The sequence below is a fragment of the Lacisediminihabitans sp. H27-G8 genome (genome assembly GCF_046156175.1).
Lineage (GTDB): Bacteria > Actinomycetota > Actinomycetes > Actinomycetales > Microbacteriaceae > Lacisediminihabitans.
This window is the reverse complement of record NZ_JAYLVL010000003.1, coordinates 342,925-398,755: the sequence shown is the minus strand read 5'-3', so window position 1 is coordinate 398,755 and position 55,831 is coordinate 342,925. Positions and strand designations below refer to the sequence as shown.

Here is a 55,831-nt window from a genome sequence, read left to right as displayed (position 1 = left end):
GCTGGAAGACGGCGAAGATCACAATGACGACTCCGGTGATCACCGAGGTGACGACGGATGCCGCGGCCGGCGCTCCACGCCCGTTGACGGTGCCGAGTCGCGCCGGAAGCACCCCGCCGCGACCCATCGCGAACAGGTAACGGCTGGCAGCGTTCTGGAAGGCCAGAAGACCGGCGAACAGGCTCGAGAGCACCAGGATCGACATGACCGTGGCCATCCACGGTCCGACGTACTGGGTGGCGAGCGAGAACAGGACTTCGGCGGGGGCCGCGAGCGGCACCTTGGCCACCGTCGACAGTTCGACGGTCTTGTCGACGACGTGGGAGGCGCCCATTCCGGTGACCATCGCGAAGGCGGTGAGGGCGAAGAGCACCGTGATCACGACGACCGCGAGGTAGGTGGCGCGCGGCACAACCTTCTTCGGGTCGCGGGACTCCTCCCCGTAGATCGCGGTCGCTTCGAACCCGATGAACGAGGCGAAGGCGAAGGCGAAGGCGATGCCGGCGGAGCCCGCGAGTCCTCCCGCGATGATCGCTGCCGGATTGAAGGACGCCCAGAAGTTGATGCCTTCTGGTCCGCCGTTCGCGAGGATGACGATGGACGTGATCACCAGCGCCGTGAGTTCGAGAAGCATGAGGCCCCCGAGCACCTTCGCTCCGACATCCACGCGGAGAAGCGAGAGCACGGTGACGAGCGCCCAGGCGATGAGCGACCAGGCCCACCACGGCAGGACGCCGACCTGGCCGGCCATGACGGCGCCGAAGAATCCGAAGATCGCGAGCTGCACCGCCACGTAGGCGAGGATCGAGACGAAGGCGGAGGCGATGCCCGCATGGCGACCGAGACCGCGGCCGATGTAGGCGAAGAACGCGCCGGCGTTGGTGACCCGCTGGCTCATCGCGGCGTACCCGACGCTGAAGAGCAGCAGGGTTATGCCGACGACGAGGTAGGCGCCAGGGGCCGCAGCGCCGTTGCCGAGCACGATGGCCACCGGAACCGCCCCGGTCATGCCGACGAGAGGGGCGGCGGCGGCGACGACGAAAAAGACGATGCCGACGGTGCCGAGTCGACCCTTGTTGAGAGAGGTGTTGGCGTCCGTTTCGGAAGCGGGGGTGTCTTGGGCGAGTGCCATTGCGATACTCCTCATTGAGCTCGGGCTGAAATTCTGGGTGGGTACGCAAATCGTCCGTATCCGAACGAGTTAGCTAACAATGGCGAACCACAGCCCCGTCGTCAAGTCATTCGGAGAATTTCATTCGGATACGAACAAGCCAGGATCTGGGCTACACTCTGGCGCTATGACTGCACTGAACGGATTTCTCGCCCCGCTGACCCCCACCGGAGCGAGCGCGCTCGTGCCGAAGCCGCCGTGGTACTACTCGGGAACGCTTCTGACCGTCGAATACCTCACCGATCCCGCCAACGTGCGAGCCATCCTCCCGCCAGACATCGACCTCGCCCCCGACCGCCCGGGCGCCGTCGCCATCATCTGGGCCGACTGGCAGTCCTGCAGCGAGGGCGGCCTCGAACTCCTCGACCCCGTACGCGCCCAGTACCTCGAGGCCTTCGTCGTCGTTCGCTGCTCACATCGGGGAGTCACCTACAGCCGCTGCGTCGCCATCTGGGTCACGAAGGACTTCGCGATCGGCCGCGGATGGTTCCAGGGCTACCCCAAAAAGCTCGGTTCCGTGCACGTGACGCGACTGTTCTCGCACGGCAAGGCGACACCGCGCCTCGAGGCGGGAGCGCAGATCGGCGCCTCGCTCGCTGCTTACGATCACCGCTTGGCATCCGCCGTCGTCACGCTGCGCGAACCGTCCGAAGACAACGGATTCGTCAATGGACACCGGATGCTGCACAACCGCTTCATGCCGTCGATCAGCCAGGGCCAGGGTCTTTCTCTCGACCAGCTCGTGAGCATGGGCGGCACCGACGCCGACCTGGGACCGGCCTGGCGCGGCGACGCCGAACTCTCGCTCGCCGATTCGCCCTGGGACGAGCTGCACTCGATCCTGCCCGTCGACGAGATCCTCGGCGGGTACTACCGGGAACTCGGTGTCACTTTCGCCGGGGGAGACCTCGTGGAGGACCGCTCGCGGGCGGTGTGACGCGCTCTTGGTGTGGTCGAGCGACCTTGGATGGCGACCCCTTGAGGGTTGGTAGCGCTCAACTGGACTTCAGTAACGAGAGCGCTCTACGCGGCTCGATAGTGGTAGGCGTCTTACATCTGTACTACAGTGGTCCGATGGCAGTCATCAACTTTCGAAGCGATGAACCTTCTGAGCGTGCACTGGCCGAGTTGACCGCCGACGGCTCAACGGTCTCGGACGCCATACGCCAGGCACTGGTCGACTCGGTGAGGCTGCGGCGCCGCGAACAGATGCGACGCGAGTCGCTCCAAGTGTCACGCGACACGGCTGAGTTGACCGAGTCGCGCCGGGTCGCCACGGAGATGGACGAACTGCGTGCGTGGTGACGTTCATCGGCTCAAAGCCCCACGAAACGTTCGTGGTAACGAGCAGCGCGGCGCAAGATTCGCGGTCGTGGTGCAGTCCGATGACCTGCTGCTTTCAACTCTTCTCGTCGCACCGACATCTCGTTCGGCCTTGACCCGGGTGTTTCGACCCACTGTGGTGATCGAGGGGGAGCAAACACAGGTTCTCATCGAGCAAACGACAGCAGTTGCTCCGGAGAGGCTGGGTGAGCTTGTGGGGCATCTGAGTCGTACGGAATTGGAAGAGATCGATGATGCTCTCCGGCTCGTGTTTGAACTCGACTGAGATTTCCCCCAAGACGCAAGGGTCGTTTGGTGCCTTACTTCGAGAATTCTGAAGATTCGAAAAGCTCGACTTAGGGCGAGTGGTTGGTGGCCTTCGGCGGAGCCTAGCCGGCGGTTATGGTGAACCGTGACGATCATCGATCCACTTCAGCCTGCTCCGAAGTCTCGCGCTCCGGAGGTTCGGAATGCCTACCGTTTTCTCAAAGGTGCCCATGACAGCGTTGTTGCACTCTTTGACGTCAGTCAGACGTTGTCTAGCGCGCGACGTGCATCTAACGTCGGCCGTCAAGGAAGGATGAACACACAGGAAATTGATCTTCTGCGCGCTGCGATTGTCTTCACCGCGAGCGGCCTAGATGCGTCAATGACTCGCCTCGTCAACGATGCTGGCAGGTACTTGATAACTCGACCTGAAAGCGCGGCACGCGCGCAGTACGAGGAGTTCTTGAAAGCTGAGATATCGAAACCGCAGGTTTCGAGCGGAATGAAGTCCGCAATCACATCCGCAGATCCGGCTGGCCAGATGGTTGATTACTACTTCGCTGTTCGAACGAAAGCCAGTTTTCAGGGCAGCGAGGAGCTGAAGCGTCGCGTTCGAAACACACTGGGCATTCCTCGAAACCGCCTATCGGACAGCCGAATAATCTCTTCCGATATCTTCTTCATCGCGCGAAACGCGATTGTCCACAGCATGGATTATGTGCAAGAGAATGACTCAGGGAAAACGAAAAGAACTCATAGATCCGCAGACTCGGTCGCGTACCTCTGTAATGACGCCTTCTTGCTCTGGTCCGAATTCATCGACGCGACCGCGGACGAATTGAAGTCCAGTCGTTAGACCAACGGCGCATAATTTCAGTAGTCCTCGAGGTATTCGTCGAGCTCCCATCGCGTCACGTCCCGGGTGCCGGGATCCTCGCAGGCCTGCTCGTAGCGCTCGACTTCGTCACGCTTCAGGATGCTGAACACGTCGACCACGGCTGCGCCGAGCGCCTCGCGCAGCACGGTGTCGGCGTCGAGGGCATCCAGCGCCGTCGCGAGGGTGGTCGGCAGTACCGCGGCCGACTCGTTCTCGTACGACCAGCCGTCCGCGGTGGGGGGCACCTCGAGCTCGCGGGTGAGCCCGTCGAGCCCGGCCGCCAGCACCGCGGCGATCATCAGGTAGGGGTTGGCGGCACCGTCGCCGATGCGCACCTCGAGCCGCGTGCCGGCTCCGCGCTCCGGCGGCACCCGCACCATCGAACTGCGGTTGTCATGGCCCCAGTTGGCCCGGTACGGCGCGAGGGTGTCTGGCCCGAGCCGCTTGTAGGCGTTGACGGTCGGATTGGTGAACGCCGCGAGGGCGGGGGCGTGCGCGAGGATGCCGGCGATCAGCCGGTTCGAGGTGGTCGTGAGCTGCCCATCCGGCTCGCACATGAGGTTCTTGCCCGAGGCGTCGACGACCGAGAAGTGCAGGTGGAAGCCGCTTCCGCCCTCGTCGCTCCATGGCTTGCCGAGGAAGGTCGCGAGCTTACCGGTGCGCGCAACGATGTCCTTGATCGCGGTCTTGAACAGGAACGTGCGGTCGGCTGCGCGCAGTGCCTCGCCGTGCCAGAGGTTGATCTCGTACTGCGAGGGGCTGAACTCGTGGTTGCCGGCCACGACCCCGATGTCCATGCGGTCGAGCATCCGCATCAGGTGAAGGAAGGTGCCGTCGGGGTCGACCCAGGCGCCGGTCGTGTACACGCGTCCGGTGCGGCTGAGGGCCCGCTGCCAGTCGCCGTTCTCGGCGCGCTCGGCGATGTAGAACTCCAGTTCGGGACCGACGACGGGGGTGAGCCCGAGCGCGGCGTACTGCGCGATCACGCCGCGGAGCACGGATCGCGGGGCGAGCGCGCTCGCGGAACCGTCCGGCTCGAAGGCGTCCGCGATGGCGAAGGCCACCCCGGGCTCCCACGGCATCATCGTGACGGAACTCGGGTCGATGCAACTCACCAGATCCTGCAGTCCGTTGGACATGATGTCGTTACCGTCGAGCACCCCGCCCCGGGTGGTGGTGACCCAGACGCCCTGGCAGAAGGTGGGGCCGTTGGTGGCCGTGCGCTCGAGCTGGCTTACCAGCAGGTCTTTGGAGCGGGTGATCCCCAGGATGTCGGCATAGATCAGGCGCAGAACGTCGATGCCTTTCGCCTCGAGATCCGTGCGAAGAGCGGCTGCGTCGATAGTCATTGATCCTCCACCAATAAATCGTTCGGCCCTGAACGATTAGTGCGATACTAGGGCTAAATCCGTCTCGACGACGACATCCGTGATATTCGCGGACTCCCGTTCGACCACGAGCGGGGGAGAGGATGCCGATGCGCGCGCTGTTCATCCAGCACGACCATGTGAGCCCCACTGGCCCGGTTTCCGAGCGATTGCGCGAACGCGGATTCGATGTCGACGAGGTGCTCATCGTCGATGAACATCATGCCGGCAGCCCCAACGTGCACTTCGAATTTCCGGATGCTTCCGCCTACGATCTGCTCGTGCCGATGGGTGCCCCGTGGGGCGCCTGGGACGACCGGGGAATCGGCCGGTGGCTCGTGCCGGAGATCAGCTGGCTGCGGGGCGCCCTCGACGCCGACATCCCGGTGCTCGGCATCTGCTTCGGCGGCCAGCTGATGTCTCGTGCCCTCGGCGGAGCGGTCGCCACCGCGATGCGGCCCGAGATCGGCTGGACGGTGCTGCACAGCGACGATGACGAGCTCGTGGCATCCGGCCCCTGGTTCGAATTCCACTACGACCGCTGGACGGTGCCGGCCGGCGCGCGCGAGATCGCGCGAACGGCATCGGCGAGCCAGGCCTTCACCTTCGGCAGGAGTCTCGCGGTGCAGTTCCACCCCGAACTGACCGCCACGAGCCTGGAGGGCTGGCTGAACGCGGGCGGCACAGAGAAAGTGCTCGCGGACGGCCAGGATCCGGATGCCATGCTCGCCCACACCCGAGCGGAGGAGCCGTCGGCCCTTGCCCGCACTGCGACGCTCGTGGATGCCTATCTCGACCGGGTCGCCAGGCTGGAGCCGAGCCGCTAGCGCAGGGTGTCGAGGATCTCGATCACTCGCGCGGCATCCGTCGCCGGGTTCACGAATGCCAGACGAAGAACCGTCTCCCCGTCGAGAGTCGTCGGAACACAGAGCATCGTTCCCTCGACGGCCGTGGCATGCGACCAGGCCTCGTAGTCGGCGGGTTGCCAGCCGGGACGGTCGAACACCACGACGGAGAGCTCCGGCTCTCGAACGAGCCGCAGATGATCGGATGCCCGGATCGCCGCCGCGACAGCGCGTGAGGTATCCAGGGACGCCTCGATCGCATCCCGGTACCGGTCGGTGCCGTGGGTGGCGAGGCTGAACCAGAGGGGCAGCCCGCGGGCGCGCCGACTGAGGTGCAGCGCGAGTTCGCTGGGGTTCCAGGACTCGCGGTCAACATGGTCGAGGTAGTTGGCGTGCTGCGAGTGGGTCGCCCGCGCGAGGGCCGGATCCCGGTAGAGCAGGGCGCAGCAGTCGTACGGGGCGAAGAGCCACTTGTGCGGGTCGACGATGAAGCTGTCGGCCCGCTCGATTCCGTCGAAGAGCGCGCGCACGCTCGGGGCGGCAAGTCCCGCCCCGCCGTAGGCGCCGTCGACGTGCAGCCAGACCCCGAATTCGTGGGCGACCGCAGCGACGTCGGCGAGGTCGTCCACGAGCCCCTCGTTCGTCGTGCCAGCGGAGGCGACGACGGCGAAGACGTCGGGGGAGTGCTCGAGCACGGTTCTGAGGGCCGCTCCGGTGAGATGGCCCCGGGCATCCATCGGCACCTCGACGACCTCCACATCGAGCGCTTTCGCGGCCGAGCGGATGGACGAGTGCGCGTTGGAGGTGCAGGCGAGCTGCCAGCCGCCGGCCGGCCGGCCGCCGCGGCGGGACTTCGCGGTCTCGCGCGCGGTCATCAGCGCGGAGAGATTTCCGGAGGTGCCGCCGGAGACGAAGCATCCGCCCGCGCCCTCCGGCCAGCCGAGCAGGCCGACGATCCAGGCGAGGGCCTCGTTCTCGGCGTAGATCGCTCCCGCTCCGGCCTCCCACAGCCCCCCGAAGATGTTCGCGGCACTGGTGACGAGATCGAAGGCGATCGCGGCCCGGGTGGGTGCCGCGGCGATGTACGCGAGGTTGAGCGGGTCGTCCTGGGACCGGGTGGCGGGTTCGAGCACGCGGTCGAAGACCTCGAGCGCGGCATCCGCTCCGATGCCTGTCGCGGTGATCGTCGGTCCCGCCGCCGCCGCGAGCTCGGAGGCCGAACGGGCGGTGGACTGCGGATCGGTCTCCCGCACCAGCCGTCGTGCGGCCCAGTCGGTGGCGAGTTTCACCGTCGCCGTCTCGTCCCCCCACACCGCGTGGGAATCGGCCGCGGGGATCTGTTCGCTCACTTCGCGCTCGCCAGCTCGACTCTCACGGGGAACCGTTTGATGCCGTTGACGAAGTTGCTTCGCAGTTTCGAGACCTCGCCCGTGCGCTGCATGCCGGTGATGCGCGGCAGCAGCTCTTCGTACATCACGCGGATCTCGAGTCGCGCGAGCGCATTGCCGAGACACATGTGCGGACCGCCGCGACCGAACGACATGTGCTCGTTCGGGTTGCGGGTGACATCCATGCGGTAGGGATCGTCGAAGACCAGCGGATCCCGGTTGCCGGCGGCGAACCAGGTGACGACCTTGTCACCCTCCTTGATGGCCTGGCCGTTGATCTCGGTGTCGCGGGTGGCGGTACGGCGGAAGTGGTAGACGGGGCTCGCCATGCGCAGGAATTCCTCGACGGCCCAGGGGATGAGTTCCGGCTTCTCCTGCAGAAGGGCCAGCTGGTCGGGGTTCCGCATCAGGTAGTCCATCGAGTGGGTGATGGTGTGACGGGTGGTCTCGTTGCCGGCGACGACGAGCAGCAGGAAGTAGCTGTTGAAGTCGCGCTCGCTCAGCGGGATCCCGTCCATCGGCGTCTGGTTCACCAGTCGCGACACGAGGTCTGTGCCGTCGCCACCGCGGCGCTGCCTGGCGAGCTCGTTTCCGTAGTCGAAGACCTCCTGGGCGGCGGGCGAGCGGAAGGGCAGCAGCCGGTATTTCTCACTCTCTTCCGAGTGCGCGAGCACGTCGGTGTGCTCCGGATCGGTGTTGCCGACCATGCGGTTGCCCCAGTCGATGAGCTTGTAGATGTCGGCATCGGGCACGTCGAGCATGCGGGCCAGCACCCGGATGGGGAAGTCGGCAGCGACCTCGGCCACGAAGTCGAACTCGGTCCTCGCGAACGCCGCGTCGAGGGTGGATGCCGTAAGGCCGCGCAGGAAGGTCTCGTAGCCAGCTACCGCCTTCGGGGTGAACTCGCCCTGCATGAGCCGGCGCAGGGAGCGGTGCCGAATGCCATCCGTCTCGAGCATGGACTTGCGCGCCTCGATCTGCTCGTCATCCAGCTCCTCGAGGTTGACGGTGCCGCGTTCGCTCGAGAAGGTCTCGGTGTCGCGGAGTACGCCCACGATGTCGTGATACTTCGTCAGCGACCAGAAGCCGTGGTTCGGGGCATCCTCTTCGTCCCAGTGCACCGGCGAGTTCGCGCGGAGTTCGTCGAAGACCCGCCAGGGGTCACCGGTCTCGAAGAGATCCAGATCGGCCAAGGTGACATTCGTCGTTGAAGTCAACTGAATCCTCGCTATCAGTTCGGGGGATGTTGTTCGGACACGAACAAGTTATACCCGACGATAGGGCATTCGGCCATGGCGCGACAGGGAGGAGGAGCGCGGCGGACGGTCAATTAGAGTGAGCGGAGTCAGCATCGTCTGTGAGAAGGAGTCCCGATGGCCGGAGCGCACACGCTTGCCGAGACCGAGCGCCAGGTCGACGCCCGCCTCGGTGACCTGCGACTCGACTACTCGGCGATGGCCGTCGCCTCCAACCTGTTTCGTGCGGCCAATGCGGTGCGCAATCACTTCGAACGCACCGTGCTCTCCGAGAACAACCTCTCCTGGACGGCCTTCGTCGTGCTCTGGGTCACCTGGATCTGGGAGCCGATCGAGACCCGCCAGATCGCCCTCGAGGGGGGATTCTCGAAGGCGACCCTCACCGGTGTGCTCTCGACGCTCGAGGGGCGCGGATGGCTCGTGCGCGAGCGGAGCGCGAGTGACGGGCGCCTCGTGGTCGTGCAGCTCACCGCGGCCGGTCGCACCCTGATGAACACGCTCTTCCCGGCGTTCAACCTGCAGGAGCAGCACATCGCGACCCCGATCGATCCCTCGCGCCGCGACGAGTTCGCCGAGATGCTCCGTCTCGTGACCGCTCACGTGGAGAAGCCGGAGTAAGAGCTGCAGGGGTGGTTGTACAGCCTTCGCGGATTCGCTATGGTGATTCATTAGCATCCGAATGACTTAACGAGGAGTCTTTCGACACGGGAGGCGGCTCGATGACCAGCACCGACAGCGCGACGTCCCACCACATCGAGGTCGCGGGCGTCGCGGTCGACACCCGGCACTACATCGGCGGGGTTCGCGTCGCATCCGCCGAGACCTTCACCAACACGTCTCCGATCGATGGCTCTTTCCTCGGCGAGATCGCGCGGGGCACCGGGTCAGAGGTACAGCAGGCAGTCCAGGCCGCACGGGAAGCCTTCCCCGGCTGGGCGGCCACTGCACCCACCGCGCGCGCCGCGATCCTGCACCGCATCGCCGATCTGGTCGAGCAGAACGTCGATGCGCTCGCCAACATGGAGACCCTCGACAACGGCGGGCTGCTGCGGAGCAACCTGCGCGGGGTCATGCCGCGGGTGGCCCACAACTTCCGCTTCTTCGCCGACTGGCTGGTCGAAAACCTGAAGCATGACGACTTCGAGACTCGCGGGCACAGCAACCATGTGAGCTGGGACCCGTCCGGGGTCGCCGCGATCATCACCCCCTGGAACGCTCCGCTGATGCTCGCCACCTGGCGCATCGCCCCGGCGCTCGCCGCCGGCGACACCGTCGTGCTCAAGCCGGCCGAGTGGACGCCGCTCACGGCATCCTTCTTCGCCGACCTCACGAAACAGGCCGGCCTGCCCGACGGTGTCTTCAACGTCGTGCAGGGCTACGGGGCCGAGGCCGGGGCAGCGCTCGTCGCGAATCCCGCCCTCAGCCGCATTTCCTTCACCGGCTCGGTGCCCACGGCCAAGACGATCGCCCGGGCGGCCGCCGAGAACCTCACCCCGTGCAGCTTCGAGCTCGGTGGCAAGAGCCCGTGCATCGTGCTCGCCGACGCCGACATCGAGCTCGCGGCATCCCTCGCGGTCGAACAGTACGACAACGCCGGACAGATCTGCTTGTCGGGCACGCGGCTGCTCGTGCACGAGAGCATCGCCTCGGAGTTCACCTCCGCCTTCACGCGCAAGGTCGAGTCGCTCGTGCAAGGGGATCCGCGGGATCCGCTCAGCGACATCGGCCCGCAGGTGCACCGCACGCACTTCGAACGCATCACCGGTTTCGTCGACCGCGCGAAGGCGGATGGCGCGACCATCGTGTTCGGTGGCGAGCAGAATTCCGGGCTCGGCGGTCTCTACTTCCGTCCGACCCTCGTGGACGAACCGACACCCGGAAGCGAGATCGTGACGCAGGAGGTCTTCGGACCGGTGCTCACCATGCAGACCTTCTCCACCGACGAGGAGGTGATCGAGCTGGCGAACGGCACCGAGTTCGGTCTCGCGGCGGTGGTCGTCTCCGGCGATCGCAGCCACGCCGAGGCGATCACGACCCGACTCGTCGCGGGCACGATCTGGGTCAATTGCTTCTTCGTGCGTGACCTTCGGGCGCCTTTCGGCGGCTCGAAGAAGTCCGGGGTCGGTCGCGAGGGCGGCACCTGGTCATTCGATTTCTATGCGGACGTGAAGAACACGGTCGTCGCTCCCAACGGTTGGAAGGAATAGCTCATGGGTGAAGTAGTCGGGGTGGGCCTCATCGCCCATGTGCCCACGATCATGCTGCCGATTCAGACGCGCATGGAGCTCAACGAGGGGAAGGACTCCACGCTCGTCTCGGGCCTGGAGAAGCTGAGGGCGGATGTCTTCGAGACCGCTGACTACGACACCGTCATCGTGCTCGACAGCCACTGGGCCTCCACGGTCGAGTTCATCGTCACCTCGCAGGAGCGTCGACACGGGCTGTTCACCTCTGAGGAGCTGCCGCGCGGCATGCACGGGGTGCCCTTCGACTACCGGGGAGACCCGGAACTCGCCGAGCTCATCGGCGCCCAGGATGAGAAGAACGGCACCTGGATCACTCCGATCGACGACCCCGACCTTCCGGTGATGTACGCCACCATCAACCTCTGGAAGTACCTCGGCGAGGGACTTCCCGATAAGAAGTGGATCAGCGTGAGTCTCTGCCAGACCGCGACCGACGAAGACTTCCTGCGCGCCGGTCGCGCCATCGGCGAGGCGATCGCGAAGAGCGACCGTCGCGTGATCCTGCTGGCCTCGGGCGCGCTCTCCCATACCTTCTACAAGCTCCGCGAACTGCGCAAGCACGAAATGGCCGACCCGAGCCACATCTTCTCCGAGGCCGCCCGCGTGGCCGACTATGAACGGCTCGACTGGTTCACCGCCGGCGACCACGCGAAGGTGCTCGAGACGATGCCGGCGTTCCACAAGGTGCGTCCAGAGGGTATGTTCGGTCACTGGCTGCTCACGATCGGAGCTATCGGGGAAGAGGCATGCACCGCTCCCGGAGTGCTCTACAGCGAATATGAGAACTCGATCGGCACCGGCCAGGTGCACGTCTGGTTCCCGCGTCCCGAGGGCGGATTCCCCGCGGCCAAGGACCTGGTGCTGTCGCGTGAGTGAATCGAGCACAGTCGAGACCCGCCGCATCCTGCTCGACGGATTCGCCACCGAGGTGGTGCGTCACGGTGACACCCTCGTGGCCGCTGACGGGCGCGAGGTGGGCGTGGAGGACGCGCAGCACCTGCCGCCAACGGTGCCGTCGAAGATCATCGCGGTGCACCTCAACTACGCGAGCCGCACGGACGAGTTCATGACGAAGCTTCCCGCGGCGCCGACCTACTTCCACAAGCCGGTGACTGCACTCAACAGCCATGGTGGTTCGGTCGTGCGCCCACAGGGCTGCAAGTGGCTCAACTTCGAGGGCGAGATCGTGATCGTGATCGGTCGCACCTGCCGCAACGTCTCCCCGGCTGAGGCCGGCGACTACATCGCCGGTTACACGATCGGCAACGACTTCGGCCTGCACGACTTCCGCGACACGGATGCCGGGTCGATGCTGCGGGTGAAGGGCAGCGACACCCTCGCCCCGGTCGGGCCAGGGCTCGTGCGCGGCTGGGACTTCCGCGGCAAGCAGATCCGCACCCTCGTGAACGGTGTCGTCAAGCAAGACGACAACACCGCGAAAATGGAGTGGGATATGAACTACCTCGTGGCCGACATCGCGCGAACCATCACCCTGAGTCCCGGCGACCTGCTCTTCTCCGGCACTCCCGCGTTCTCCCGCCCGGTCGAGCCGGGGGATGTCGTGGAGGTGGAGGTGGAGGGGCTCGGCACCCTGCGCAACCTGATCGTCACCGGACCCACCGCCATCCGCACGGATGTCGGAGCCCAGCCCACCGAGAGTGAAGAGGTGGTCTCCACCGCGCTCGGAGGCGACTGGGAGTTCCGGGGCATCCGCACCCCCTCCAAAGACCTGTACCCGTCGACCGTAAAGGAACAATCGTGATCAAGATCGAAGTCGACATGGATCTCTGCCAGCACTACGGGCAGTGTGTGTTCGAGGCGCCGAACCTCTTCAAACTCAATGAGGACGACAAGCTCGAATACCATGCAGAGGCCGATGACTCGGAGCTCGAAAACGTCGAGGCCGCGGTCGACGTCTGCCCGATGCAGGCCATCCGAATCGTCGAGTAGAGCCATGCCCGACGCTCTGCCCGTCATCATCGTCGGGGCGTCGATGGGGGGACTCCGTACCGCCGAGGCCCTGCGCCGCGCGGGCTACACCGGCCCCATCACGGTGATCGGTGAGGAGTTGCACGCTCCGTACAACCGTCCGCCGCTGTCGAAGGACGTGCTCTCCACCGGTGTCTCTCACGAGGCCGTCGCCTTCCCCGCGCGGGCGGCAACCGCCGATGTGAAGTGGATTCTCGGAGCCCGCGCGATCTCGACAGACCTCGAGGCCCATACCGTCACCACGGACGACGGCCTCGAGCATCCCTGGCGCGCCCTGGTGATCGCGACCGGACTGCGTGCCCGACGGCTGGACCTTCCCCTGATCACCGGGCGGCACTGCGTGCGCACCCTCGACGATGCGATGGCGTTGCGAGACGAACTCGTGCCCGGTGCCCGGGTCGTGGTGGTGGGTGCCGGCTTCATCGGCTGTGAGGTCGCGGCGACGGCACGCAAGCTGGGGTGCGAGGTGACGATCGTCGCGCCGGGTGCCGAGCCGCTCATCCGTCCGCTCGGGGCGAAGCTCGGCGCGGAGCTCCGCCGGCGGCACGAGGAGCACGGGGTGGCATTCCACCTCGGTCGCACCGTGGCCGCGATGCTCGGCGAGTTCCACTTCGAGGGCCTCCAGCTCGACGATGGCACGATCGTGCCGGGAGATGTGCTGGTCGAGGCGATCGGCTCGGAGTGCAACACGGACTGGCTGGACCCCACCGACCTCGACCTCACCGACGGCGTGCTGGCGGATGCCGCGCTCCGCGCCGTGTCGACGGACGGCGCGGTGAGCCGCGACGTCTTCGTCGTCGGCGACATCGCGCGCTTTCCCAACCTCCTGTTCGACGGCGTCGCCCGTCGGGTGGAGCACTGGAACATCCCCACCGACACCGGCAAGCGGGCCGGCGCGGTACTCGGCGCGTGGCTGGCGGCGGACGGGTCCCTCGACGAGGTCGTGGACAAGGGGTTCACGCCGATGCCGGCATTCTGGTCGAACCAGTTCGAGATGAGCCTGCAGGCCTACGGCCTACCGGGACTCAACGATGGCGACATCCGCGTCCTCGAGGGCGAGATCTCGGGTGCCGTCGCCGTCGGTTACTACCGGGCGGAGCGACTCGTCGGAGTCGTCGGGCTCGGTCTCAAAGCCGAGCTGTTGCCCTACCGCCAGGAGATTGCGGCCCACGCGGCGAGCTAGGGAACAACCGGTGGCGCTTCCGGTCGTCGAGTTGCACTCTTTTGCGGCCTTTCGGAGCAGGAGGCCGCAAAAGAGTGCAACTCACCGCTCGCACACCTGGCTTGCCGGCGTCGAGGCACGGGCGAATAGGCTGGCGGCATGAGCGACAGAGTCGAACCCGTTGCGATCGCCGTCGCACAATTCGCCCCCGGCGAAGACAAGGCGGCCAATCTCGAGCACCTGCGCGACCTCGCGACGACCGCGGCATCCCGCGGCGCGAAGCTGGTGGTGTTCCCGGAGTACTCCTCTCACTTCTCGCCCGCGCTGGGGGCTCAGTCCCTCGCGGCGGCAGAGACCCTGGACGGTCCTTTCGTCGCCGGGCTCGAGGCCATCGCGAAGGTGCTCGACATCCACATCGTGGCCGGAATGCTCGAATCGTGCGACGAAGACGACGGGCGCTTCTTCAATACCCTCGTCGCCCTCGACCCGCACGGCGCCCTCGTCGCCAAATACCGCAAGGTGCACCTGTACGACGCCTTCGGCCAGAAGGAGAGCGACTGGGTCGTGCCCGGTCCGATCGAGGAGCCGGAGACCTTCGCGCTCGGCGACCTCCGGGTGGGGTTGCAGACCTGCTACGACATCCGCTTTCCCGAGGTGACCCGGCGACTGGTCGATGCGGGTGCTGACCTCATCGTGCTTCCGAGCGAGTGGGTGCGCGGACCCCTCAAGGAGCAGCACTGGCGCACCCTGGTCACCGCTCGCGCCATCGAGAACACGGTCTATTTCGCCGCGGCCGACCAGGCGCCGCCGATTGGAGCCGGCAACAGCATGATCGTGGATCCGATGGGCGTCGAGCTCGTGACCATCGGCGAGGAGACTGCCGTCGCCGTCGCCTGGATCTCCTCAGCACGCATCGCGGAGGTGAGGACCGTGAACCCCGCACTGGGGCTACGACGATTCGGGATTCACCCCGTCAGGACGGCTCCTCCGCCCTTAGAGTAGACAGACCAGTAGCGTTCAGGGGGACCGTATGGTCGATCAGCCATTTCTCGTGGTCGTCGTCGAAGACGATCCCGATGTCGCGTTTTACACGAAGACCGTGCTCGAAAAGCGCGGCTGCGTGGTCGAGGGCGTGGCCAACCCGCTGCTCGCGCGCGCCGCTATTCGTCGTCTCGCGCCCGACGTCGTCATCACCGACATCGAGATGCCGGGGATGACCGGCCTCGAGCTCATCGAGGAGATCCGAGCCGAGCGCCCCGGCACACCGATCGTCGTCATGACCGCGCACGTCTCCATCGACTACGCGATCGCCGCGCTGCGCAGCCAGGCCGACGAGTTCCTCTCCAAGCCGGTCAGTTCCACCGATCTCTTCGCCGTGGTCGCTCGGCTCGCTGGCGAGTTCCGTCGCATGAAGGCCGCCCGCCCGCCGGGGGAGGTCGTGCTGGCGATCGGGGCGCATCCCGACGACGTGGAGATCGGCGTCGGCGGAATCCTGGTGGCACATCGAGCCGCGGGTGATTCGATCACGATCCTCACCCTGTCCCGCGGTGCGCGCGGGGGCGAAGCGGATGACCGCCAGAACGAGTCCCTCGCCTCCGCCGAGCTCCTCGGCGCACGGCTGTTCCTCGAGGATCTCGAAGACACCCACATCAGCAACGCGGATCCGACGGTCGGCATCATCGAGAGGGTCGTCGCGGAGGTCAACCCCACGATCGTCTACACGCACAGCAACCATGATCGTCACCAGGATCACCGGGCCGTGCACGACGCGACGCTCGTCGCGACCCGCACCGTTCGCACGGTCGCGTGCTACCAGAGCCCCTCGGCGACTGTCGATTTCCGGCCGAACCGGTTCGTCTCCATCGATGGTTTCACGGCCACCAAGAACCAGGTGCTCGCCTCGTTCGCCTCGCAGGCGGACATCCGGTGGTATCTCGAGCCGGACTTCGTCGAGGCGACCGCGCGGTACTGGTCGCGCTACGGCGGAGGCAAGTCGAGTGAGCCGCTCGAGATCGTTCGCGAGTCCTCCGATCTCTCCGTCTCGCGTGGGGAGATCGCGGCGGCGGTGCAGGCCGAGAAGGCGCGCCTGACGCGCGACGAGGCTGCGCTCTGATGGAGCGCGTGCTCGTCACCGGGGCGGGCGGTCCGGCAGGGGTGGCGGTGATCCGTTCCCTGCTGAAGCGGGCGGATGTCGAGGTCTACGCGGCGGACATGGACGGCTGGGCCAGCGGCCTCTACCTCGTGCCGCCGGAGCGCCGCAGGATCGTACCCCGCGGGGCGGATCCCGAGTTCGTGCCTGCTGTCATTTCCCTGTGCGCTGCCGATAGTCTCACCGTGCTGTTCTCTACCGTCGACGTCGAGCTCCCGCCCCTCGCCGCTCGCCGGTCCGAGCTCGGCGGGGCCGTGCTTGCGGCGGCCTCCCTTGCCACCCTCGACGTCACCCTCGACAAGTTCGCCCTGTCCGAGCGGGTCACCGGCTTCGCCCGGGTTCCGACGACACGCCTGGTCGGCCCGGCGAGCACGGCGGAGGAGTGGACCTTTCCCATCATCGTCAAGCCGCGTCGCGGGGCCGGATCGCGCGGCGTGCGCCTCGTGCACGACCGGGCGGCGCTCGATGCCCTCGGTGTCGACGAGACCCTCATCGCGCAGGAACTTCTGCCGGGCGCAGAGTTCTCCGTGGACGTGTTCGCGGATGCCGACGGTCACGTGATCGCCGCCGTGCCGCGCACGCGAACCCGGGTCGACTCGGGGGTGTCCATCGCCGGGCGCACCCTCCGCGACGCCGAGCTCGAGTCGACGGCCGCGGATGTCGCGCGGGCCATCGGACTCACCGGTGTGGCCAACGTACAACTGCGCTACGACGCCGCCGGTGTCGCCGCCCTGCTCGAGGTCAACCCGCGGTTCCCCGGTGCCATGCCGCTCACCATCGCCGCCGGGGTCGATATGCCCTCCCTCGCGTTGGATCTCGCGCTGGGCAGAGAGCTGCCGTCGAGGGTGGAATTCCGCGAACTCGCGAACGTGCGCTACCTCGAGGACATCTTCGTCGATCCCTCCGAGATCCTGCACTCTGACAACGCCGCCCACGACGAGACCGACGGATGATGTCGTCCCTCCACCCCGCGCTCGCCGGAGACTTCCATGTCCACTCCACGTACTCGGATGACGCGGTCAGCAGCCTCGGCGAGAACATCGCCGCGGCATCCGCCATCGGCCTGAATCGGCTCCGCCTCGTCGACCATGTGCGGGCGTCGACCACGTGGGTGCCAGAGTTCGTGCGTGCGGTCGCCGCCGAGCGGGTGCCGGAGGGTCTCACGATCCACACCGGCGTCGAGGCGAAGATCGTCGACAGTTCGGGCGCGCTGGACATTCCGTCGGATCTCCGCCTCGGTGCCGGCGGAGTGGATGCTGTGCTCATCGCCGATCACCAGTTTCCCGGCACTGATGGGCCGTGGTCCCCGCGCACCACGGTGGCGAAGCTCGAGGCCGGTCTCGCGGTGAGTGATGCGCTCGACCTGCTGGTGGCCGCGATCGTCGCCGCAATGCGATCGGTAGCCTCCGCTCAGCTCGCACACTGCTTCTCGATCCTGCCGAAGATCGGCCTGGCCGAAGACGACCTCACCGACGAGCACCTCGCCGTCTGGGCGACCGAAGCCGCCCGTACCGGCACTCTCGTCGAGGTCAACGAGAAATGGGCCTGCCCCGGACCGCGCGCACTCACGGCGGCGCGCGCCGCCGGCGTCATCCTCGTGGCCTCGACCGACAGCCACGTCGCCACCGAGGTCGGCCGGTACTCCACGGTCGCGCGCCTTCTGGGGGGCACCCCGTGACCGTTCCGGAGATCGCGACCCGTGCGCTCGAGATCGTGCTGCTGCTCTTCGTCGCCACCGGGGCGTTCCCGGTGCTCACGGCGGCCTACTCGTTCCTCGCGATCCCCTTCCATTCGGTGCGGAACCACTACCGCAAGGCCGCTCCCTACTTCCCCCGCGTGGCGATCGTCGTTCCGGCGTGGAACGAGGGGGCGGTGATCGGCACGTCCATCGACCGCCTCATCGCGCTCGACTACCCACTCGACCGCCTCCGTATCTACGTCGTCGACGATGCGAGCACGGACAACACCCCGGATGTCGTGCTGGCTAAGGCGGCACAGTATCCCGGATCGGTCTTCCACCTCCGCCGCGAGAAAGGCGGCGAGGGGAAGGCCCACACGCTCAATCACGGCATCCGGGTCGTACTCGAAGACGACTGGATGGAGGCGCTGCTCATCATGGACGCCGACGTCATCTACCTGCCGAACTCGCTCCGCCGCATGACCCGTCACCTTGCCGACCCCAAGGTCGGGGCGGTCTCGGCGTACATCCGCGAGGGGAGTGCGGACAAGAACTACCTCACCCGGTTCATCGGACTCGAATACATCCTGTCCCAGCCCGCGGCCCGGCGTGCGCAGAACGTGCTCGGAGCGCAGGCCTGCCTGGCCGGGGGAGCGCAGCTGCACACCCGCGAGAACCTGTTGGCGATCGGTGGGCAGATCGACACCTCCTCCCTCGCCGAGGACACCATCACGACCTTCGAGACCCAGCTGCGGGGGCGCACGGTGGTCTTCGAGACGCTCGCCGTAGTGCTCGCCGAGGAACCCGGTTCGATCGACGCGCTCTGGAAGCAGCGACTGCGCTGGGCGCGAGGAAACGTGACCGTCACCGCACGCTACAAGAAGGTCTGGTTCCGCCCGTCCAAGGTGCACAAGCTCGGCACCATCGCCTTCGGGCTGGTCTGGTTCAGCCTCTGGCTGCTCCCGCTCGCCATGATCGTGTCGTCCATCGGGCTGCTCGGGCTCCTGCTGATGCAGAGCACCCTCGCCGAGGGAGTGTTCCGCGTGCTCTGGATCTCCGCAGCCTGCACCTACGTCTTCACCCTCGCGCTCGGCGTGCAGCTCGACAGCAAGCTCAGCCGTCAGGCGTGGCGAGAGGTGCTGAGCTTTCCGGGCATCCTCTCCATGATCGTGATGCTCACGGCATTCTTCCCGGGGCTGGTGGAGCGCCAGATTCCGGCCCTGTACGGCTCGCGATTCACCGAGTCGGGGATCTTCGCGTTCACCGTCGCCATCTACATCTGGATCCCGTTCTCCATGGTCGGGGCGTGGGCGGCCCGCCGGGTGGAGAAGACCCGGGTGGGTCCATTCCTCGCGCCCCTCCTCCTCTATCTGGTCGGCTACGGTTCGCTGCTCTGTGCGATCACCTTCGATTCCTACATCAAGGAACTCCGTCACGCAGAGGCGAAGTGGGACAAGACCGAGAAGACCGGGCGGGTACTGGCATGAAGCAGAAGCAGGCAGCGGATGCCGCGTCACCGTCGCATCGCACGGTCGATGCACCCCGGACCGCGGCCCCGGAGACCCCGGTCGATCCGCGCAATCCCGGGGACGAGTTCCTCCAGCGAGAGATCGACGACAACCGTCGGTCGGAATTCTGGCTCATCCCCAAAGCTGTTCTCGCCCTCGCGGTAGTCGCGGTGTTAGTCGTGATCCGAGAGGTGTTCTTCCGATGACTGTTCCCGTGCATCTCCCCGAGAAGGTCACGGTGTTGGTTGTCGACGACAGCGATGACCAGCGCGCGTTGCTCCGGCGCTACTTCGAGCGCGCCGGCTGCCTCGTGACCACCGTCAAGAATGCGGAGGATGCGATAGCGGCCTATACGCGGGTCACCCCGGATCTCGCCGTCATCGACCTCGTGCTGCCCGGGATGAGCGGGTGGGAGCTCACCGAACGCCTGCGCGTGGATCGGCCCGACTGCGTCATCGCCGTCACCTCCGTGCTCGACGAGAGCGCGTATCCGCCGACCGAAGCGACCCTTCCGAAGCCGTTCACCGGGGCGCAGATCCGTTCCGTCCTTCGCGATTACGTACCGAAATGGACCGAGCTGTGACCGAGTCGGAGACTCCCGCGCGGTCACGAGTGGTGATCGCCGATGACGACCCGGACATCCGGGCCCTCGTCTCGATCGCCGTCACCCGGGCCGGCCTCGACCTTGTGGCTGTGACCGAAGACGGGGACGCCGCCTGGGAGGCCCTCACCGAGTTGCGGCCGGATCTCGCGGTGCTCGACGTCTCGATGCCCGGGATGACCGGACTCGAGCTGTGCGCCCGTGCGCGTGCCGACGATTCCTTCGCCGATACCCGAATCGTGCTGCTGTCGGCCGGGGTGGACGACAATGCGCGGGAGGCCGGGCGGGTCGCCGGTGCCACGGACTTCATCGCCAAGCCCTTCAGTCCGCGGGAGCTCGGCGCCCGGTTGGCGGAACTCATGCGGGCGGACGCCGGACTATCCGGACCCCCGGCGGGGACGGCGTGACGCGATGACCGGTCTCTTCAGTCTCATCAAGGCGCGCGTCGCGGTGGACACCCCGTCACCGGCGCTCAAGCAGATGCCGACGACGGTTGCTCTCCTCGTGGCCGTACTGTTCTGCCTTCTGCTGCCGCAGGAGCTCATCAGTGAGCCGCTCGCGATCCTCGGTAGCGTGTTGCTGATCGCGCTCGCCACCGGGCTCTCGTTCTACTTCGGATCCGTGCAGCGCGCCACTCGCTGGACGCTCCTCGTGCCGGGCATCTCCCTTTTCGCCATCGGCGTGCTGCGCGAAGGCTCGAACGGAATCGGGTCGATCTTCTCGGCGCTCATCGTGCTGCCGGTGGTGTGGATCGCCGCCGAGGAGGGCCGTCGCTGGGTCGTCGTATCGACTGCCGGCACCTTCTTCGCCCTGATGCTGCCGTACCTGATCGAGTGGAAGTTGCCCGTCGATGACAGCGAAACGATCCGGGGAATCTTCTCACCCGCCGTCTTCGGCATCGCTGCGGCCATCATCAACGAGCTCTCCCGCCAGGGCCGCCAGCAGTTGGCCTCCATCAAGCGCCTCGCTCAGGAGGGAGAGGAGATGTTGGTGCAGTCTCTCGCAGTGGCGAGCCGGCTGAAAGAGAACGAGCTCCAGTTGCATGCGGCCGATCGCCTCACCCGCAGCGTCCTCGACTCGGTGACGGAGCAATCCGTGATCGGCACGGATCTCACCGGCCTGATCGATGTCTGGAATCCGGGCGCCGCGGCGATGCTCGGACTCTCGCCGGCCGACACCCAGGGCAAGCGGTTCGTGTTCGATTTCCATGTCGAATCGGAGCTGGAAGACCGTGCCCGGACTCTCAACTATCCGGCCGGCGCCACCGTGCTCAATCCCGGATTCTCGGCCCTGGTCGAATCCGCACGGCTCGGTCGCGCCGAAGTGCGGGAGTGGACCTACGTGCGAGAGGACGGTTCCACTGTGTCCGTGTCCGTGGCCGTCACCCCACGGATCGACGACGAAGGGGAGACCGTTGGCTACATTTTCGTGGCCACCGACGTGACCCAGGCCCTCGAGGTCGCCCGGTTGAAGGACGAATTCGTCGGGCTGATCTCGCACGAACTCCGCACCCCGCTCTCCTCGATCCTCGGATACCTCGAGCTCATGCGGGACGACGACGAGTCGCCACTGTCCGGGGAGCAACTGCAGTACCTCGGTGTTGCCGAACGAAATGCTCATCGCCTGCTGCGCCTGGTCGGGGACCTGCTCTTCACTGCCCAGGTCAGTTCGGGAAAGTTTCCGCTCGACATCAGCCAGGTATCGCTCAACGAGGTCGTCACCGCTGCAGTGCTCTCGGCGCGACCCGTTGCGAATGCCGCGGGAGTCACGCTCGTGCTGGACTGCCCGGACGATCCGATCACCGTCCGCGGCGACACCGTGCGGCTCGGCCAGGGCTGCGACAACCTCATCTCCAACGCCCTCAAGTTCACTCCCCAAGGCGGAGTGGTGACGGTGAGTCTGTCATCGAGCTCCGACGACGCGATCATCACCGTTCGGGACACCGGCATCGGCATCCCGGCCGCCGAACTCGACCAGCTCTATGCACGCTTCTTCCGCGCATCAACGGCTACCCGCAATGCAGTGCCCGGGGTGGGCCTCGGCCTGACGATCACCAAGGCGATCGTGACGGCTCACCTCGGGGAGCTCGACGTGCAGAGCGAAGAGGGTGTCGGCACGGCGTTCATCATGTCCCTGCCGCTCGCCAAGGTGCCCGTGGGGGCTTAGCGCGAGAGCTGAGCGAGCTGGGCGGATGCGCGCTCGAGCACGTCCACCTTTTTGCAGAACGCGAAGCGCACGAGCGACGCATAGTCGCTCTTGTGCTCATCCGTCACGAAGGCGCTGATCGGCACGGCGACGACCCCGGCAAGCGCGGGCAGGCTGCGGCACAGGTCGTCGGCATCCGTGAAACCGAGCGGAGCGGCATCCGCAACGACGAAGTAGGACCCCTGGGATTCGCTGACGCTGAAGCCCGCGCGGGCGAGTCCCGCGGAGAGCAGATCCCGTTTGCGCTGGAGCACGCTCGCCACCCCGCGGAAGAACTCGTCGGGCAGACCGAGTCCGACGGCGATCGCCGGTTGGAACGGCGCCGCATTCACGTAGGTGAGGAACTGCTTGACGGCGAGCACTGCCTGCAGCAGGTCGTGCGGTCCGGTCATCCAACCCACCTTCCAGCCGGTGGTGCTGAAGGTCTTGCCGGCGCTCGAGATCGTGAGGGTGCGATCGCGGGCCCCGGGCAGGCTCGCGATCGGCATGTGCGTCTGCCCGAAGGTGAGGTGTTCGTACACCTCGTCGGTCACGATGAGAGCGTCGTGTCGATTGGCGAGCTCGACGACCAGTTCGAGGGTCGGGCGGTCCATCATCGCGCCGGTGGGGTTGTGCGGATTGTTGATCAGGATGATGCGGGTGCGATCCGTCACAGCGCGCCGCAAGTCGTCGTGGTCGGGCTGGAAGTGCGGGGCCCGGAGGGGCACCGTGCGGTGCACGGCCCCGCTGAGCGCGATCATGGCGGCATAGGAATCGTAGAAGGGCTCGAAGGTGACCACCTCGTCCCCGGGCTCGACGAGGGCGAGGATGGATGCCGCGAGCGCCTCGGTTGCGCCGGCCGTCACGATCACCTCCCGGTCGGGGTCGACGCTCAGTCCGTAGAAGCGGTGCTGATGGGCGGAGATCGCCTCTCGAAGCACCGGGTAGCCGAGCCCGGGCGGGTACTGGTTCCACCCGTCGCTGATCGCCTGGCGGGCGGCTTCCAGCACCTCGGCGGGACCATCCTCGTCGGGGAATCCCTGGCCGAGGTTTATCGCGCCGGTGCTCGTCGCCAGGGCGGACATTTCGGCGAAAATCGTGGGCTTGAGGGCGCCGTCGGCACCGAGCAACATGGCGCCCCGCGCCGCGTTCTGCCATGCTCCGCTGAGTTCCAAGAATCGCCTTCGGGGTCGGGGGTGGGCTTCGATTCCACCGTAGCTCCTCCCCAGCGCGAGTTCGGCGCGGGGCGGGCACCGCTTGTGGAAACTTCTGGCGGGGTGCGCCCCCGGTGCCCTACCGTCAGTAGCTATGCGGATCATCCCTCGGATCTTCGTCGCGACGCTCGCCGTGGCCCTGATGCTGGGCGGCTGCGTGCCGACGACTCCGTCCGCCTCACCGACCCCGAAGACGAGTGCCACGCCGGTCTTCGCAAGCGAGGCGGAGGCGCTCGCGGCGGCGACGAAGGCGTATGCGGCGTATCAGGAAATGCTGGACGAGGCCTTTGCCACATATGACGCATCCCGTTTGGAGAGAGTTGCCACCGGCACCGCATTGAAGAAGGCCAAGGAGTCGGTATCGGCATATAGGGGAAGCGGGAAACGGCAAACGGGAGGAGCAACTATTGACAGTGTGTCCCTGATTGGGTCTGAACCGCTGCTGCTCGGCGACAGTGAAACGACGCGCACGCAGGCTTACTTGTGTCTCGATCTCACACAGGTAGATGTGGTTGGAAGTGACGGTATGTCCGTAGTCCCTTCAGGTAGCGATCGCCGATTTCCGATCATCGCGACCTTTGTTTGGCAACGATCTCCGGGGGTTCTGCTCGTTGAAGGGGACGAAAGTTGGAGTGGTGAATATTTCTGCTAATTCCCACGAGGCGTGGGGAAAGAAAACTCTCCTGAGCTTGCTCCTGGTTCTCGTTGCAACGGCCGGCCTGCTTGCGCAGACAGCAGTCGTAATCGCCTATGCGTCAGCCTGCAATGCGGGCGATCTCAGAGACGGGTCCTGTTTGCCAACATCCAGCGGCACCGTCAACGGCGACGGCGTCGACATCCGGGGCACCATCGACCTACCCGGTTCCGCCGGCGCGAGCGGCAGTGGCGGTCGGGGCGGAAGCACCGCGACGCCACCGACGCCCCCGCCGCCGTTGCGCGACGGCTACGGGGTCACCGTTCCTGTCACGCTGGCCGATCTGATCAACTTCAAGCCGGTCGCGGGGATCGACCACATGGAGCCGAACGGGTGGATGGTCGTCGGGCTCGACACCAACTTCTACGCGACCATCGACTCCGGTGTGCAGACGGGCCTGCTGCTGACCCTGCCGGCGTCGGTGCGATTCACTGCCGAGCGGTACCGCTGGTCCTATGGGGATGGCACAAGCGCCACGCGATCCACGAGAGGGTCCAGCTGGGTGGCATCCGGAGTGGGGGAGTTCGACCGCACGCCGACCAGCCACGTCTACCGCAACGCGGGCACGTACGCGATCGACCTCGCCATCGACTTCAGTGCCGAATACCAGTACGTGGGAGGGCCGTGGATCCCCATCACCGGCACGATCCCTGTCTCGGCGAACCGATTGGTCGCCACGGCGGGCGATGCGAGCACCGTTCTGGTGGGGCGCGATTGCGCCCAGCGACCGTCCGGACCCGGATGCTGAGGTCGCCGCTCCGGGTGCGGTGAAGCTTCGGCCCGCTCTCAGCGCGTCCATATAGAGTGCACAGGTTGGCGGTGGAGGCTTGCACCGCTTGGAAGGAGCAGCCCCCATGACCGACGCACCGCAGGATCCCCACTCCGGCACGGAAAACGGCACCCCAGATCCCACTTCGAATGCCGCCGAGAATTCCGAAACCCTCGAGCAGACCGAGGCCCGACTGAATTCGGCCAGTGCTGCGCCGCAGGACGCTCCTCCAACGGCCCCCTACGCGCCCCCGGCATCCGCCACCCAGCCTCTCGATCGTGACTACGCCTGGACTCCCGCGGCTCCCGTCGACACCAAGCGTTCCAACAAGGTCGGCATTATCGCGGCCCTGGCAGTCGGGGCGCTCGTCGGAGGCGTCTCGGGCGCCGGCGTCGCAGCCTGGGCCGTCTCGGCCAACCAGGGCAACAACTCCTCGAGCGCAGTGTCGAACAGCGCTCCCCAGAACATCACGGTCAACGACACCTCCAGCGTCAACAACATCACCGCGGTCGCCGCGAAGGCCGCGCCGAGCGTCGTCACCATCTCGGTCACGAGCAAGACCGCCTCCGGCACCGGATCGGGAGTCGTGCTCAGCAAGGACGGCTACGTCCTCACCAACACCCACGTCGTCACGCTCGACGGGGAGATCGCGAACCCCGCCGTGCAGGTCACCACCTTAGACGGTCACCTCTTCTCCGCGACCGTGGTCGGCACCGACCCGATCGCCGACCTCGCGGTCATCAAGCTGAAGGATCCCACCGGACTCACGCCGGCCGAATTCGGCGACTCGAGCAAACTCAACGTCGGAGAGACCGCGATAGCGATCGGCGCTCCGCTCGGGCTCAACAACACCGTTACCGACGGCATCGTCAGCGCCCTTAACCGCAGCATCTCGATCGCCTCGTCGGCCGCCCCGAGCACGGGAGGCGACAGCAGCACTCCCAACTCGGGCAGCCCCTTCGACTTCTGGCAGTTCGACAACGGCCAGGGCCAAGGCGGCTCGCAGAGCCAGTCCACCACCGCAGCCGCGACGATCTCCCTTCCGGTGATCCAGACGGATGCCGCGATCAACCCCGGTAACTCCGGTGGCGCGCTCCTCGACTCGGATGCAAAGGTCATCGGCATCAACGTCGCAATCGCCAGCGCCGGACAGACCAGCGCCTCGTCGCAGTCCGGAAGCATCGGCGTCGGCTTCGCCATTCCCGCGAACCTCGCTCAGCGGGTCGCCAACGAGATCATCAAGGATGGCAAGGCCACCCACGGACTCCTCGGTGCCAGCGTTCAGGACATCTCCGCCACGAGCACGAGCACCGTGGTCGGCGCGAACATCAAGGAGATCACGAGTGGCGGCGCGGCCGACAAGGCCGGGCTCAAGTCGGGTGACATCGTCACGAGCTTCAACGGTGTGCCGATCACCAGCAGCACCGACCTCACCGCCCAGGTCCGTTTCCTCGCGGCCGGCGCCTCGACCTCGCTCAGCTATGTTCGCGGTGGCAACGCGAGCACCGTCGATGTGACGCTCGGAACGCTCAAGCAGTAGCGCCCTTCTGAACCATCCGAGACGGATGTCCGCGGCCTGAACACAGGCGGCGGGCATCCGTTTCGCATCTGCGGGGCGGGCAGAGGTCGACTGATAGGCTCGATCGACTTGGCCGACCTGACATTGGAACCCATGCCCCACGAGGTGCCCTCCCCGCTCGGAGTGTCCTACGTCATCCCCGTTCTCAACGAGGTCGCCTACATCGAGACCGCGATCCGCACTGTTCTCGAGCAGGACTATTCGGGCCCGACGGAGCTCATCCTGGCGCTCGGACCCTCCTCTGACGGCACGACAGAGCTCATCGAGCGGCTGGCGCAAGAGGACGACCGCATCCACGTCGTCTTCAACCCCGCGACGGACATCCCGGTGGGACTCAACCTCGCCATCCGCGCGAGTAGCCACCCGGTGATCGTGCGAGTGGATGCCCACTCGGAGCTGGATCCCAGCTACACCCGCCGCGCGATTGAAACTCTCGTTCGCACCGGCGCCGCGAACGTCGGCGGGGTGATGAAGGCTCGCGGCAAGACCCCCTTCCAATCCGCCGTGGCGCGCGCGTACAACAGCCGCTTCGGGCTCGGCGGTGGCAGCTATCACGGCGGGGCCGAGGAGGGGCCGGCCGAGTCGGCCTATCTCGGAGTGCTGCGCCGCGAGGTGCTCGACGAGGTGAAGCTGTTCGACGAGTCCGTTCGCCGCGGCGAGGACTGGGAACTGAACCTGCGCATCCGCAACGCCGGTCATTCGGTCTGGTTCGATCCCTCGCTCGAAGTGACCTATTGGCCGCGAGAGAGTTGGCCGAAGCTCGTGCGCCAGTTCGCGGCAACAGGGATCTGGCGTGGGGAACTGGTGCGCCGCTATCCAGCGCGCAATCCGTGGCGGTTCTTCGCGCCTCCCGTGTTGGTGGCGACCATCGCCCTGAGCATCGTCGCCCTCGCCCTCCAGCTGACCGGCGTGCTCCGCGGCTGGCCGAGCGCCGTGCTGTCCCTGATCTATCTCGGCCCGGCGGCCTATCTCGTGCTGCTCGTGCTGATCTGCTTCTCGCGCGCCGGGGGACCGGGATTCTCGGACCGCTGGAGGTTCTTCCTCGTGCTCCCCACGATGCACCTGAGCTGGGGGGTCGGATTCATCGTCGGGCTCGTTCGCGGAGCGCGAGACACCGTCGATACCTCCCGCACCGGCATCTGACCGACCGTCAGCAGCGCGCCAGGGGCACGCTAGCCGATGATCCCTTCGGCGAGCAGTCGGCGAACCACCCGGTCGGCCGCGCGTCCATCGTCCCGGGGGTTGAATCGTTCGCGCCAGGCACTGTACTTCTCGGCGAATCGCCGCTGAACCGCATCCCGGTCGCGCACCAGCGTCACCAACTCCTCGGCCGTGGAGACGACCGGCCCCGGCGCCACCGGGATCAAGTCGAAGTAGAACCCGCGGAGCTTTCGGGCGTAGTGCGTCAGATCCGGGGTGAAGAAGAAGACCGGCTTGCCGGTGACGGTGAAATCGAACATCACCGAGGAGTAGTCCGTGACCAGCGCGTCGGCCACGAGGAACAGCTCTGAGACATCCGGGTAGCCGGTCACGTCGAGCACATTCGGCGCGTGAACGTCCTCGCCCGGCAACAGGGTGCGGGAGTGTCCGCGGATGAGCGTCACATAGTCATCGCCGAGCATTTCGGCGAAATGGGCCACGTCGAGATGGTCGACGTGATCCGGCCGATCGTCACGCCAGGTCGGGGCGTAGAGGAGCACCGTGACGCCCGCACGGATGCCCAGCCGGGCTCGGATACGGTCGGGGTCTCCGGTCAGGAGCACGTCGTCACGCGGGTAGCCCTCTTCCCAGACCCGCCCGGTGAACGCATACGCCCGGCGGAATACACCGCGGCTGTAGGGATTCTGGGCAAGCAGGATGTCCCAGCGGGCGCGTTCCCGCAGGGTCGCGATCGCCGGCCGCAGACCGAGTCGCACGCGGCTGAGAGCGAGTTTCTTCAGCATGGTGCCGTGCCAGGTCTGCAGCACGGTCTGGTGACGCCGGGAACGATAGCGTTTGCGCAGCCAGTCGTTGACCACGAGCAGGCGCGCCGATCCGCGGATGCGCCACCACTCGGCACTTCCCTCGAGTAGCGCGACCGCACCGTCCGGCACCGACACAGAGGCATCGGAGACGCTCCAGTAGCGCTCGACGTCCGGGCGCAGCTGCGCGAGTGCGCGGTCGATGGCGAGCGGATTGCAGGAGGCGTTCTGCCCGTAGAAGCTCTCGAAGAAGACCGCGTTCAGAGGCTCGTATTCGGTGGCCCGGTAGTCGGACTCGAGCGACGCCTGCTGCAGTCGACCGCGTTCCCGGTCGGACAGCGGAGACGAGAGCGTGATCGCCAGCGACGCGTCCGGCGCGGCGAACGACACCCGGGTGATGGTGGGCAGCAGTTGCGATGCGGGCAGTTCCGCCGGCAGGATCACGGGCAGGCGGGATCCGTCGACGGCTGAGGCGATCACCGCGTATCGACCGGAGCGGGCGGGTAGAAGCGGGCCGTTCCAGCTGGAGACGAGCAGCGGCACCCGCGCGGACCAGCGGGAGCCGAGCGAGATGAGTTGCGCCGGAAGCACCTGGCGGGAGGCCCGGAGCTGAAAACCGGCGGGGGCGACGCCCGGCCCCTCGAACACGATCGCCGGCAGCTGGCCGGTGGTCACGACGACGGTGTCGATGACGAGGGAAGGCGCCGGCGAGGGCAGGGTCATGGGCGCGCCTTCAGGCGACGCGCGAGCTCGGAGTACACCCTCTCAGTATTGCGCCCGTCGCGGAAGGCGAAGTGCCGTGACGCCAGCGCGGCTGAATGTGCCCGCACGATCTCCGCCCAGTCGGCATCGGAATCGAAGCGGGACAGCTGGTCGAGGACGCCGCTCCAGCTGCGCACCTCGCGCCCGCCGCTGAACTCACGGTAGGGCTCATAGAGGCCGCGCGACCCGGTGTAGCTCTCCTGATCCGGGGCGATGAAGAGGATCGGGCCGCCGGTGAGGGAGTAGTCGAAGGCCACCGACGAATAGTCCGTGACGAGCAGGTCGATCGCGTCGAGGACGGGGGTGAGATCGGATTGTCGAGCGGACGACAGCAGCTGGATGTTCGGCGAACCGGCGATCCCCGCCGCGTAGTCCCCGACACCGTTCGGATGTGGGCGCACGAGCAGCATCGCCCCGGCATCGCGAAGCCAGGCATCGATGCGCGCCCACTCCTCGTCGGTCGGCACCGCCGGATCCGCCTCTCCGTCGCGCCAGGTCGGCGCATAGAGCACCAGGCGGGAGTCCCCGGGGTCGGTGTCGAGAGCGGCCGTGAGCACTTGCCGCGCGAGACTCGATCGCTCGAGCGCCGGGCCGTTGGACAGCACGTCGTCCCGGGGATCACCGGTGACGACGACCCGGTCGGCCGGCAACGCGAACGCCGTGCGCAGGCGTTGGGCGACCAGCTCCGACGCGGCGGGCATCAGGGCGATGCTTCGGTAGCCGCGGCGATAGAAACGACGCAGCAGCCCGCGCACCTGGGCGGAGACCACCGGCACCGAGATGCGGGTGGTGGCGGCAGAGTCCAGCTGGATGAGCTTGAGCGGGATGCCATGCCAGAGCTGCACGACGACGGCGCCGCGCTGCCCGAATCGATTCACGTCGCCGAATCCGTGGGTCACCACGACAACCCGCGCGCGCAGGGTGAGCCAGAGACCGTGCCGCGACAGCTTCAGCACCGCGGGGATGCCGAGTGCACGCGCGGCGGCGAGGTCCCGTTCGTCGCGAGCGAGCCAGGTCAGCCGGAGCGTGGCATCCGCCTGCCTCGCAAAGCGGAAGAGGGCGAGGGATCCCTCCCCGACCCCTGAGCCGCACCCGAACACCCAGAGGTCGTCGACCCGCGCCACGAACACGCTCGCGAGAGCGCCGAGGGCATAGAGCGGGAGGGCGGCGAGCTTCTTCGCATTCCCCGACGCAAAGCTGAACCCGGGCACGAGGGGAGCCTAGCAGCCGAGCTATTCGCGCGTCTCGGCCGGACCACGGATGATCGCAATGGGAGGGAGCTCTCACCGGAGACTGGTTTAATCGAGAGGTGCCCCTCCTCAAGGACGTCAAGACGGCCGCGCGGATAGTGCGGAATCTCGTCAGTTCCCGCCGCAGCCGAGTCGAGCTGGCGCGACGGCAACCCAGCCTCCCGAAGCCGAAGCCCCACAGCATCCAGATCGCGGTGTATTTCGGGGACAGCGCGGTGAACCTCTACCAGATCCGCCAGTGGTACGCCCCGCTGGCGGAGTTGGCGAAGACCATTCCGGTGGCGATCATCTCCCGGTCGCCGGGAGCGGCGCTCACCATGTTCGATGAATCCCCGGTTCCGGTCGTCTGCCTGCGGTCGGTGTCCGAGCTGGAGGCGTTCGTCGCCGAGCAGGATCTCCGCCTCGTCTTCTACGTGAACCAGAACTCGAGGAACTTCCAGATGTTCCGGTACGGACGCATGTTGCACGTCTTCATCAACCACGGTGAGAGCGACAAGATGTACATGACCACCAACCAGTTCAAGGCCTACGACTACAGTTTCGTGGCGGGGGAGGCGGCGCGGGATCGGCTCCGGCACCGGCTGTGGGACTTCGATCTCGACCACCGCACCCTCATGATCGGGCGCCCTCAGGCTGATCACTTCGCCGGCTCGCTTCCCTACACGCCGGATGATCGCACCGTCGTGTTGTACGCCCCGACCTGGGAAGGCGATCGCGATTCGGCCGCCTACGGCTCGGTCGCCTCCCACGGCGAGGCGCTGGTCGGCGCCCTCCTCGCGACCGGAACCCACCGCGTGCTCTATCGACCGCATCCTCGCAGCGGGGTGATCGATCCCGAGTTCAAGCGGGCGAATGAGGCGATCATCGCCTCGATCGCGGCTGCGAACAGCAGGGATTCCTCGGCGCAGCACGTCTTCGACGACGGACCGGACCTCGGCTGGCAGCTTGCGGTGGCGGATGTCGCGATCACCGACATCTCCGCGATGGTCTACGACCGCCTCGCGACCGGCAAGCCGCTCATCGTGACCCGACCGGTATCGGCGCACGCGGAGATCGACGAATCGGGTTATCTCGGGGCGGCCGAATGGCTGTCACCGTCGGAGTCCAGCGAGATCGTCTCCATCGTCGATCGCGTGCAACACGACGTGGAGGCACGACACCGCCTGGAGTTCTGGGTGGAGCGCCACTTCGGTGACACCACACCGGGTGAGGCGACTCGTCGCTTCCACGCCGCCATCGACCGGATGTTCGCGATCTGGGAGCGCGAAGCCTCCGCTCACGCCGACGATCTGCGCTCACGTGAGGCCGACCCGTTCGAGACCGACTCCGACGAACAGGACTGATCACTCCCGGGTGCTGCACGCGACCGTCACAAACTGCTCCCCCTGCGCTCCGGGAGAGCGTCTTGTGACGGGGGATCAACCCCTCCGGTCACGCGGTTAGGGTTTCGACGGCCGCAGGGCTTTCGGCGGACGCGGCGTCTTCGGCGTCTTGGAGTCCGCCGTGCCGCTTCCGAAGCGGGGAAGGTTGATCCTGGCCCGCCGGGTGAGTACGACCGGGCTGCGCACGATCGGCTCCAGGACGACGGGGAACTGCTGCGGCGGCGGCCCGAAGGCATCGCGTGAGCTGGACACCACCTTGCGCCCCAGCATGTGGTTGCCCGTGCCCCCGATCACGGCACCGATGCCGAAGGGGATGGCGCGACCGACCACGCTCGCGCTCTGGGTGGCGACGAAGCGTTTGAGGAACGATTTCTTGATGCGATCGCCGATCTGCCCGATCGCCGCCTGCGGCAGGCTCTTGGTGACCAGTTCGCCCCAGAATCGCCCGCGCGTCGGGCCGACACCGGCGGCCTGCCCGGCGAGTTGCTTGACGAGATCGGAGCCGGCGGTGCCGAGCATCATCGCCATGACGAGGGTGCGGGCGCGCTCGGGATCCTCCACCGCTATCCCGTGCACCTCGGTCACCGACTGGGCGAAGAGGGCGCTGGACTCGAGGAATCCGGCGGTCTCGACGCCGGAGAGGGCGAGTGAGATGCCGACGCCGACGCCGGGAATCACCGAACTCGCGCCGACGGCGGCTCCTCCGGCGGTGACAGCGGCGAGGTAACGAGTCTCGAGGATCTTGATGACCTGGGCCGGCGAGGCGTCCGGATTTCGACGACGGATGCTGCGGATGTGCAGCAACACCACGGGACGTTGCACCGAGAGCAGCCGCTCCACGCCCTTCTCTACCTGCGGGGAGGTCTTGCGGGGGAGCTTGCCGGGCACGACGCTCACGGCTTCACGCCGTACTCGGCGTTGTACCGGTCGAGCACCTCCGCGATGGGGGCGTCGAGAACGAGCGCCCCCTTGTCGAGGTAGAGGCCGCGGGTGCAGAAACGTCGGAGATCTTTTTCACTGTGGGACACGAAAAACAATGTACGCCCACCCGACAAGAGCTCTTCGATTCGGCGGTAGCACTTCTCGCGGAAGGCTTTGTCGCCCACCGCGAGCACCTCGTCGACAAGGATGATCGGTTCCTCGAGGCGGGAGATCACGGCGAACGCGATGCGCACCTTCATGCCGCTGGAGAGGTGTTTGTAGGGGGTTTCGAGGAAGTCGCCGATCTCGGAGAAGGCGATGATCTCGTCGAACCGCTCGTCGATCTCCGACTTCTTCATCCCGTGCAGCCCCGCGGTGAGGTAGACGTTGTCACGCACCGTGAGGTCGTCGACGAAACCGCCGGTGATCTCGATCAGCGGAGCGACTCCGGCGCCCACCCGCACAGTGCCCTCGTCGGCGAACACGACCTCCGCGACCAGTTTGAGCAGCGTCGATTTGCCTTGGCCATTGCGCCCGACGACCCCGATGGCTTCACCCGGTGCGACGGTGAACGACACGTTGCGCAGCGGCCAGAACTCATCGGGTCTGCTGCGGCGTTTCGAACCGGCGAAGAGATCCTTGAAGCTGCGGCGAGACCGGCGGTTGCGCTTGAACCGGATGCCCGCATCCGTCACTTCGATGACCGGCGCGATTGCCGTCTGCACAGTGGTCATCAGATCTCCTTCAGCACGGTCTTGATGGTGCGCCGGAATACCAGCAGGCCGATGCCGAGGATGACGAGGGTGAGAACGGCGCTCGTCGCCACATCGAGCCAGTTCAACTCGCGGGGAAAGAATGCGGCGCGGTAGATCGAGAAGATGCCGGACAGCGGGTTCAGCGCCATGTACGGCTGCAACCAGTGGGGCACGAGTTCGAGCCCGTAGACGATGGGGGAGGCATAGAACAGGAATCGCAAGCCCAGTTTGACCGCACGCTCGAAATCACGGAAGAAGACGACGAGGGGCGCGACGATCAACCCCAGGCCGAGGGCGAGCGCCGCTTCGAGAATCACCGCGATCGGCACGAGGGCGACCTCCCAGTGCAGTTTCGCCGGATCGGGAGTGGCGAAGGTGATGAACGCGAAAATGGCGATGACGGGGATGCTCACGAGAAACTCGATGCCCTTGGACAGCACGATCCTCGACACCCAGATCGTGCGAGGGATCTTGGTCGATCGAATCAGCTTCGCCTCCTTGGTGAAGGCGCGTGTCGCGTCGGAGATCACTCCGTTGAACCAGGTCCACGGCAGAAGTGCCGTGAGAAGGAAGATGATGTACGGCTCTTCGCCGACCTTGCCGCGGTGGAAGATCTGCGTGAAGACCACCCAGTAGATCGCGGCCATGACCAGCGGATCGAGGATCGACCAGAAGTAGCCGAGGAACGACGTGGAGTAGCGCACCTTGAGGTCGCGGGTGGTCAGCAGCCACAGGGAATGCCTGTAGCGCGCGAATTCCGAACGCTCGGGGCGTGCTTCGAGAGCTGCACTCACGCGTTACGGGTCCTTAGCGTCACGCACTCCGCTTGACGTACGCGGAGGCGTGAACTCAGACGAAGAGGTTCGCCCGCTCGAGATCTTCCGCGAAGTCAACCTCTACGGCGTAGAGGTCGGAGATGTCTACCGGCTCAAATCGTAGCTTGTCCTGCTCGATTGCCAGCTCAATACCGCGCTCGAAGTAGTCCTGGTCGTCGACGCGACCGAGCTGGCGGATGAGCGCAGCCTTGTCACCGCGAGCGACATAGTTGATCCCTACGGCCTCGCCGAGACCACCCTTGACCGTCTTCGACAGCTGGTTGATGTAGCCCTCGGCATCCACCGTGTACTTGACTTCTTCGTCAGAGACCTTCTCGGTGTTCACGGAGACGAAGGACTGGTCGGCGTCGACCATCTTCTTGGCGCGCACGAGGGCCTCGGGGTCGAAGACCACGTCGCCGTTCATCCAGAGAACGCCACCCTGGCCCGAGGCGCGCAGTGCGCGCATCAGGCTCTTGGAGGTGTTGGTCTGGTCGTACTGCTCGTTGTAGACGAAGGACGCGGCGGGGAAGGCCTCGATGATGTGCTCGAGCTTGTAGCCGACGACGATCGTCACCTTGGCGCTGGTGCCGAAGGCCTGCTTGATGTTGTCGAACTGCTGCTGCATGATGGTGCGGCCGTCACTGAGTTCGGTGAGGGGCTTCGGCAGGGAACGTCCAAGACGGCTGCCCATGCCGGCGGCCAGAATAACGATCTGCGTGCTCACGATTTGTCTCCTCAGTTGACTGTGGTCTTGACCGGGGCAGGTGTCCGAATCCGATCGATTTTCAATCGTCATTAGGTTGCGATTGCGAAGAGATTCACCGTTTATTCATCCCCAGACTGTTGCCTGGACACGTCGTTGTGCATCACTACCCTACCTTTTCGAGCCAATTTGGCACAGGGGTGGGCGGATGGCGTTTTCAATTCGTGATGAGATGCCCAGTTCTCGCACAGGCATCCCAGTCAGCGTTGGTACGGTTGACAGGTGGATCTAGAACCTGAGGAGAAGCCAGCAGGGGAGCCGGCGGCTCCGAGTTCCGGCGACGATTCCGTGACTCCCGCGAAGCCCGCGGGCACCCCGCCCCGGGCGCGCCGTCCCGCTGCTCCACGAGCGAATTCCGGCGCCTCCGCCTCGTCCGCGAAGGCGGCCCCCCGCACCCCCACATCCCGCACGCCGAACCCGCGCACGCCCGCGGCACGTACATCGGCCGCGAAGCCTGCGACGCCCCGGGGTTCCACGGCGGAGGCGGCTTCCTCCTCGGATGCCGCCTCTCAGACTCCGCCCAAGATGCCCGCCGCGACGAAGCCCGCCGCGACGAAGCCCGCCGCTGCGAAGCCCGCCGCTGCGAGGGCGACGGCTCCGCGGACGACCCGCCCAAAAGCCCCAGCTAGGGCGGCTACCGCACCGGAGACGCCGACCACCGAAGATCCCAGGGCCCCTCAATCAGCTGTGTCCCCGACAGAAGCACCGGATCCAGCCGCGCCCGAAAGCCTCGAGCCCGTTTCCGCCGAGACCGGAGCGGAAGCCGCAGCCGAGACTGGCTCCGGAGCGGAAGCGGGCGCCGAAACTGAAGCCGAGACCGCGGCGCCGCAGGACGCCGAGCCGATGGCCACCCCGCCCCTGTCGACGATTCCGCGGGCGACTATTCCGCGCACGACGACTCAGCGGGCGACGACTCCGCGGGCCACGCGACCTCGCTCCTCCATTCCGCGTTCGACGATTCCGCGGTCGACCTCGGTACGCCCTCCTGCTTCACCGACGGCGGCCCCACCGACGGCCGTTCCGCCGCAGCCTGTGCCGCCGACGGCCGTCCCGCTGAGAGCCGTTCCGCCGCAGCCCGTGCCGCCGCAGCCCATCTCACCGAATCCGGCTGCCGCTGCCGCTGCCGCTCCCGCTCCCGCTCCCGCTCCCGCTCCTGCTCCCGCTCCCGTGGAGCCCCAGCCTGCTGGTCGCGCGAAGCGGACCAGGACCACCGTCGAACCGTCGCCGGCCGAGACGATCCCCGAAGCCATCCTCGCTCCGTCCGCCTCCAGCGTGCGCTCGGCCGTCGCGGAAGGGCAGGTCGTGCTCGAGGTCTCCGATCTCGTGAAGCGCTTCGGTGACACCGTCGCGGTGAACCACGTGAGCCTCTCGGTTCCCGCCGGGACCATGTTCGGAATCGTCGGGCCGAACGGAGCGGGCAAGACCACCACGCTGTCGATGGTGACCGGTCTTCTTCGGCCGGATGACGGATCCATCCTCGTGCACGGCGCGGACGTCTGGACGGATCCGGCGGCCGCCAAGCGTGCCATGGGAGTGCTTCCCGACCGACTGAGGCTCTTCGACCGCCTCACCGGAAGCCAACTCCTGCACTACGCCGGGACGCTTCGCGGGCTCGACGCACGAACCGTGAAGCAGCGCTCCACCGACTTGGCGATCGCCTTCGGTCTGGAGGATGCCCTCGGACGCCTCGTCTCCGACTACTCGGCCGGAATGACCAAGAAGATCGCACTGGCCTGCGCGATGATCCACTCGCCGAGGTTGCTGGTGCTCGACGAACCCTTCGAGTCCGTCGATCCGGTTTCCGCGGCGAATATCACGACGATTTTGCAGCGCTATGTCGCTGCCGGGGGCACCGTGGTGCTGTCGAGCCACAGCATGGACCTGATCCAGCGCATCTGCGACCTCGTGGCGATCGTCGTGAGCGGCAAGGTGCTCACCTCCGGCACGATGGAGGATGTGCGTGGCGCCGGTTCGCTCGAGGAGAGATTCCTCGAACTCGCGGGTGGGCGCAAGACAGCGGAGGGCATGGAGTGGTTGCACAGTTTCTCGGACTGAAACTGCGGCTGCTCGCGAATACATTTCGCCGTAGTCCGCTGCAGGTCCTCGGAATCATCGTCGGCCTGCTCTATGCGATCGGAGCGACCGGGTTCACAGTGGCCGGCCTCGCCTCCCTCCGCCGGGTGGAACCGGTGCTCGCGGGCGACATCACCGTAGCCGTCGGATCCGCGATCGTGCTGGGATTCCTGCTCGTGCCTCTCGCCCTCGGTGCGGACAACAGCCTCGATCCTCGAGCGTTCTCTTTGTTCGGCATCCCCGCGAATCGTCTCGCAGTCGTCGTCGCCCTCGCGGGGCTCGTCGGGCTTCCGTCACTCGCGATCGCGGCAGTCGCCATCGCGCAGGTGGTGACCTGGGCACGGAATCCGCTGTCCGTGATCATCGCTCTCTTCTCTGCGGTGCTGATTTTCGCCACCTGCCTGCTCGCTGCACGGGTTTCCAGTTCGATCGCCTCCCTCCTGTTGGCCACCCGCCGCGCCCGAGAGCTGACGACGCTCATCATGCTCGTGGTTCTCGTGCTTCTCGCCCCGGCGATCGCGCTGCTCGCTTCCGTCGACTGGTATCGTGGCGGGCTCAACGCTCTCAAATCCGTGGCGGATGTCGCGGGCTGGACGCCGATCGGGGCTGCCTGGTCTGCGCCGGCCGAAGCGGCATCCGGCAATGCCGGAGCCGCTGTGCTGAAGCTCCTCATCGCCGCTGCGACCGCCGGGCTGCTGTGGGTGGCCTGGCGCGCACTGGTGGCCCGGCTGCTGGTGGCGCCACAGCGACGCGAGCGAGCCTCGAATTACGTGGGTCTCGGCTGGTTCGGTCGTCTGCCGGACTCTCCCGTCGGCGCGATCGCTGCCCGCAGCATCACGTACTGGATCCGCGATGCCCGGTACCACACGACTCTCCTCGCCGTGCCGGTCGCACCGCTGCTGTTCGTGGTCGTGCTCGCGGTCGCCGGCGTACCCGGCAGCGTGCTCGCCCTGATCCCGGTGCCCGTGATGTGCCTGTTCCTCGCATGGTCGATGCACAACGACGTCGCCAGCGACAGTTCGGCCGTGTGGCTTCACCTCGCGTCGAATACCTCGGGATGGGCCGACCGGCTCGGGCGCATGGTGCCCGCCCTGGTGATCGGCATCCCGCTGATCGCGATCGGGTCTCCGATCGCCGCGGCGATCTCCGGCGACGACGGGGTGCTCCCGTCGCTGATCGGGGTCAGCTCCAGTCTGCTGCTGGCCGGGCTCGGCCTGTCGAGCGTGGTCTCTGCACGCTTTCCCTACCCGTCGGTGCGCCCGGGCGACAGTCCCTACGCGCAGCCCCAGGCCAGCGGTACCGGCGCGGGTCTCATCCAGTCACTCACCTTCTTCTCGGCGATCGCGCTGTCGGCGCCCGCTCTCTGGTTCGCTCTGCAGGGCCTGTTGCATCCCGGTGTGACCAGTTGGTCGACGTTCTCACTCCTGGTGGGGCTGGGAATGGGGCTGGTTGTGCTCGCCCTCGGGGTGCTCTGGGGCGGACACATCTACAGTCGTCGGTCGCCGGAGCTGCTCGCATTCACCCTGCGCCACTGACTCCTTACCCATGGGCTCTTCACCCATGGGCTCTTCACCCATGGGCTCTTCACCGATAGCGCTCTTCACCGATGGGGCTCTCGTGCACGCGTAAAATGGCGTCATGAGTGGCGATACACAACAGGGCGGCGGCGGTACGGACACGCTGGACCGCGAACTCGAAGAACTCCTGAACCAGGAGCAGATCGAAGAGGGCGACCACGAGCGCTTCTCCCACTACGTGCAGAAGGAGAAGATCCTCGCGTCGGCACTGAGCGGCAAGCCCGTGATCGCGCTCTGCGGCAAGGTGTGGACGCCGGGGCGCGATCCGGAGAAGTTCCCCGTGTGCCCGACCTGCAAAGAGATCTACGACGGACTGAAGAAGTAGCTCGAGAGGGTGCGGGCTGAGCGCAGAGGGTCTCAGGCGTAACGGGTCGGGATCACCGGGTCGCCGCGACCGAGGCGGAATGCCTCCTCTGGCAGCTCCGCGATCGCCGCCGCGCGGTGCTCCCTTGCGAGCCGCGTTCCGGCCTCCCCGCGGTACTTCTCCACGGCGACCCCGTCGACAATCAGCGGCACGAGCAGGGGCCGGTGAGTGGATGTAGTGGCCTCCGGCTGCCCCACGTGGATGACCTCGGCACTCGCCGTGCCCGCCGCGGTGAACTCACGCACGGGAAACTTGCGACCGCCGATCGATACCTTCTCCGGGGACTTCTTTGCGACGGAGATCCAGTCGCCCGCGGCATCCCTGCGGGCCACGAGCTTGTAGACGAGACCGGCGGCGGGGGAACCCGACCCGGTGACCACAGAGGTCCCGACGCCATAGGAGTCGACCGGGGCGGCTCTGAGGGCCGCGATCGTGAACTCGTCGAGGTCGTTCGTCACGGTGATCTTGGTGTTGACCGCACCGAGGGCATCGAGTTGGCGGCGTACCGCTCCGACCTGCTCTGGCAGGTCACCGCTGTCGATCCGCACGGCGCCGAGCCCGGTGCCCGCGACCCGCACGGCGAGATCGACGGCCGCGGTGACGTCGTAGGTGTCGACGAGGAGGGTGGTGCCGGGGCCGAGGGCAGCGACCTGGGCTCGGAAGGCATCCTCCTCGGTGTCGTGCAGGAGGGTGAAGGAGTGCGCCGAGGTGCCCATGGTCGGCACACCCCAGCTCCGGCCGGCCTCGAGGTTGCTCGTCGCCGCGAATCCGGCGATGAAGGCCGCGCGGGCGGCGGCGACGGCGCTGCGCTCACCGGTGCGCCGCGATCCCATCTCCGCGAGGGGACGGCCGCTCGCGGCAGAGACCATGCGGGAGGCGGCCGTTGCCACCGCCGAGTCGTAGTTGAGCACACTGAGGGCGAGGGTCTCGAGGATCACGGCCTCGGCGAAGGTGCCTTCGACGACGAGGATGGGGGAGCCGGGAAAGTAGACCTCGCCCTCCTGGTAGCCGGAGATGCTGCCGGTGAAGCGGTAGTCGGCCAGCCAGTCGAGAGCGCGGTCGTAGACCACGTCGTTGTCGCGCAACCAGTCGAGTTCACGGTCGGTGAAGCGGAAGTCGTCGATCAGATCGAGCAGCCGCCCGGTGCCGGCGACGATTCCGTAGCGACGCCCACCGGAGAGACGGCGAGCGAAGACCTCGAACACGCAGTCGCGATCATGAGTGCCGGCGCGGATGGCGGCGTTCAGCATCGTGAGCTCGTAGCGGTCGGTCAGCAGCGAAGATACGGCATCGGTCACAGTAGCCAGCCTAGGCTGCAGGCCGCGCGTGTACGGTGACTCGAATGGAGCGCACCCGCTGGATCTTCGCTGGCCAACTGGGCGATGCCTTCGACGATGGCGGACGGATGCTGCTGATCGAGGCTCGCTCCGCGCTGCGCCGCGCGCCCATTCACCGCGCCAAGGCTCACCTCATCCTCTCGGCGATCCGCCACCGTGCGGCCGAGCTCGGGGACCGGGTGGAGTTCCACCAGGTCGAGCACTACCGGGACGTGGTGGAGGGGCGCGACGACCTCGAAGTGGTCGATCCGACCTCCTATGCGGCGAGGCGCCTCGTGCGATCGGTCGGAGCGACGGTGCTTCCGAGCCGTGGCTTCGTCACGAGTGAGGCGGATTTCGCCGAGTGGGCGGATGCCCGAAAGGGTCGCCCGATCATGGAGGACTTCTACCGTTGGGTGCGGGGCCGCACGGGCATCCTGCAGGACGGCGACGCTCCCGCCGGCGGCCAGTGGAACTTCGACCACGAGAACCGCCAACCCCCGCCGAAGCGGGCCCTCACCCTCGGCCTGCCCGAACCCTGGTGGCCGCAGGAGGACGACATCGACCGGGGGGTGCGCCACGATCTCGATCGCTGGCAGGCCGCCGGCGACATCACCCTCGTGGGTGACGATGGTCCGCGGCGATTCTCGGCGACCACGGGGGAGGCGCGGCTGGCCCTCGACGACTTCATCGAGAGTCGCCTCGGCGACTTCGGGCCGTTCGAGGATGCCACGCTCACCGGGGACTGGACGATGGCGCACTCCCTGCTCAGCGCACCACTCAACCTCGGCTTGCTCGATCCGCGTGAGGTGATCGACCGGGTCGAGGCCGAATATCGCGCCGGGCGGGCGCCGATCGGCAGCGTCGAGGGCATCGTGCGCCAGCTCTGCGGCTGGCGCGACTGGGTGTGGCACCTGTACTGGCGGCTGGACGAGGACTACGTGAACAGCAACGCCCTCGGTGCGACGGAGCCGATTCCCCGCGAGTTGCTGGAGCTCGAGGCATCCGCCATCGAGGCCAACTGCCTGAGCCAGACGATCGGCGGGGTGCGCGAACACGGCTGGGCGCATCACATCCAGAGGCTCATGATCATCGGCAACTGGGCACTACAGCGCGGCTACGACCCCAAGCAGATGAACGAGTGGTTCATCGGGATGTTCGTGGACGGCACCCCCTGGGTGATGCCCGCGAACGTCGTCGGCATGAGCCTGTTTGCGGATGGAGGCATCGTCGGCACCAAGCCCTATGCGGCCGGGGGTGCCTATGTCAACAGGATGACGGACTACTGCGGCGGCTGTCGATTCGACCCGAAGGTGCGACTCGGCCCGAACGCCTGCCCGGTGACCGCCGGATACTGGGCATTCCTCGACCGGGTGGAGCCGCAGATCCGCGGCAACTTCCGCATGGCGCAGCCGCTCGCCGGCCTCCGACGGCTGAGCGACCGCGAGCAGGTGGTCGACCAGGAACGGCGTCGCACCGCGTTGTAGGGCATCCCGCGTAAACTCGGACCCTATGGATGACGCGCCGATCGGGATCTTCGACTCCGGGGTCGGCGGTCTCACGGTGGCCCGCGCGGTGCTCGACCAGCTGCCGAACGAATCCCTGGTCTACGTCGGCGATACCGCACACTCGCCGTACGGTCCGAAGCCCATCGCCGACGTGCGGCGTTACACGCTCGAGGTGCTCGACGACCTGGTCTCTCAGGGCGTGAAGATGCTCGTGATCGCGTGCAACACGGCCTCGGCGGCCATGCTGCGGGATGCTCGGGAGCGATACACCCAAGCCCTCGGCATCCCGGTCGTGGAGGTCATCCAGCCCGCCGTGCGTGCTGCAGTTCGGCAGACCCGCAACGGCCGGGTCGGGGTGATCGGGACCGTCGGCACCATCACCTCCCGGGCCTACGACGACGCCTTCGCCGCGGCACCGCATCTGACCCTGTTCAGTGAGGCGTGCCCCCGATTCGTCGAATTCGTCGAGGCCGGGGTGACGAGCGGCCCGGAACTGTTCGAGGTGGCCGAGCACTACCTCGCACCCCTCAAGCACGCCGGAGTCGACACCCTCGTGCTCGGCTGCACGCACTACCCGCTGATGTCCGCCGCGATCCAGTACGTGATGGGGGAGGATGTCACCCTCGTCTCGAGCGCGGAGGAGACGGCCTTCGACGTCTACCGCACCCTCGTACGGCACGGCATCGAACGCGAGGCCGGTGTCGCACCCACCCACGTCTTCGAGGCGACCGGTGACTCCCCGCTGGAGTTCACCCGTCTGGTACGTCGTTTTCTCGGGCCGGAGGTTTCCACGGTCGAACTCGTCGAGACCGGCGCTCTCACCCTTCCCACCCTCAACCAGAAAGGCGGCACCCCATGACCGCATCAGGACCCCGCATCGATGGCCGAGAGCTCGACCAGCTGAGGCCGATCACCATCGAGCGTGGCTGGAGCGACCAGGCGGAGGGATCCGCCCTCATCTCCTTCGGGCGCACGAAGGTGCTCTGCACCGCTTCCTTCACCAACGGCGTTCCGCGCTGGATGACCGGAAAGGGCAAGGGCTGGGTCACCGCCGAGTACTCGATGCTTCCGCGCTCCACCAACGACCGGATGGATCGCGAATCGGTGAAGGGCAAGATCGGAGGGCGCACCCACGAGATCTCCCGGCTCATCGGCCGGTCGCTGCGCGCCGTCGTGGACATGAAGGCACTCGGTGAGAACACCATCGTGATCGACTGCGACGTGCTGCAGGCCGACGGTGGCACGCGCACCGCGGCCATCACCGGTGCCTATGTCGCCCTCGCCGACGCCCTCGAGTGGGGTCGGTCGAAGAAGTTCATCGGCCAGAAGGCTGTGCCGCTCATCGACAGCGTCGCTGCCGTCTCCGTCGGCATCATCGACGGCACTCCGATGCTCGATCTCGCCTACACCGAGGACGTGCGAGCCGAGACCGACATGAACGTCGTCGTCACCGGCCGTGGCCTCTTCGTCGAAGTGCAGGGCACGGCCGAGGGTGCGCCATTCGACCGCACCGAGCTGAATGCCCTCCTCGACCTCGCCCTCGGCGGTGGGGCCGACCTGACCAGACTTCAGGTGGAGAGTCTCGCTCGATGACCACGGTCCTTGTTCCCCTGGTGCTCGCCACCCACAACGCGCACAAGGTCATCGAACTCCGAAGGATTCTCGGACGCAGGCTCGACGGGATCGACCTCAGGGCCTACGACGGCCCCGAACCAGTGGAGGATGGCGACACCTTCGAGGCAAACGCGCTGATCAAGGCACGGGCGGCATCCGCTCACACCGGTTTCGCCGCGATCGCGGATGACTCCGGAATCGCGGTGGCGGCTCTCGGGGGCGCCCCGGGCATCCATTCGGCTCGCTACGCCGGCACGCGGGACGATGCGGACAACGTGCGCCTTCTCGTCAGGAACCTCGAGGGGGTTGATGACCGCGGCGCCGAGTTCCTCTGCGCCGCCGCGCTCGTGCTGCCCGACGGCCGCGAGAGAGTCGAGCTCGGCCGCTGGCCCGGGAGCGTGCTGCGCGAGCCGGTGGGCGGTGGCGGCTTCGGGTACGATCCCGTCTTCAAGCCGGCCGGCTACAACGTCTCCGCCGCCGAGCTGCACCCGGACGAGAAGAATGCGGTCAGCCATCGCGCTCGCGCCTTCGACGCGCTGATGCCGATCGTCCACGAATTGCTGCTCGGCCAGCCCACTTAGAATTCGGGGATGACCGCCACCGCCCGCAGCCGTCCGGCGGCCCGCGGCCTCTTTCTTCTCGGCCCCGCTTTTGTGGCGGCGATCGCCTATGTCGATCCGGGCAACGTCGCGGCGAACATCAGCGGCGGCGCGAGATACGGATACCTGCTGGTCTGGGTCCTGGTGTCAGCGAGCCTCATGGCGGCACTGATCCAGTACCACTCCGCCAAGCTCGGCCTGGTGAGCGGTCGCTCCCTTCCAGAGCTCATCGGCGACCGGATGGGAAACCGCTCCCGCCGATTATTCTGGGCGCAGGCGGAACTCGTGGCCGCGGCCACGGACCTCGCCGAGGTGATCGGTGGCGCGATCGCGCTCAACCTGCTGTTCGGGCTTCCGCTCTTCCTCGGTGGCATCGTCGTCGGCGCCGTTTCGCTCAGCCTCCTCGCCGTGCAGTCGCGCTACGGCCAACGGCCGTTCGAATCGGTGATCATCGGACTGCTCGCGATCATCGCCATCGGATTCCTCGCTGGACTGTTCGTCACCCCGCCGGACGGCCGCGCCGTGCTCGGCGGCCTCGTGCCGCGATTCGAGGGCTCCGGCTCCGTGCTGGTCTCGGCGAGCATGCTCGGCGCCACCGTCATGCCGCACGCCATCTACGTGCACTCGGCGCTGGCCAGGGACCGCCACGGACACGTGACCGCCCCGGAGGCCCGACGCCGCATCCTGCGTGTCACCCGTTGGGACGTGATCATCGCCCTCGGCATCGCCGGACTGGTCAATGTCGGGATGCTGCTGCTCGCCGCAGTGAACCTGCGCGGTGTCGGCGCGACCGACACCATCGCGGGAGCCCACGCGGCCATCGGAGCCGCGCTCGGACCGGGGATCGCCCTGGTCTTCGCCATCGGGCTTCTCGCCTCCGGCCTCGCCTCCACCTCGGTGGGAAGCTACGCGGGAGCCACGATCATGGCCGGGCTGCTCAAGCGTCGCATCCCCGTCTTCGTGCGCCGAGTGGTCACCCTGGTGCCGGCGGTCGCGCTTCTCGCGGCGGGCATCGACCCGACCTGGGCTCTGGTGGTGAGCCAGGTGTTCCTGAGCTTCGGCATCCCCTTCGCCCTCATCCCCCTGCTGAGGCTGACCAACGATCCCGCGGTGATGGGGGAGCAGGCCAACCGGCGACCGGCCCGATGGGCGATGTCGCTCATCGTGGTGTTGGTGATCGCGCTGAACCTGGCGCTCATCTGGCTCACGATCACGGGCTAGGCCCGGGCGCGGTACCGTTGAACCCGCCATGACTGACGATTCCGCATCCACCGTCCAGATCGACGATTCCCCCGGGGACCGCATCACCGCCGCCGTCGCGCGCTTCGGCGAGCAGGTGGTGGTCGACCGTTCCGCCTCGCTGCTCATGGGGGGCAACGAGGGCGAGGAGTTCCTGCTCATCGTGGGTGGGCGTCACGCCCAGGGAGTGCTGGATGGAGCCCCGCCGCTCTACTGGCCAGAAGTCTGGGGCGCACGGGCTCTCACCTTCGTGTGGGCCGACTCCGCGGCATCCGCCGTGCATCGCGGACTCGGCGACCAGGCCTGGCGGGTGCGCGAGATGTGCGCCCGCGTGGCCTTCATCCGCCGGCTCGACGAGCAGGAAGCGCTCACGGCGATGCTGTCCGACGAGGTGGCGCGAGTGCGCGGTGCCGCCGCGCGGGCTCTCGGCGAAGTGGGGGATGCCAGCCACCTGCCGGCCCTGACCCTGCTGCTCAAGGACGAAGAGAAGGAAGTGCGCCGCTCCGCCCACGATGCGATGGTGCGCCTCGAGAAGCGCACCACCGCACCGTAACGACTAGCGGTAGCGCTACTCGTACCGCAGGGACTCGATCGGGTCCTGGCGCGCCGCCTTCGCGGCGGGAAGGGTGCCGGCGACGAAGGCGATCGCCATCACGACGAGGATGATCGTGGCGATCGACCCGGGGCTGAACGCGATCAGCGTGAGGCCGGGAAGGGCCGAGAAGACCGATCCCGAGAGCGCCGCGCTCACGCCGGTGCCGACGAGGATGGCGATCCCGGCTCCGATCGCGCTGCCCAGGAAGCCGATGAAGACCGCTTCGAAGCTGAAGAGGCCGAACACCTTGCCGCCGCCCATGCCCATCGCCTTCATCAGCCCGATCTCCTTGGTGCGTTCCTGCACCGACATCAGCAGGGTGTTGACGATGCCGAAGCTCGCCGCGAGCAGCGCGATTACCGCGAAGGCGTTGAGTACGAGCACTATCGCGTCGATCACCGTCTTGAAGGTACCGATCTGGTCCGCGACAGTCTGGCCGCTGTAGCCGGCCTTCGTGAGGCGGTCCTTAAGCTGGGTGACCTCTGCCGGGGTCGCGGCGGAATCGAATCGCACGGATGCCTGCGAGTAGCGGTCCTTCGCCGACCCGGTGAGGCCGACGCTCTGGGTATCGAAGAGCTTCTGTGTGAGCGCGGAGTTGGTGGTCGCCACGTCAGCGACCGCGCCGAGGCTGGCGTCGGAGATGCCCACGATGGTCGCATCGACGGTGGAGGAATTCTGCGCGGCATCCGTCACGCCGATCTTCACCAGGGTGCCGATCGCGGCGGAGTCACTAGAGAGCCCGAGGGCTTTCACGTACGACTTCGCCACCACGATCTGGGACTCGCTCGAGGTGGAGCTCGGTTGTGCCCCCGCGGCGAGCTGGAGCTTGATGCCGGGCACCGCGCCGCTCGCGTTGAGCGCATACTTCGTGCCGGATCCGACCTGGATGTAGTTGGGGCTGACGGACAGCGTCGGTTGCACCGACTTCACACCCGTGAGGGCCGTGATGGTGCTGATGTCGCTGGGCGTCAACGCCTGCACGGTGCTGCCGGGACGACCGGCGCTGGAGGCCAGGAGGTCGGGGTTGTACTTCTTCGGCCCGGTGGTGGTCGCATCGGTGCCCACCTTTGTCACGGTGAGCACGTCCTGGGCACCGATGGCCGCGACAGTGCTGTTGATGTAGTCGTTGATGCCTGTGCCGAGACCGTTGGTGATGGTGAGGGTGAAAGCGCCGATGAAGATGGCGATCACCGTGAGCGTGGTGCGGAGCTTGCTGCGGAAGCTGTTCTCGATCGCCGTGCCGATCACGTCGACGGTCCTCATGCGGCCACCGCGCTCTCGGAGTCGACGACGAGACCGTCGCGGATGTAGATGCGCCGATCGCACCGTGCCGCGAGGTCCGCGTCGTGGGTCACGACGATGAGGGTGATTCCCTTGTCCCGGTTGAGTCCGAACAGGATGTCTTCGACCACTGCACCGGTCGCGCTATCGAGGTTTCCGGTCGGTTCATCCGCGAAGATGATGCGCGGATCGTTGACGAGGGCGCGCGCGATCACCGCCCGCTGTTTCTGGCCGCCCGAGAGGTCGCTCGCTTTGTTGGTGGCCTTGTCTTCGAGCTCCAACTGGGCGAGCGCGGCCCGTCCGCGGCGCTTGCGGTCGCGCACGCCGATGCCGGCGATCTTCAGGGGGAGGATCACGTTCTCGAGAACCGAGGCGCCGCCGGTGAGGAAGAACTGCTGGAACACGAATCCGAAAGTGCGATTGCGGGTGACGTTGAGGGTGCGGCCGGTGAGGAGGAGGGCATCCGATCCCGAGAGCTCGATGGACCCGCTGCTCGGCCGATCAAGCAGCGCGAGGAGGTGCATGAGCGTGGACTTGCCGGATCCGCTCTTGCCGACGATGGCGACGGACTCGCCCTCGTAGATCTCGAGCGAAACACCCTTGAGCGCATCAAAGCGACCGGGCCCCCGACCGTAGGACTTGGTGACATCGCGCGCAGCGAGAATCGGTACCGGCATGAGGGGAAGGCTCCTTGGTAGGGGGTGTGCCACCAGCCTGCGCCCTCCACGTCCCCCGGCCGGCATCCTCTCGGACGAATCCCGGCTACTCCCGGGGGCGTAGGACCTGCCGGTCAGTCCTTCTTCTGGTCGAAGTACTTCTGGTCGATCGTCACTTCGGCGTCGGTCGGTATGGGCACCGCGCCGCCGGAAAGCCGGGCGGCCCTTCGTGCCTTCAGCCTCGACTGGAAGAGGTGGAAGAGGGTGGGGATGAGCGTGAGAAGCACCACGGCGAGCAGCACGAGATCCACGTACTTGATCACGAAATCGGCCACGGGCTTGATGTTGCCGAGCAGGAAGCCGAGCGTCGTCACTCCGCCGCCCCAGACGAAGGCGCCGATCGCGTTGTAAAGCGAATACTTGCGGTAGTCCATCTTGCCGACACCGGCCGCGATCGGTGCGAAGGTGCGGACGATCGGCACGAATCGGGCGAGGATGACGGCGGATCCACCGAACCGTTCGAAGAATGCGTTGGTGCGCTTCACGTTCGCGATGCTGAAGAGCCCGGTCTCCTTGCGCTCGAAGATGCGCGGTCCGGCTTTCTTGCCGATGTAGTAGCCGACCTCGCCGCCGATGAATGCCGCCAGTCCGATGGCGAGTGCCACCCACCAGATCTGGATCTGGATGGTGCCGGTGAAGGTGAGCAGGCCGGTGATGAGAAGGAGGGTGTCGCCGGGGAAGATGAAACCGATGAGCAGGCCGGTTTCGGCGAAGATGATCGCGCACACCAGGAGCAGCGCCCACGGTCCTGCCTGATGGATCAGCAGGGTGGGATCGAGCCACGGAACGAGTGCGTTGTGCAGCAAGGCGAGGTACTCCAGTCGTCTGTTGGTGTCAGGGTAGTCGATGGCCGCGTCGTGGGGCTGGGCGGCGACGACATCGCCCGGGAAAACGCTGTGCGGAAGAAGGGACTTGAACCCTCACGCCTTGCGGCACAGGTACCTAAAACCTGCGTGTATACCAATTTCACCACTCCCGCGAGTGCGCCCCAAGTGTACCGGGCCGGGTCTGCGAGGGCCGATTACAGCCTGCGCCGAAAGTCGGTCGAAGAAATCAGTCGGCCGATGTATCTGTAAGGGCTTGCCCCGCTCCTGAGGGGTGATGAGAATTCAATCCATGACTGACAACGACTCCGTCCGCGGCCGACCCGACGGCCAACGGACGGAGTCGCATGTCATCTGGGATGATTCCGCGGCGGCTTTCAGCCGTTGGCTCTCCGGCGATCCCGGAGCGATGGATGAGTTGGTCCACACCATGACACCCGTTCTCTGGCAGGTCGTCCGCGCCTATGGTCTTGCCCAGGACCAGGCCCAGGATGTCGTTCAGACCACATGGCTGACACTCGTTCAACGCTCCGGGTCGATCGCCGACCCCCATGCCATCGCCGCGTGGCTCCTGACGACCGCGCGCCGCGAGGCCTGGCGGGTATCCAAACGCAGTGCCGCAAGCATCCCCGTCTCAGACGAGGTGCTCGAAGCGGTGACCGAAGACGAGGCATCCGCCGAAGACGTGGCCATCGCGCGGGACGGCGAGAACCGCTTGTGGGCCTGTGTGCGAGCGCTGTCCGAGCGATGCCAACGATTGCTGCGCATCGTGGCCTTCGAGCAGCGGCCCGATTACGCCAGAATCGCGAAGGACCTGGACATGCCGGTGGGGAGCATTGGCCCGACTCGCGCACGCTGCCTGTCGAAGCTGCGGGATGCTCTCGAGCTGATGGAAGGTGCACGATGACGATCCGTGATCAATCTCCGCTCTCTGACGATGACCTGTTCTCTCGCCTTCGAACGCTGTGGCGCCAGCGCGATCCGATGCCGGACGGGCTGGTGGACAACGTGCTCGTCGCGCTGGCGACCCGCGACCTCGGCGTGGAATACGCCATGCTCACCATGCTCGAGTCGAGCGGGGCGGCGGTCGGGGTTCGCGGGGTCTCCGATGTGCAGCTTCTCGAATTCGCCCACGGCACCCGGTCGATCATGTTGCGGGTGAGCGACCTCGGTGACGGCCGACGCCGCGTCGACGGGTGGATCGCGCCCGCCGCGGCCTTGTCGGTGAGGCTCGAGCAGGACGATGATGACTTCACCACCGCTGCGAGTGCCGAGGGGCGTTTCGATTTCCCCGACATTCCCGCGGGACGAACGCGGATGTGGCTCCAGCCCGAGCTCGGGCCGGGGGCCGCGGAGGCGCGGCAGGGTTTCACCACCGATTACTTCACGGTTTGACGGGCACGGTATAGCGAGCACGAGTAACGGAATCGACCAAGGGCAAGGAGATCGGGTTGAGCGAGCAGGGCGGCAGCGAATTGAGCAGCGGCACATCCGACGGCAGGTCGCGACCCCGGCGCCGCTGGGACGACCGGTATCCGGCCCAGGTGGGCAGGATCCTCGATCCGGCGGCGGTGACGGTCGACGGCATCCGCGCGTATCCGACCTCGTACATTCCCGATCGCATCCTCGTCTCCACTCTCGCCGACGTCGCAGCGAATGCCGAGCGTCTCGGCCGCGTCGCGGGCGAACTGGGTTGGGACCTGACGCGCGACGAGAAGTTCGTCACCTCCCTGCTGCCGGAGCCGGATGCCTCGCGCCAGGAGCGCGTGCGCCGATATCCCTGGGCCACCGGGGTGCTCGGCGTCTCGCGATTCCTGATCACGGCGCGGGTGGGTGAAGCCGTGCCGGCACCGGATGCCTGGACGCTTCTGCAACGAGCGCGCGCGCTGCTCGGCCGGGATGCCGTGCAGGGGGTCGGTCTCGATCACCTACTCACCGTCGACTCGATCGGCGTGAATCCGTTCCACTCGACGAACCCGTTCCACTCGACGAATCCGTTCCACTCGACGAACCCGTTCCACTCGACGAACCCGGCCGGGTCGAGCGTCGACGTGGGGGCGATCGCCAGCTACGGCTCGCAGGGCAGCGGGGGTCTTCAGCCGGTGGCCTATGCGGGCGCGGCTCCGTATCGTCGCGATCGCACGGTCGATGATGGTCGACGCCCGGTGGTTGCGACCCTCGACACCGGGTGCGGGCTGCACTCGTGGCTCGACCCGATCGTCAACACCGCGGTTCTGCTCGACGGGGTTCCGATCGGTCAGGTCGGGGCGGCTACCGATCCGGAGCTCGACGGCGACCTGGTCGGGCCGATGGATGGAGCGCTCGACGAAGTCTCGGGTCACGGGACATTCATCGCCGGACTTATCCACCAGGCCTGCCCGGAGGCAGACATCGTGGCCTGGCGGGTGGTGGACGCCAACGGCGTGATCGTCGAATCCGAGCTCGTCGCGGCACTCACCGCCATCGCGACGCTGATCGGTCGGGCGGCGCAGGGCCGCACCGACGGCTGCGAAATCGACGTGTTCTCCCTGTCGATGGGGTACTACCACGAGACCCCCGAGGACGGGCTGTTCGACCCCACGATGTACGAGTTGCTCGCGTCGATGGGGCGCTGCGGAACTGTGGTCGCGTGTTCCGCGGGAAATGACGCGACGGACCGTCCGATGTTCCCCGCCGCGTTCGCGCCGTGGCTGGGCGGGGGAGGGCCGGTGCATCTGGTCGAGGACGCCGTGCCGATCGTTGCCGCGCGGGCCCTCAACCCGAACGGTTCGACTGTGGCGATGTTCAGCAATGACGGCCCATGGATCTCATGCAGCGCGCCCGGCGGCTCCGTCTTCTCGACGATGCCGGCCTTCAACGGAGGCGACGAGCCCCTCGCCCGCGTCTCGAGCGACTTCGGCAGTGGCATCCGAATGCGGGAGTCGATTGATCCGGATGACTTCCGCGGCGGTTTCGCGATCTGGAGCGGCACCTCCTTCGCCGCGCCGCTGATCGCAGGGGCCGTGGCGTCCGCGCTCGACGCGGGGGTGCTGCCGAAGGCCGGTTCAGTCTCCGTCGCCGAGCGGGTGAAGGTGGCGTCAGCCGCCCTGCAGAAGGTCACCGCGGCCGCGCGCTGAGCACTGCCGCCGCGCCATAATGAGGCATGCTGTCGGCGGCAGTCCTGTACCAGCGCGGTGTCGCGCACTCGAACGCGGGGCGCCATGCCTCCGCGCGCACGGCCCTCGATGAGGCATTGCGGCGATCGCAGGATGCCGAACTCACCGCACGGATCATCGGCACCGTCGCCTACCTCGAGTCGGAGACCGGCGATCCGGACCGCGGGATTGCTCTCTGTCGGTCGGCATTGGAGGCGTCGGGCCTCAGCACCCACACCCGAGCGGTGCTCGGCAGCCAGATCGGCCTGATCGAACTCCGACGCGGCAACGTCGATGCGGCCGTCGAGTTTCTCACCGGGGCCATTTCGCAGCTCGACTCGGATCCGGCGCGTCTGGGCGTGGTGCTCCTCAATCGCGGCCTCGCCTTTCTCGACCGCCGGGATGTGGGGGCTGCCGGTCGGGACTTCGACGCGGCGGCCGAGGCGTTCGAGCGAGCCGGCGATCCGGTGGAGCTGGCCAAGGCCCGAAACAACCAGGGCTATGCGGCGATGCTCGCCGGAGACCTGATCGCCGCCCTTCGCCTGATGGACGAGTCCCGGCCGGTGCTCGCGGCCCTCTCCCCGGTCGCTCTCGCGACCTGCGATGCGGACCGCGCGGAGGTGCTGCTGAGCGCGGGGATGACCTCGGAGGCGATCGACCTGTTGGCGACGGTCGCCCGCACCTACGGCCTGCGCGGACTGCGCCAGGCGCAGGCCGAAGCGGAATTCGCCCAGGCCAGGGCGCTGGTCTTCGAGGATGCACGGCGTGCCGCCGCGCTCGCCCGCCGGGCCGCCCGGCGATTTCGGGCGCGCGGCAGTGAGAGCTGGGCACTGCGGGCCGAAGCATTCGCTTTCGGTGCCACCGTGTCCTCCCGGGCGGCCGGTTCAGCGAAGTCGGCAGGCAGGCTCCTCGAGCAGATCGAGCAGGTGGCGCTCGCCCTCGGCGCGCGGCACTTCGAGGGGGACGCGGTCACCCTGCGGCTTCAGGGCTCGCGTCTCCGCCTGCAATCGGGGGATGCCGCGGGGGCACGTTCGGCACTCGACGGGGCTCCACTGACCCGCGGAACCATGATCGGCGCTCGGTTGCTTCACCGCCAGGTGGGTGCCGAGCTCGCGGTGCTCGAGGGGCGGCGTTCCCGCGCGCTGTCGCTGGCTCGCACCGGTCTCGATGAGCTCGCCGAGTGGCAGTCCAGCTTCGGAAGCCTCGACCTGCAGAGCGCGCTGGTCGCCCACGGCACGGGTTTGATCACCGTCGGCATCCGGCAGGCGGTCGCAACCGGGCGGGCATCCGAGGTCTTCGAATGGTCCGAGCGCACGCGAAACCTCACCGGACGGATCGTTCCTCTGCGGCCTCCCGCGAACGCCGCGAACGCCGCCGACCTGGCGGAGTTGCGCCAGTTGCGGGCCTCCGATCCGTCCCCCCTGTCGGCCGATGGGCGAGCGGAGGCTGCACTGAGGTCGGCGATCCGCGCCCGACAATGGGAGGGCCGCGGATCCGGCAGCATCGAGGAGCTGGTCACGCTCGACCGCGTGCAGGCGGAGCTCGGCCCGGAAGACTCGGCGCTTCTCGCCGTGCTCTGGTCTGGCGAACGGCTGACCGCCCTCGCGGTGACGGGCGACAGCTCGACCGTCGTGGACCTCGGGCCGCTCGATCCGATCCGCACCGAACTCGAGGGGCTGCTCGCCGACCTCGACATGGCTGCCGCGACACTCTCGCCCGCGATGCAGCAGGTCGTGGACGCCGGTCTTGCCCACCGTCTCGACCGGCTGGACAGCCTGATCGTCGGGCCCGTTCGCGACCGCATCGGCACCGGTCGGCTGGTGGTGACGCCGCCCGGGGTTCTCGCGGGACTGCCCTGGTCGCTGCTGCCGACGCTGCGCGGTCGACCGCTGACCCTGCCGGTCTCCGCGACGCGGTGGCTGGCCCAGCGTGCACGCGGCCTATCGCTGCGCTCGGTGGGATTCGCGGCCGGGCCGGGAGTCGCGCGCGCCGAGGAGGAGGTGACGGATGCCGCGGCCGGTTGGGCGACCTCTACGGTGCTGGTCGGAGCGGCCGCGACGAGCGAGGCGGTCTCCGGCCTCGCCCAGCGGGTGGATCTTCTCCACCTTTCGGCACACGGTCGGCATTCGGCCGACAACCCGCTCTTCTCCGGCGTCCTCCTCGCGGACGGCCCGTGGTTCGGCTACGACGTGGACCAGCTGCCCGCCGTGCCGACGGTGGTGGTGCTCTCCGCGTGCGAGGTGGGGCGGTCCGCGGTGCGCTGGGGGCAGGAGGCTCTCGGTATGTCGCAGGCCTGGCTGCACGCGGGGGTGCGCTGCGTGATCGCGGCTCCCGCCAGCGTGGATGACTCCCTCGCCTGCGAGCTGCTCACCGAGGCCCATGGGCTTCTCGCCTCTGGCGTGGCGCCGGCCGATGCGCTGGTGGCCGCCGGGGCGTCCTCCGCGCGTCGGCCGGCTTTCCAGTGTTACGGGGCCGGGTGGTGAGACCGCTTTTCAATCGCATGTAAAAAATACTAGACATGATGTGTAATAAGCATTACATTCATCCATGTCAGTAATTCTTTACATTTCGAAAGGGAGGGCTCATGTCCGTCTCAGAAAAGCGCGCGTGGATCATGGTGCTCGTCACCACCGTCGCGTACGCGAGCTACCTCGTGATCGTTCTCGGGCGGGTCGGCGGCGGTGCTCTCCAAGATGCGCCCTACGCCTGGACCCTGATCTGGAGCATCGGGGGAGCCATCGTCGCGTCGATTGTGCTCGACATCCTCAGCTCCTTCTTCGCGCCGAAGGGTGCGGCCGAGAAAGACCAGCGCGACCGGGAGATCAACCGGCTCGGCGATTACATCGGACAGTCGTTCCTCATCGTCGGCGCCGTCACCGCCCTCTGGCTAGCGCTGATCGAAGTCGCACCGTTCTGGATCGCCAACGCGATCTACCTCGGTTTCGTGCTGTCGGCGATCGTCGGATCCGTCGCCAAGATCATCGCCTACCGTCGGGGCTTCCAGACATGGTGAAGGCCACGCGGATCACCAACGACATCCGTCGCCTGCGCTTCGCCGCCGGCGAGCTCACCCAGGCGGACCTCGCCGCCCGGGTCGGCGTGACCCGCCAGACCATCATCGCCATCGAGCAGGGGCGCTATTCGCCCTCCCTCGAGGTGGCGTTCCAGATCGCCGGCGTCTTCGATGTGCCCTTAGACGACGTGTTCCAGTACCCCGCATCCACAGGAGAAACCCCGTGAAAGCCCTCGTGCAAGACCGTTACGGTTCGAGTGACGTGATGCAGTTCGCCGACGTCGATGTGCCTACGATCGGCGACACCGACGTGCTCCTCGAGGTGCGGGCGGCCTCCCTGCACCGCGGAGACTGGCACCTGATGACCGGACTGCCCTCCCTCGTGCGCCTGTTCGGCTTCGGGCTGCGTCGCCCGAAGCAGCGAACCCGGGGGATGGATGTCGCGGGCATCGTGCACAGCGTGGGCAGCGGCGTGACCGCGGTGCAGCCGGGAGACCCGGTGTTCGGCGTCTGCCGGGGATCCCTCGCCGAGTTCGCCAGCGCCCCCGCGGAGTTGCTCGTGCCCCTGCCCGCCGGGGTGAGCTTCGAGCAGGCCGCGGCGGTTCCCACCTCTGCCGTCTCGGCGCTGCAGGGCCTGCGCGACGCCGGCCGCCTCTCGGCGGGCCAGCGGGTGCTCGTCATCGGCGCGGCCGGCGGGGTCGGCATCTTCGCGGTGCAGCTCGCGAAGCACTGGGGCGGCATAGTCACCGGTGTGTGCAGCACCGGGAAGCTCGAGCTGGTGAGGGCGCTCGGCGCGGATGCGGTGATCGACTACACGACAGACGGGCTGGGGCGCGAACGCTACGACCTCATCCTCAACCTGGCCGGAAACCGGCCGGTGTCGCTCCTGCGTCGATCCCTGGCCACTTCGGGCACGCTCGTGATCATCGGCGGCGAGAACGGCGGGCGCATCCTCGGCGGCTTCCAGCGCTCTCTCCAGGCCATGCTCATCTCCCTGTTCGTGCGGCAGCGGCTGACGGGTCTCGCCGCGGTGCAACGCCGCTCGGACCTGCTGCTGCTGGCAGAGCTTCTTGCAGCTGGATCGCTCGTGCCGGTCATC

The 55,831-nt window shown here is 67.0% G+C and carries 58 protein-coding genes and 1 tRNA gene (2 of these 59 running past the window's edge); 41 read left to right on the top strand and 18 right to left on the bottom strand.

Translation table 11 applies throughout. The features are described 5' to 3' along the window. Positions 1-1,132 carry the 5' portion of an APC family permease gene (locus VLI63_RS11240; RefSeq protein ID WP_409156943.1) on the bottom strand. Its footprint begins 380 nt before the window's first position, so 1,132 of the gene's 1,512 nt are visible here — the first part of the coding sequence; its start codon is at positions 1,130-1,132; its stop codon lies beyond the left edge, outside the window. 166 nt (positions 1,133-1,298) lie between these two features. On the opposite strand from VLI63_RS11240, the gene VLI63_RS11235 reads away from it, so the two are divergent. From VLI63_RS11235 to VLI63_RS11220, 4 genes are all read left to right on the top strand, one after another. Continuing rightward, on the top strand, positions 1,299-2,108 hold the full coding sequence (locus tag VLI63_RS11235; protein WP_409156942.1) for an acetoacetate decarboxylase family protein: 810 nt from the start codon (positions 1,299-1,301) through the stop codon (positions 2,106-2,108). A gap of 137 nt (positions 2,109-2,245) precedes the next feature. Beyond that, positions 2,246-2,476, top strand: a complete 231-nt coding sequence (locus tag VLI63_RS11230; protein WP_409156941.1) for a hypothetical protein — start codon at positions 2,246-2,248, stop codon at positions 2,474-2,476. Continuing rightward, on the top strand, positions 2,466-2,780 hold the full coding sequence (locus VLI63_RS11225) for a type II toxin-antitoxin system PemK/MazF family toxin (protein ID WP_409156940.1): 315 nt from the start codon (positions 2,466-2,468) through the stop codon (positions 2,778-2,780). Before VLI63_RS11230 ends, VLI63_RS11225 begins: the two co-directional genes overlap by 11 nt. 126 nt (positions 2,781-2,906) lie before the next feature. Next, positions 2,907-3,617 (top strand): hypothetical protein, encoded by a 711-nt coding sequence (locus VLI63_RS11220; protein ID WP_409156939.1) that lies wholly within the window; start codon positions 2,907-2,909, stop codon positions 3,615-3,617. A gap of 17 nt (positions 3,618-3,634) precedes the next feature. On the opposite strand, the gene VLI63_RS11215 is transcribed toward VLI63_RS11220, so the two are convergent. Further along, on the bottom strand, positions 3,635-4,987 hold the full coding sequence (locus VLI63_RS11215; protein ID WP_409156938.1) for a glutamine synthetase family protein: 1,353 nt from the start codon (positions 4,985-4,987) through the stop codon (positions 3,635-3,637). Positions 4,988-5,115: 128 nt separating this feature from the next. On the opposite strand from VLI63_RS11215, the gene VLI63_RS11210 reads away from it, so the two are divergent. After that, positions 5,116-5,832: a type 1 glutamine amidotransferase gene (locus VLI63_RS11210; protein WP_409156937.1), complete on the top strand. Its 717-nt coding sequence runs from the start codon at positions 5,116-5,118 to the stop codon at positions 5,830-5,832. Here VLI63_RS11210 and VLI63_RS11205 read toward each other — a convergent pair. Together VLI63_RS11205 and VLI63_RS11200 are read right to left on the bottom strand one after the other, a co-directional pair. Further along, a complete protein-coding gene (locus VLI63_RS11205) occupies positions 5,829-7,199 on the bottom strand; it encodes a pyridoxal phosphate-dependent decarboxylase family protein (RefSeq protein WP_409156936.1) in 1,371 nt (456 codons plus the stop codon). The two genes, VLI63_RS11210 and VLI63_RS11205, sit on opposite strands and share 4 nt — an antisense overlap. Next, a complete protein-coding gene (locus tag VLI63_RS11200; protein WP_409156935.1) occupies positions 7,196-8,455 on the bottom strand; it encodes a cytochrome P450 in 1,260 nt (419 codons plus the stop codon). The genes VLI63_RS11205 and VLI63_RS11200 overlap by 4 nt, the downstream gene beginning before the upstream one ends. A 156-nt stretch (positions 8,456-8,611) precedes the next feature. Between VLI63_RS11200 and VLI63_RS11195 the strand changes: the two genes are divergently transcribed. From VLI63_RS11195 to VLI63_RS11125, 15 genes are all read left to right on the top strand, one after another. After that, positions 8,612-9,112 (top strand): MarR family winged helix-turn-helix transcriptional regulator, encoded by a 501-nt coding sequence (locus VLI63_RS11195; protein ID WP_409156934.1) that lies wholly within the window; start codon positions 8,612-8,614, stop codon positions 9,110-9,112. A gap of 101 nt (positions 9,113-9,213) precedes the next feature. Further along, a complete protein-coding gene (locus VLI63_RS11190; protein ID WP_409156933.1) occupies positions 9,214-10,701 on the top strand; it encodes an aldehyde dehydrogenase in 1,488 nt (495 codons plus the stop codon). A 3-nt stretch (positions 10,702-10,704) separates the two neighbouring features. After that, complete coding sequence (locus VLI63_RS11185) at positions 10,705-11,616, top strand: catechol 1,2-dioxygenase (protein ID WP_409156932.1); 912 nt, start codon at positions 10,705-10,707, stop codon at positions 11,614-11,616. Then, positions 11,609-12,502, top strand: a complete 894-nt coding sequence (locus VLI63_RS11180; RefSeq protein ID WP_409156931.1) for a fumarylacetoacetate hydrolase family protein — start codon at positions 11,609-11,611, stop codon at positions 12,500-12,502. The genes VLI63_RS11185 and VLI63_RS11180 overlap by 8 nt, the downstream gene beginning before the upstream one ends. Then, positions 12,499-12,690: a ferredoxin gene (locus tag VLI63_RS11175; RefSeq protein WP_409156930.1), complete on the top strand. Its 192-nt coding sequence runs from the start codon at positions 12,499-12,501 to the stop codon at positions 12,688-12,690. Before VLI63_RS11180 ends, VLI63_RS11175 begins: the two co-directional genes overlap by 4 nt. Positions 12,691-12,694: 4 nt before the next feature. Next, on the top strand, positions 12,695-13,912 hold the full coding sequence (locus VLI63_RS11170) for an NAD(P)/FAD-dependent oxidoreductase (RefSeq protein WP_409156929.1): 1,218 nt from the start codon (positions 12,695-12,697) through the stop codon (positions 13,910-13,912). A 138-nt stretch (positions 13,913-14,050) separates the two neighbouring features. Beyond that, positions 14,051-14,893 (top strand): carbon-nitrogen hydrolase family protein, encoded by an 843-nt coding sequence (locus VLI63_RS11165; RefSeq protein WP_409156928.1) that lies wholly within the window; start codon positions 14,051-14,053, stop codon positions 14,891-14,893. Between the two features lie 28 nt (positions 14,894-14,921). Next, positions 14,922-16,004, top strand: a complete 1,083-nt coding sequence (locus VLI63_RS11160; RefSeq protein WP_409156927.1) for a response regulator — start codon at positions 14,922-14,924, stop codon at positions 16,002-16,004. Next, positions 16,004-16,993, top strand: a complete 990-nt coding sequence (locus VLI63_RS11155) for an ATP-grasp domain-containing protein (RefSeq protein WP_409156926.1) — start codon at positions 16,004-16,006, stop codon at positions 16,991-16,993. The genes VLI63_RS11160 and VLI63_RS11155 overlap by 1 nt, the downstream gene beginning before the upstream one ends. Then, a complete protein-coding gene (locus VLI63_RS11150; protein ID WP_409157241.1) occupies positions 16,993-17,718 on the top strand; it encodes a PHP domain-containing protein in 726 nt (241 codons plus the stop codon). The genes VLI63_RS11155 and VLI63_RS11150 overlap by 1 nt, the downstream gene beginning before the upstream one ends. Further along, positions 17,715-19,205, top strand: a complete 1,491-nt coding sequence (locus VLI63_RS11145; protein WP_409156925.1) for a glycosyltransferase family 2 protein — start codon at positions 17,715-17,717, stop codon at positions 19,203-19,205. The genes VLI63_RS11150 and VLI63_RS11145 overlap by 4 nt, the downstream gene beginning before the upstream one ends. After that, positions 19,202-19,432, top strand: coding sequence for a hypothetical protein (locus VLI63_RS11140; protein ID WP_409156924.1), 231 nt, complete (start codon positions 19,202-19,204; stop codon positions 19,430-19,432). The genes VLI63_RS11145 and VLI63_RS11140 overlap by 4 nt, the downstream gene beginning before the upstream one ends. Then, positions 19,429-19,809, top strand: coding sequence for a response regulator (locus tag VLI63_RS11135; RefSeq protein ID WP_409156923.1), 381 nt, complete (start codon positions 19,429-19,431; stop codon positions 19,807-19,809). Before VLI63_RS11140 ends, VLI63_RS11135 begins: the two co-directional genes overlap by 4 nt. After that, positions 19,806-20,234 (top strand): response regulator transcription factor, encoded by a 429-nt coding sequence (locus tag VLI63_RS11130; protein WP_409156922.1) that lies wholly within the window; start codon positions 19,806-19,808, stop codon positions 20,232-20,234. Before VLI63_RS11135 ends, VLI63_RS11130 begins: the two co-directional genes overlap by 4 nt. 4 nt (positions 20,235-20,238) lie before the next feature. Next, positions 20,239-21,993 carry a sensor histidine kinase gene (locus VLI63_RS11125; RefSeq protein WP_409156921.1) on the top strand — a complete coding sequence of 585 codons (1,755 nt, stop codon included), beginning with the start codon at positions 20,239-20,241 and terminating at the stop codon, positions 21,991-21,993. Here the strand turns inward: VLI63_RS11125 and VLI63_RS11120 are convergent. Next, a complete protein-coding gene (locus VLI63_RS11120; protein ID WP_409157240.1) occupies positions 21,990-23,144 on the bottom strand; it encodes a pyridoxal phosphate-dependent aminotransferase in 1,155 nt (384 codons plus the stop codon). The genes VLI63_RS11125 and VLI63_RS11120 overlap by 4 nt on opposite strands. Positions 23,145-23,319: 175 nt before the next feature. On the opposite strand from VLI63_RS11120, the gene VLI63_RS11115 reads away from it, so the two are divergent. The 4 genes from VLI63_RS11115 (at position 23,320) to VLI63_RS11100 (ending at position 27,410) form a co-directional block, all read left to right on the top strand. Beyond that, positions 23,320-23,877 (top strand): hypothetical protein, encoded by a 558-nt coding sequence (locus VLI63_RS11115; RefSeq protein ID WP_409156920.1) that lies wholly within the window; start codon positions 23,320-23,322, stop codon positions 23,875-23,877. Between the two features lie 142 nt (positions 23,878-24,019). Next, positions 24,020-24,667: a PKD domain-containing protein gene (locus VLI63_RS11110; protein ID WP_409156919.1), complete on the top strand. Its 648-nt coding sequence runs from the start codon at positions 24,020-24,022 to the stop codon at positions 24,665-24,667. 106 nt (positions 24,668-24,773) lie between these two features. Further along, positions 24,774-26,228, top strand: a complete 1,455-nt coding sequence (locus VLI63_RS11105; protein ID WP_409156918.1) for a S1C family serine protease — start codon at positions 24,774-24,776, stop codon at positions 26,226-26,228. A gap of 132 nt (positions 26,229-26,360) precedes the next feature. Then, on the top strand, positions 26,361-27,410 hold the full coding sequence (locus tag VLI63_RS11100; RefSeq protein ID WP_409156917.1) for a glycosyltransferase family 2 protein: 1,050 nt from the start codon (positions 26,361-26,363) through the stop codon (positions 27,408-27,410). Positions 27,411-27,439: 29 nt separating this feature from the next. Here the strand turns inward: VLI63_RS11100 and VLI63_RS11095 are convergent, their stop codons facing one another. Continuing rightward, positions 27,440-28,951, bottom strand: coding sequence for a CDP-glycerol glycerophosphotransferase family protein (locus VLI63_RS11095; protein WP_409156916.1), 1,512 nt, complete (start codon positions 28,949-28,951; stop codon positions 27,440-27,442). Next, on the bottom strand, positions 28,948-30,201 hold the full coding sequence (locus VLI63_RS11090; protein ID WP_409156915.1) for a CDP-glycerol glycerophosphotransferase family protein: 1,254 nt from the start codon (positions 30,199-30,201) through the stop codon (positions 28,948-28,950). Before VLI63_RS11090 ends, VLI63_RS11095 begins: the two co-directional genes overlap by 4 nt. 98 nt (positions 30,202-30,299) lie before the next feature. Between VLI63_RS11090 and VLI63_RS11085 the strand changes: the two genes are divergently transcribed. Then, positions 30,300-31,583 carry a CDP-glycerol glycerophosphotransferase family protein gene (locus VLI63_RS11085; protein WP_409156914.1) on the top strand — a complete coding sequence of 428 codons (1,284 nt, stop codon included), beginning with the start codon at positions 30,300-30,302 and terminating at the stop codon, positions 31,581-31,583. A 96-nt stretch (positions 31,584-31,679) separates the two neighbouring features. Here VLI63_RS11085 and VLI63_RS11080 read toward each other — a convergent pair whose 3' ends face one another. From VLI63_RS11080 to VLI63_RS11055, 6 genes are all read right to left on the bottom strand, one after another. After that, positions 31,680-32,519 (bottom strand): hypothetical protein, encoded by an 840-nt coding sequence (locus tag VLI63_RS11080; RefSeq protein WP_409156913.1) that lies wholly within the window; start codon positions 32,517-32,519, stop codon positions 31,680-31,682. Beyond that, a complete protein-coding gene (locus VLI63_RS11075; protein ID WP_409156912.1) occupies positions 32,516-33,277 on the bottom strand; it encodes an ABC transporter ATP-binding protein in 762 nt (253 codons plus the stop codon). The genes VLI63_RS11080 and VLI63_RS11075 overlap by 4 nt, the downstream gene beginning before the upstream one ends. Continuing rightward, complete coding sequence (locus tag VLI63_RS11070) at positions 33,277-34,092, bottom strand: ABC transporter permease (RefSeq protein ID WP_409156911.1); 816 nt, start codon at positions 34,090-34,092, stop codon at positions 33,277-33,279. The genes VLI63_RS11075 and VLI63_RS11070 overlap by 1 nt, the downstream gene beginning before the upstream one ends. Positions 34,093-34,147: 55 nt before the next feature. Beyond that, complete coding sequence (locus VLI63_RS11065) at positions 34,148-34,840, bottom strand: NTP transferase domain-containing protein (RefSeq protein WP_185202987.1); 693 nt, start codon at positions 34,838-34,840, stop codon at positions 34,148-34,150. 548 nt (positions 34,841-35,388) lie between these two features. Next, entirely contained in the window at positions 35,389-35,538 is a 150-nt protein-coding gene (locus VLI63_RS11060; protein WP_409156910.1) for a hypothetical protein, read from the bottom strand. A gap of 240 nt (positions 35,539-35,778) precedes the next feature. After that, a complete protein-coding gene (locus tag VLI63_RS11055; RefSeq protein WP_409156909.1) occupies positions 35,779-36,129 on the bottom strand; it encodes a hypothetical protein in 351 nt (116 codons plus the stop codon). Between the two features lie 22 nt (positions 36,130-36,151). Here VLI63_RS11055 and VLI63_RS11050 point away from each other — a divergent pair, with 22 nt between their 5' ends. The 3 genes from VLI63_RS11050 to VLI63_RS11040 all read left to right on the top strand — a co-directional run bounded on the left by VLI63_RS11050 (position 36,152) and on the right by VLI63_RS11040 (position 38,854). Further along, positions 36,152-36,934: an ABC transporter ATP-binding protein gene (locus VLI63_RS11050; protein ID WP_409156908.1), complete on the top strand. Its 783-nt coding sequence runs from the start codon at positions 36,152-36,154 to the stop codon at positions 36,932-36,934. Continuing rightward, a complete protein-coding gene (locus VLI63_RS11045) occupies positions 36,910-38,487 on the top strand; it encodes an ABC transporter permease (RefSeq protein ID WP_409156907.1) in 1,578 nt (525 codons plus the stop codon). The genes VLI63_RS11050 and VLI63_RS11045 overlap by 25 nt, the downstream gene beginning before the upstream one ends. 103 nt (positions 38,488-38,590) lie before the next feature. Further along, a complete protein-coding gene (locus VLI63_RS11040) occupies positions 38,591-38,854 on the top strand; it encodes a DUF3039 domain-containing protein (protein ID WP_185202991.1) in 264 nt (87 codons plus the stop codon). Positions 38,855-38,886: 32 nt separating this feature from the next. Here VLI63_RS11040 and VLI63_RS11035 read toward each other — a convergent pair whose 3' ends face one another. Continuing rightward, complete coding sequence (locus tag VLI63_RS11035) at positions 38,887-40,143, bottom strand: nicotinate phosphoribosyltransferase (RefSeq protein ID WP_409157239.1); 1,257 nt, start codon at positions 40,141-40,143, stop codon at positions 38,887-38,889. Positions 40,144-40,235: 92 nt separating this feature from the next. Here VLI63_RS11035 and VLI63_RS11030 point away from each other — a divergent pair, with 92 nt between their 5' ends. The 6 genes from VLI63_RS11030 to VLI63_RS11005 are packed head-to-tail and all read left to right on the top strand — an operon-like array spanning position 40,236 to position 45,722. After that, positions 40,236-41,696, top strand: a complete 1,461-nt coding sequence (locus tag VLI63_RS11030) for a cryptochrome/photolyase family protein (protein ID WP_409156906.1) — start codon at positions 40,236-40,238, stop codon at positions 41,694-41,696. 25 nt (positions 41,697-41,721) lie between these two features. Beyond that, complete coding sequence (gene murI, locus VLI63_RS11025) at positions 41,722-42,576, top strand: glutamate racemase (protein ID WP_409156905.1); 855 nt, start codon at positions 41,722-41,724, stop codon at positions 42,574-42,576. Next, positions 42,573-43,310, top strand: a complete 738-nt coding sequence (gene rph / locus VLI63_RS11020; protein ID WP_409156904.1) for a ribonuclease PH — start codon at positions 42,573-42,575, stop codon at positions 43,308-43,310. Before murI ends, rph begins: the two co-directional genes overlap by 4 nt. After that, positions 43,307-43,912: an RdgB/HAM1 family non-canonical purine NTP pyrophosphatase gene (gene rdgB / locus VLI63_RS11015; RefSeq protein ID WP_409156903.1), complete on the top strand. Its 606-nt coding sequence runs from the start codon at positions 43,307-43,309 to the stop codon at positions 43,910-43,912. Before rph ends, rdgB begins: the two co-directional genes overlap by 4 nt. Before the next feature lie 9 nt (positions 43,913-43,921). After that, on the top strand, positions 43,922-45,151 hold the full coding sequence (locus VLI63_RS11010) for an Nramp family divalent metal transporter (protein ID WP_409156902.1): 1,230 nt from the start codon (positions 43,922-43,924) through the stop codon (positions 45,149-45,151). 28 nt (positions 45,152-45,179) lie between these two features. Next, complete coding sequence (locus VLI63_RS11005; RefSeq protein ID WP_409156901.1) at positions 45,180-45,722, top strand: HEAT repeat domain-containing protein; 543 nt, start codon at positions 45,180-45,182, stop codon at positions 45,720-45,722. Positions 45,723-45,737: 15 nt separating this feature from the next. Here VLI63_RS11005 and VLI63_RS11000 read toward each other — a convergent pair whose 3' ends face one another. The 4 genes from VLI63_RS11000 to VLI63_RS10985 form a co-directional block, all read right to left on the bottom strand. Beyond that, entirely contained in the window at positions 45,738-47,027 is a 1,290-nt protein-coding gene (locus VLI63_RS11000; protein WP_409156900.1) for an ABC transporter permease, read from the bottom strand. Continuing rightward, complete coding sequence (locus VLI63_RS10995) at positions 47,024-47,722, bottom strand: ABC transporter ATP-binding protein (protein ID WP_409156899.1); 699 nt, start codon at positions 47,720-47,722, stop codon at positions 47,024-47,026. Before VLI63_RS10995 ends, VLI63_RS11000 begins: the two co-directional genes overlap by 4 nt. A 113-nt stretch (positions 47,723-47,835) precedes the next feature. Beyond that, positions 47,836-48,564, bottom strand: coding sequence for a DedA family protein (locus VLI63_RS10990; protein ID WP_409157238.1), 729 nt, complete (start codon positions 48,562-48,564; stop codon positions 47,836-47,838). A 94-nt stretch (positions 48,565-48,658) separates the two neighbouring features. Further along, positions 48,659-48,740: transfer RNA gene (locus tag VLI63_RS10985), tRNA-Leu, on the bottom strand. A 137-nt stretch (positions 48,741-48,877) separates the two neighbouring features. Here VLI63_RS10985 and VLI63_RS10980 point away from each other — a divergent pair. The 7 genes from VLI63_RS10980 to VLI63_RS10950 all read left to right on the top strand — a co-directional run. Next, positions 48,878-49,492 carry an RNA polymerase sigma factor gene (locus tag VLI63_RS10980; protein WP_409156898.1) on the top strand — a complete coding sequence of 205 codons (615 nt, stop codon included), beginning with the start codon at positions 48,878-48,880 and terminating at the stop codon, positions 49,490-49,492. After that, the gene (locus VLI63_RS10975) at positions 49,489-49,980 is read left to right on the top strand and encodes a hypothetical protein (protein WP_409156897.1); all 492 of its coding nucleotides are present in this window, start codon (positions 49,489-49,491) and stop codon (positions 49,978-49,980) included. Before VLI63_RS10980 ends, VLI63_RS10975 begins: the two co-directional genes overlap by 4 nt. Positions 49,981-50,036: 56 nt before the next feature. Further along, entirely contained in the window at positions 50,037-51,701 is a 1,665-nt protein-coding gene (locus VLI63_RS10970) for a S8 family serine peptidase (protein ID WP_409156896.1), read from the top strand. 26 nt (positions 51,702-51,727) lie between these two features. Next, positions 51,728-54,202 carry a CHAT domain-containing protein gene (locus VLI63_RS10965; protein WP_409156895.1) on the top strand — a complete coding sequence of 825 codons (2,475 nt, stop codon included), beginning with the start codon at positions 51,728-51,730 and terminating at the stop codon, positions 54,200-54,202. Positions 54,203-54,303: 101 nt separating this feature from the next. Then, positions 54,304-54,732 (top strand): hypothetical protein, encoded by a 429-nt coding sequence (locus tag VLI63_RS10960; protein WP_409156894.1) that lies wholly within the window; start codon positions 54,304-54,306, stop codon positions 54,730-54,732. Beyond that, a complete protein-coding gene (locus VLI63_RS10955; protein WP_409156893.1) occupies positions 54,726-54,959 on the top strand; it encodes a helix-turn-helix transcriptional regulator in 234 nt (77 codons plus the stop codon). The genes VLI63_RS10960 and VLI63_RS10955 overlap by 7 nt, the downstream gene beginning before the upstream one ends. Then, positions 54,956-55,831, top strand: partial view of an NAD(P)-dependent alcohol dehydrogenase gene (locus tag VLI63_RS10950; RefSeq protein ID WP_409156892.1) — the 5' portion only. Its footprint extends 90 nt past the window's final position; 876 of the gene's 966 nt are visible here — the first part of the coding sequence; it begins with the start codon at positions 54,956-54,958; its stop codon lies beyond the right edge, outside the window. The genes VLI63_RS10955 and VLI63_RS10950 overlap by 4 nt, the downstream gene beginning before the upstream one ends.

What these genes read in the sequence shown, in the direction of transcription:
- VLI63_RS11235 (WP_409156942.1), top strand. Translation starts at nt 1,299, where the DNA reads ATGACTGCACTGAACGGATTTCTCGCCCCGCTGACCCCCACCGGAGCG.
- VLI63_RS11230 (WP_409156941.1), top strand. Translation starts at nt 2,246, where the DNA reads ATGGCAGTCATCAACTTTCGAAGCGATGAACCTTCTGAGCGTGCACTG.
- VLI63_RS11215 (WP_409156938.1), bottom strand. Translation starts at nt 4,987, where the DNA reads ATGACTATCGACGCAGCCGCTCTTCGCACGGATCTCGAGGCGAAAGGC.
- VLI63_RS11210 (WP_409156937.1), top strand. Translation starts at nt 5,116, where the DNA reads ATGCGCGCGCTGTTCATCCAGCACGACCATGTGAGCCCCACTGGCCCG.
- VLI63_RS11195 (WP_409156934.1), top strand. Translation starts at nt 8,612, where the DNA reads ATGGCCGGAGCGCACACGCTTGCCGAGACCGAGCGCCAGGTCGACGCC.
- VLI63_RS11190 (WP_409156933.1), top strand. Translation starts at nt 9,214, where the DNA reads ATGACCAGCACCGACAGCGCGACGTCCCACCACATCGAGGTCGCGGGC.
- VLI63_RS11185 (WP_409156932.1), top strand. Translation starts at nt 10,705, where the DNA reads ATGGGTGAAGTAGTCGGGGTGGGCCTCATCGCCCATGTGCCCACGATC.
- VLI63_RS11170 (WP_409156929.1), top strand. Translation starts at nt 12,695, where the DNA reads ATGCCCGACGCTCTGCCCGTCATCATCGTCGGGGCGTCGATGGGGGGA.
- VLI63_RS11165 (WP_409156928.1), top strand. Translation starts at nt 14,051, where the DNA reads ATGAGCGACAGAGTCGAACCCGTTGCGATCGCCGTCGCACAATTCGCC.
- VLI63_RS11160 (WP_409156927.1), top strand. Translation starts at nt 14,922, where the DNA reads ATGGTCGATCAGCCATTTCTCGTGGTCGTCGTCGAAGACGATCCCGAT.
- VLI63_RS11155 (WP_409156926.1), top strand. Translation starts at nt 16,004, where the DNA reads ATGGAGCGCGTGCTCGTCACCGGGGCGGGCGGTCCGGCAGGGGTGGCG.
- VLI63_RS11150 (WP_409157241.1), top strand. Translation starts at nt 16,993, where the DNA reads ATGTCGTCCCTCCACCCCGCGCTCGCCGGAGACTTCCATGTCCACTCC.
- VLI63_RS11140 (WP_409156924.1), top strand. Translation starts at nt 19,202, where the DNA reads ATGAAGCAGAAGCAGGCAGCGGATGCCGCGTCACCGTCGCATCGCACG.
- VLI63_RS11135 (WP_409156923.1), top strand. Translation starts at nt 19,429, where the DNA reads ATGACTGTTCCCGTGCATCTCCCCGAGAAGGTCACGGTGTTGGTTGTC.
- VLI63_RS11125 (WP_409156921.1), top strand. Translation starts at nt 20,239, where the DNA reads ATGACCGGTCTCTTCAGTCTCATCAAGGCGCGCGTCGCGGTGGACACC.
- VLI63_RS11120 (WP_409157240.1), bottom strand. Translation starts at nt 23,144, where the DNA reads ATGTTGCTCGGTGCCGACGGCGCCCTCAAGCCCACGATTTTCGCCGAA.
- VLI63_RS11115 (WP_409156920.1), top strand. Translation starts at nt 23,320, where the DNA reads ATGCGGATCATCCCTCGGATCTTCGTCGCGACGCTCGCCGTGGCCCTG.
- VLI63_RS11105 (WP_409156918.1), top strand. Translation starts at nt 24,774, where the DNA reads ATGACCGACGCACCGCAGGATCCCCACTCCGGCACGGAAAACGGCACC.
- VLI63_RS11100 (WP_409156917.1), top strand. Translation starts at nt 26,361, where the DNA reads ATGCCCCACGAGGTGCCCTCCCCGCTCGGAGTGTCCTACGTCATCCCC.
- VLI63_RS11095 (WP_409156916.1), bottom strand. Translation starts at nt 28,951, where the DNA reads ATGACCCTGCCCTCGCCGGCGCCTTCCCTCGTCATCGACACCGTCGTC.
- VLI63_RS11075 (WP_409156912.1), bottom strand. Translation starts at nt 33,277, where the DNA reads ATGACCACTGTGCAGACGGCAATCGCGCCGGTCATCGAAGTGACGGAT.
- VLI63_RS11055 (WP_409156909.1), bottom strand. Translation starts at nt 36,129, where the DNA reads ATGGCTTCGGGGATCGTCTCGGCCGGCGACGGTTCGACGGTGGTCCTG.
- VLI63_RS11040 (WP_185202991.1), top strand. Translation starts at nt 38,591, where the DNA reads ATGAGTGGCGATACACAACAGGGCGGCGGCGGTACGGACACGCTGGAC.
- VLI63_RS11035 (WP_409157239.1), bottom strand. Translation starts at nt 40,143, where the DNA reads ATGCTGAACGCCGCCATCCGCGCCGGCACTCATGATCGCGACTGCGTG.
- VLI63_RS11030 (WP_409156906.1), top strand. Translation starts at nt 40,236, where the DNA reads ATGGAGCGCACCCGCTGGATCTTCGCTGGCCAACTGGGCGATGCCTTC.
- murI (WP_409156905.1), top strand. Translation starts at nt 41,722, where the DNA reads ATGGATGACGCGCCGATCGGGATCTTCGACTCCGGGGTCGGCGGTCTC.
- rph (WP_409156904.1), top strand. Translation starts at nt 42,573, where the DNA reads ATGACCGCATCAGGACCCCGCATCGATGGCCGAGAGCTCGACCAGCTG.
- rdgB (WP_409156903.1), top strand. Translation starts at nt 43,307, where the DNA reads ATGACCACGGTCCTTGTTCCCCTGGTGCTCGCCACCCACAACGCGCAC.
- VLI63_RS11010 (WP_409156902.1), top strand. Translation starts at nt 43,922, where the DNA reads ATGACCGCCACCGCCCGCAGCCGTCCGGCGGCCCGCGGCCTCTTTCTT.
- VLI63_RS11005 (WP_409156901.1), top strand. Translation starts at nt 45,180, where the DNA reads ATGACTGACGATTCCGCATCCACCGTCCAGATCGACGATTCCCCCGGG.
- VLI63_RS11000 (WP_409156900.1), bottom strand. Translation starts at nt 47,027, where the DNA reads ATGAGGACCGTCGACGTGATCGGCACGGCGATCGAGAACAGCTTCCGC.
- VLI63_RS10995 (WP_409156899.1), bottom strand. Translation starts at nt 47,722, where the DNA reads ATGCCGGTACCGATTCTCGCTGCGCGCGATGTCACCAAGTCCTACGGT.
- VLI63_RS10980 (WP_409156898.1), top strand. Translation starts at nt 48,878, where the DNA reads ATGACTGACAACGACTCCGTCCGCGGCCGACCCGACGGCCAACGGACG.
- VLI63_RS10975 (WP_409156897.1), top strand. Translation starts at nt 49,489, where the DNA reads ATGACGATCCGTGATCAATCTCCGCTCTCTGACGATGACCTGTTCTCT.
- VLI63_RS10965 (WP_409156895.1), top strand. Translation starts at nt 51,728, where the DNA reads ATGCTGTCGGCGGCAGTCCTGTACCAGCGCGGTGTCGCGCACTCGAAC.
- VLI63_RS10960 (WP_409156894.1), top strand. Translation starts at nt 54,304, where the DNA reads ATGTCCGTCTCAGAAAAGCGCGCGTGGATCATGGTGCTCGTCACCACC.
- VLI63_RS10955 (WP_409156893.1), top strand. Translation starts at nt 54,726, where the DNA reads ATGGTGAAGGCCACGCGGATCACCAACGACATCCGTCGCCTGCGCTTC.